This window comes from Lacticaseibacillus baoqingensis (assembly GCF_003946165.1).
GTDB classification, from domain to species: Bacteria; Bacillota; Bacilli; order Lactobacillales; family Lactobacillaceae; genus Lacticaseibacillus; species Lacticaseibacillus baoqingensis.
Window position 1 is genome coordinate 1 of sequence record NZ_RHOI01000018.1, and the last position, 51,903, is coordinate 51,903.

The following is a 51,903-nucleotide window of genomic DNA, read 5'->3' on the forward strand; positions in this document are numbered from 1 at the left end:
ACGCCGCGAAGAACATTTTGGCTAAAGGATTAGCACTAAATTAACCAAATAGTCCGTCTGGCCCTCCGGTGTCCGACAGCACTAAGACGCTAAAGCGTCAAGTCCGTCTGGCAACCTGCGGACTCTAAAGGCTTTGGTAATTAGCAGGTAAGACCCGCTTGCGGGCAATCGCTGTATCTAAGCAAATTGTAGTCGCGTCGCCGTTGGGTGATGCGCTTACAAGCCTCTGACTTTAGTCAGGGGTGGTTGACACGTGATGCCAGTGTTATATTTGTTCGCCTCGGCTTTGGCAGCTGCTTCTGCGAGTGACTTTGATGAGGCAGCTGCTGCTTGGCTACTGGCTTTGGCACTATTCTTGCTTGCAGCAGCCGCAATTGAACTAGCAGATTCTGAAGCAGCCTTGGCTGCGCTTTGCGGATCTGGCTTCACATTCACCATTGCGGTTTTGTACCGACCGGAGTGAGTAATGCGCACTGTCACGACGGCAGGCTTATCTTTGGCTTTGATCCAAACAGGGATGGTATCCGTCGAATCAGATTGATAAGTTTGCTTGTTATTTTGCTTAGAAGCATCGGTTACTGTTAATTTGTCACCTTTTTTCGTTGGGATTTCGAGTTTTGCCAGGTTCCCTCAATTGTAATCTGCTGTTAGCATTTTTGCGTTAAAGCTCAGCTTTCCGGCATACACAGCCGATTTTGGTGCACTGCTTTGCTGTGCTGCAACCCGGCTTTCTTCGGCGGCATCTTCTGCTTTTTGTTCTGTGTCGACCTGTCGTCCGCCAATCAGGATGGAAGCGGCAAAAATCGCAACTCCTGCAACGATAGTGATGATCCAAGGCTTCTTTTTTCGCTGCTTGAAAAATGCGTAGCCAATTCCACCCAGTGCGACCACAAAAATTAACACCCCAATAATAAACAGAAACTCAATAAAACCCCACATAAAATGCTCCCCCAATGGTATGATATATTTGCTTATAGTGATCACTACGCGTCCACACCGTCATCAGCGGTGATGGACGTTTTTTCTTTTTACTACGCCGAACTCATTACTTGCTTAAGCTGATCGATCAAGGCGCATATGTAAACTTTTTTGAAAGCACTTGCATAACTTCATTATGGCCTAGTTTAGACTGTGGTCTACAACTATTGATAAAGTCGAGTTTAAAGCGACCTCTTATGAACATTGCGTTTTCCAAACCGTGTCAACTATTAAAGACATTGAGACCTTTAAAACCCGAAGCACGCAACTTCCCCCTGATTTTCCATCCCGAGGGTGCTAAACTTAAAGTTAGGACAGACGAAAAGTCCGCCGCGAAAGGGGAAAATTGATGGCACAACCAGTGTATGATCATTATTTTTTCGATGAATCGGCGTATAACACACATGATGGCGGCTATGTGCCGCTGGTAGTCGCCAAAGCGCCAGCGACGCCGCTGAAGATCCCGGCGCTATGTCAACCAGATCAAGAAACTGCCACGGATGCTTGGTACACGCTCGAAGCGCAAAAAGGCGAAAGTCAGCTGCTGCCAGGCGCTAAAACCCAAACTTGGGGCTATAATGCGCCGCTATTAGGCCAAACGCTGGCATTTCCCGTGGGTAAGCATATCCATGTGACGCTGAAAAACGCCTTAGACGAGCTGACGACGTTTCATTGGCATGGGTTGACGGTTTCTGGGCCGTATGTGGATGGCGGCTGTCATGCACCGGTGTATCCAGGGGAAAGCAAGCACATCGATTTTACGCTGGATCAACCAGCCGCAACGACTTGGCTGCATGCGCATCCTTGTCCGTCTACGGCTGAGCAGGTGTGGCACGGGTTGGCGGCGATGGTGATCGTGCATGACCAACACGAGGCCAGCTTGCCGCTGCCGCATACCTATGGGGTGGATGATATTCCGCTGATCTTGCAAGATCGCCGCTTCCATGCGGATAACCAATGGGATTATCATGCCGATTATGATCCAGATGGCGTCCAAGGGCCGACTGCCATGATCAATGGCACCATCAATCCGGTGTTTGCGGTCACGACGCAAAAGCTGCGCTTGCGCCTACTGGATGGCGCCAATCGCCGCGAGTGGCGGCTGCATTTTTCTGATGATCTGGCATTTACCCAGATCGCCGGAGATTCCAGCTTGCTGCCCAAACCCGTGCGCATGACGCGGCTGATGCTGACTTGTGCCGAGCGCGCTGAGATCGTGGTCGATTTTAAAAATTACCATGCCGGCGATACGGTGACGCTGTTTTCTGACGACGTGCCGCTGGTGCAATTTCAGATCCACGACTACACCCCAGACACCACGGTCTTGCCTGATCAGCTGTTGGCGATCCAGGCGCCAGTCGTCAAACCAGACACGCCGGTACGCAAGATCGTGATGTCTGGCATGGATGAAACAGTCGCCATCGATGGCAAGAAGTTCAACATGCAGCGCATCGATGCCACGCAGGCAGTGGGGTTGGCGCAGTATTGGGACGTGACCAATACCAACGACATGGCCAATGGGATGGTCCATCCGTTCCATGTGCATGGAACCGAATTCCTGGTGATCTCCCGCAACGGACAGGCACCTTATCCCAATGAACACGGCTATAAAGATACTGTCGGCGTCAATCCTGGCGAAACCGTGCGCTTGCTGGTGCGGTTTGACTTGCCCGGGGTCTACATGTATCACTGCCACATTATCGAACACGAAGACGGCGGCATGATGGCGCAGATCCAGACTTATGAGCCCGGCAAGCCGCTGCCGACTTACCACTTAATGGACATGACGACATTGACGAATGCATTCGCCAAAGAACGCGGCGTGGATCCTAAGACCATGTGGATGCCGGGAATGGATTCCTATATGAAAATGGGGATGAAGATGTAATGGGCGCCAGTCAGGTGGCGTCAAGTGGTGATGCCGTGCCACCAAACAAGTCCAGCGACACAAACGCAGAAGAAGGCTATTTATGAAAATCGAAGAAGGCTACATGCCGTTTCGCGGCTACAAAACCTATTATCGCATCGTGGGCGACAAGACGCCGGGCAAAGCGCCGCTGTTGCTGATCCACGGTGGGCCAGGGTCGTCGCACAATTATTTTGAGTTAATGGATGATTATGCCCAAACCGGCCGGCAGCTGATCATGTATGATCAAATCGGTTGCGGCAAGTCGTCCTTGCCCGTCGATGAAAGCGTGTATGTGCGCGAAACTTGGCGCGCTGAGCTGGTGGCGTTGCGGCAGTATTTGCACTTAGATCAAGTCCACATGCTGGGCCAATCTTGGGGCGGAATGTTGGAAATGTACTATCTGACTACCTTAGACCCAACTGGGATCAAATCGGTGATGATCGACGGGTCACCGTCGTCGATCAAATTGTGGATCCAAGAACAGCATCGCTTGATCAGCTACCTCAGCTACGAAGACCGTGAAGCCATCGCTAAAGCTGAGCGCACCGGTGACTTCACTGATCCTAAGTACCTGGCAGCCAATGACCGGTATATGGAACGCTATTGCTGGGATGATCCAGACGAGCATTCCCCAGAGCCGCTGCGCCGAGCGACCAATGGCAAGCGGGCGAGTTTGATCGCCGAAGGGCCCAATGAATTCACGGAAAATGGCACGATTTCCGATTTTGAAGTGACCGCCGACTTGCACAAGATCCATGTGCCGGTGTTGGTCACCAACGGTACCGACGATCTGTGCACGCCGTTGATCGCCAAAACCGTTTACGATCACATTCCTAACGCCCAGTGGCATTTGTTTGCCAACAGCCGGCATTTGGCACTATTAGATCAGCGTGATGAATTTATTCGCGTTCTCGATCAGTGGCTCAATGCCCATGATTGACGGGAAAAACGATTGTCTTAGCGGGCAATCGTTTTTTGGTGAACATACTTACGCAAACCAAGCCCGGTTGCCGCAAATTCGGCTATCCCACTACTGGTATGCGATGCACCGCCGCCTACGGTCAGCACGCAGCGGGCGGATCAGCCGCTGCCAGCAAAATCTTGTGAAATGTTGGACTTGCTGAAACATTGTGAAATTTTATAAACTAAAAACGCCCGTCTGCCAACACGCGCAAGCAAACTTTCACAATCGCGGCGATCAGTGCTATAGTAGACCCATGATGGAAACTGAAAGAGAAAAAATGACTGCCGGAAAACCCTATAAGCAATTCGACGCGGAATTGATCGCGCGCCGGAAGCTGGTGCGGCAGCAATTGTTGCAGATCAATCAGTTGGCCGAAAACGAAGCCCGCAATGGTCAGCTTAAGACCTTGTTGGCGGATGTGGGAGATGATTTCTTCGCCGAAACTGGAATCGAGTTTGATTACGGGTTCAACATTCACATCGGCGAGCACTTCTACGCCAATTATCATTTGACGCTGCTGGATACTTGTCCGATCACGATCGGAGAACATTGTTACATTGGCCCAGATGTCGGCTTTTATACGCCAGTGCATCCGCTAGCCGCCCGCAAGCGTGATGCGGATGTCGAATTAGGCAAGCCGATCACCATTGGCAACAGCATCTGGATCGGCGGGCATGTCACGATCTTGCCAGGGGTGACCTTGGGTGATCGCGTCGTGGTCGGGGCCGGTTCCGTGGTGACCAAGTCCTTCCCGGATGATGTGGTGATTGCTGGCAACCCAGCGCGCGTCATTCGTCAACTGGACGCCGATGGGGATGTGATCCACGCCCAATAGTTTCAAGATCAAGTCTTTTTAGGCTTGGTGATCATAAAAAAGGCAAAGCATCTGGTTATTATCAGATGAGTACGGTGACAACTTGTGACCGCAGGCACTACCGACGGCGTCTATGACCCGTTGCCTGGCAGGGCCTTTTTTACGATAATGGTCGACGGGAACTAGGAGCACTTTTATTTTAAACAGACAAAATATCAATAAGCGGCTATTTATCCCAACAGTGGCATTATTCGTGATCGTATCGATGGGATTGTTGCTTGGCGGCACGCAGTTGAAAACCTTATTAAGTGCGATGATGGCAGGGATCACCACGCGCTTTAGCTGGTTGTACTTAGGGATCTATATCATCAACTTCGTGTTCTTCTTATATATTGCCTTCAGTCATTTTGGCCGCATCAAGTTAGGCGACGCTGATGACAAGCCGGCTTACAGCAACTTCCAATGGGGCAGCATGGTGTTTGCCACCGCGATCGATGCCAGCATCTTGATGTTGAGCATGGTCGATCCCCTGCGGTATGTCCAACACCCGCTATTCGGGGCCAAGGCGATGTCGGCGCAAAATTATCAAAACGCGCACATGCTCGGTCAATTTGACTGGGGGCCGATGGCGTGGATGATGTTCGCATCAGCTGCGGTGATCATTGGGTATATGATGTTCAACAAACACGTGCATGTCTTAGCGTTAAGCGACGCTATGCCGATGCTGCAAGGACCAAGCCGCACCAAACGCAGCTTGCGCTTAGTGGTGAACTTCTTGGTGGTGTTTGGCATCATGGGCGGCATTGGGTCGTCTGTGGGCATGGAGATCCCGGTATTAGCTAAGATCATTGCCCAATTGACCGGGGTCAGTGATACCATCTGGCTGAAGCTGGCGATGTTTATCGTGTTGCTGGTGTTGTTTGCGCTCACCATGGTGCAAGGGTTAAAAGGCGGCATCGACCGCCTCAGCTCGGCACATATCTGGACGGCGATCGGCTTTTTGGCAATCGTCTTGTTCGTCGGTCCCACTGGCGAATTGATCCGTTCTGAAATCCACAGCTTAGGCTTGTTAGTGACGCATTTTGCCGCGATGAGTACCGGATTGACCACGGCCATGGGCCATGGCGCTGATCCAGTGAAGTCGGAAACGGTCTTTTATTGGGGCTGGTGGCTGACTTATATGCCATTTATGGGCTTATTCATTGCCCGCATCTCCAAAGGCCGCACGATCCGTCAGGTGATCTTTGGGATGCTTGGGTTTGGGGCGTTAGGCTGCATGAGTTTTTATGCGATCTTAGGCGGGTATTCGCTGTCGCTGCAACAAAGCGGCGCCGTGGACTTGATCCATACGCTGAATACCCAAGGCCAAGCAGCCGCGATCGCCCAAGTGTTAGCGACCTTGCCTTTTAAATACATCATGTTGGTGGTGTATGGGGTATCTTGTTTCATCTTCTTGGCGACAACGGTTTCGTCTTCGGCGTATATCGTTTCTGCCTTTACTTCCAGCCACTTACGGCCGACGCAGCAGCCAAGCGTCGTCAACCGCATGGTGTGGATGGGGATCTTCATGTTATTTGCCTTCGGGATCGTGTTTGTCGGCGGCTTCCAAACCGTCCAAGCGATTTGCTCGGTGGCAGGGTTCCCATTGATCTTTGTCTCGGCCTTGTTGATCATTTCGACTTGGCAAGTCTTAGTCAAAGATCGCAGTGTCGTCGAAAAGCCAGCACCGGTGGTGGCCAAGCGCAAACGCCAGGTCCCAACCGTGTTGCCAGTGGTGCATGATTCCTTACATGATTAAATGCACTTAACCAGCCTCTTGGCCTGATTCGTCAGGTCCGAGGCTGGTTTTTTTGTTGGCATCGCCACCACGCACTTAAGGGGTTATACCCGCAGATTACTGGGACGAGCGGTGACCCGACAGCTGGCGGCGCTTGCCGTCAAGTCAGGGGTGCGCTATGCTGTGAAGGCGCCATCAATATGATATCGAAAGGAATCCTGCCATTATGTCGATCATTCGCTCCCTTACCGGTGCGGTCAAAACCGCCAGCTTGACCCACCCGTTCACCACTGCCAAACATACCGTTAACACCATGCAAAGTGTGTATGTCACTATCACCTTAGCCGATGGCCACATCGGGCATGGCGCGGCGACGCCTAATGAAGTCGTGACCGGCGACACTTTGACCACGTGCTTGGCGGTAGTCAATGATGTTCTGGCACCGGCTTTGCAAGGCGCCGATTTGGATGACTTTAATACCGTGATCGCCCAAGTGCACGCGGCGATCACCGGCAACACCCCAGCTAAAGCCGCCGTGGAAATCGCGTTATATGACTTGCGCGCTCAATTATTGGGGGTGCCTTTGACCGGCTTGTTAGGGGCGCGCGTGCAGCCAGTCGAAACGGATTACACCTTAGGTATCGCTGACACCAACACCATGATCCAAGCGGCTCAAGCGCATGTGGCCGCGGGGTTTAAGGCGTTGAAGATCAAGTTAGGGACGCTGCCGCTGGAGGCTGATCTGGCACGGATCCAAGCGATTGCTGCGGCAGTGGGGCCGGCGATCCGCTTGCGGCTGGATGCCAATCAAGCTTGGTCGGCCAAAGCGGCACTGAACGCCGTGGCGGCTTTCAGCCAGGCCGATCTGCCCATCGACTTCATCGAACAGCCAGTGGCCGCAGCCGATCTCACCGGGCTGGCTGCCGTGACCAAAGCCAGCAAGCTGCCGATCATGGCCGATGAAAGCGTCCATACCTTCCGCGACGCCCAAGCACTGATCCAAGCGCAGGCATGTGATCTGGTCAATATCAAATTGATGAAAACCGCCGGCTTAAGCGAAGCCTTGAAGATCAATGCGCTGTGTGAGGCCAATGGCATTGCTTGCATGGTCGGGTGCATGATCGAATCGCAAGTCAGCTTGGCTGCGGCAGCGGCGCTGGTGGCAAGCCAAGCCAATATCAAATTTGTGGATCTGGATGCGGTGTTTATGAGCAACGAAGACTTGGCGGTGCCGTATTTGACTTTAGACCATGACCAGATCCTGCTCAATCAAGCACCGGGGCTGTAAGCTTGTGATGGAGACGCTTACAAATTTAGGTTGACCGGGTCGTTTTCCTAATGCTAGTATAATTATCGAACGTTTTGTTATAATCTCTTTCATATTTTTCTCAAGATTATTCGATAATGGAGGATTGACCCGTGAGTAAAGATACGGATAAGGCTTTCTTTGGCCAGCCGCGCGGATTGGCCACGCTGTTTTTTACTGAAATGTGGGAACGGCTCAGCTATTACGGGATGCGTGCCATCCTGTTATTTTACATGTATTATGCGGTGACCAAAGGCGGGTTGGGCTTTGATCAGCCAACTGCCGCATCGATCATGTCGATATATGGGTCGATGGTGTACATGGCCGGCGTGGTGGGCGGCTGGTTGTCTGATCGCATCTGGGGCAGCCGCTTGACGGTGTTCATCGGCGGGGTCTTGATCATGTGCGGGCACATCGTGTTGGCGATGCCGTTTGGCGCCACAGCGCTGTTTGTGTCCATCGCGTTGATCGTGTCCGGGACCGGCTTGTTGAAGCCGAATGTGTCGGAAATGGTCGGCGGCTTGTATGCGGATACTGACCGCCGGCGTGACGCCGGGTTCAGCTTGTTTGTCTTTGGGATCCAAGTCGGCGCGGCCGTGGCGCCGATCGCCGTGCCGATGGTGGCGGACTTCTTTGGCCATAATGGCAATATGAACTTCCATGCCGGGTTTTCTTTGGCGGCGATCGGGATGTTCTTCGGCTTGTTGCAATATGCATTAGACGGCAAGAAATACCTCAGTGCCGACTCCTTATCACCGCGGGATCCCATTGCGCCGCAAGATGCCAAAAAAGTCACGCTTGGGGCGACTAGCATCATTGCCGCTTTGGCAGTGGTGTTGGTGATCATGGCTGTCAGCGGCAATTTGAATATTACCAATGTGATCTTGTTGATCACCATCATCGCTGTGATCTTGCCGATCGTGTACTTCGTGATGATGCTGACCAGCAAGAAAGTGACCAAAGTCGAGCGCGCGCATGTGCTGGCTTATATCCCGCTGTTTTTGGCGGCGGTGATCTTTTGGGCGATCGAAGAGTCCGGATCGGTGATCTTGGCGATGTTTGCCGAACAGCGCACGATCTTGCATGTCGGCGGCTGGCACTTCCAAGCGTCGAACTACCAGACCCTCAACCCGTTGTTTATGATGATCTTCACGCCGTTTTTCGTGCGGCTGTGGAGCAATTGGAAAAAACAGCCCAGCGAAGCCGGCAAGTTTGCCAGCGGGTTAGTGTTTGCCGGCGTCTCCTATCTCTTTATGACCTTGCCAGGCTTGCTGTATGGCACGGCAGGCAAGGTCAGCCCTTGGTGGTTGGTCGGCTCATGGTTTTTCGTTGAGATCGGGGAAATGTTAGTCTCGCCGATCGGCTTGTCGATCACGACCAAACTGGCGCCAAAAGCCTTTTCCGGGCAAATGATGAGTATGTGGTTTTTGGCCAATTCGACTGGCCAAGCGATCAACTCGCAAATCGTGAAGTTCTACACCCCAGGCACTGAAGTCGCGTATTTCGCGGCAGTCGGGGTGGTCAGTTTAGTCTTAGGCTTCGTCTTGTTCCTCTTCGTCAAGCCGATCACGCGCTTGACCAAAGTCAGCCTCACCTAATCAAAAAGCCGCTGCTTCAGGGAAGACCTGGGGCAGCGGTTTTTTTCAGCTGATCAGCTTGCTGGCGGCGCATTGAAATAGCCCGCTGCTTGCATTTTCACCAAAACTTCCATCAATAATGCTTGGCTGAACTCGCGCGTCAAGGCGAATTGATAGGCGGCTTGCAAGCGGGTATCCGCATCCGGATTTTGCGCTTGCCAATCCTCTAAGCGTTGTGTCAGCAGGGTTTCGGTATAGTCGGCACTGGCTAAGGTGTCGGCAGCATCGGCGATCAAGGCACGTAAATTAGGCGCAGTTTTCATGAAGATTCCTCCGATCCTTGTGAATAGCTTTCATCATGAGCTCACATACGCTATCATATAGGGATGGAAAAGACTTGGCAACAGTGGTGCCAAAGTCGTCCCACCACCGCCTTGGCGCAGGCCTTGCTCGGCGCACGCCTTGACGTCGGGGCAGCTGGCGGCTTGATCGTGGAAGTCGAAGCGTATCTCGGCGCCAAAGATCAAGCGGCGCATACCTATCAAAACCGCCGCACTAAGCGCAACGAAGCGCTTTGGCAAGCCCCTGGGACGATTTACGTGTACCAAATGCGACAATATTGTTTATTAAATTTCAACGTGCAAGCGCAAGGCGTGCCTGAATGTCTCTTGATCCGCGCGCTGCAGCCAGCATCTGGCAGTGCTTTGATGGCTGCCCGCCGCCACCGCACTGGCATCGCACTCGCCAATGGTCCCGGCAAGCTGACGCAAGCGTTGGCGATCACTAAAGCCGATGATCAAACCACCTTAGACGCCGGGCGCATCCGCTTGACGCTAGGGGTGCGCCGCCCGCAGCAAGTGGCGGTTGGGCCGCGGATCGGCGTTCCTCACAAAGGTGCTTGGACCAATGCGCCATTGCGGTTTTGGGTGGCGCATAACCCTTATGTTTCTCAATGTTTTCGGCGTGCAGCAGACCTGCACCAGGAAGGATGGCAATGATGACGCTACCTAATATGCTCGATTATATCGGCGATAAAATGGACGCCTTAGATTTTGATGGCGACTTGGAGCTCAACTGGGACAAACAAGCCCATGTGATCGAAGTGGAGCTGACCATGTATGTCGACGCCGCAGAAGGTTATGAAGTTGAAGACCAAGACGGCCAAGACGTGTCTGCCGGCAATGAAGTGGATTATGCCGATGCGATCTTGTTTTATGACCGCACCCGGGTCAAAGGCGAAGATTACCGCGACAACTACTTGGCGATCTTTGGCTTCAGCGGCAAAAAAGGCATCGAACAAGCCCAAGTCGACGCGTTATTCACCTACATGCAAGACTTGTTAGACGATGGACAAAGCGATTTGTTTGACTTTGTTGATGGCACTAGCGATGCCGAGACCTTTGAGTTGACGTTTGATCAAGCCAAATACGACGCCGCTTATGCCGCGCAGCCTAACGCGACCAAGCAGACGTTTTTAGCATATCCGAAGTTTTAACCCAAGGAGGGCCATCATGGACGACTGGATCGCATTGACGATCGATACCAGTACTGAAGCAGTCGAAGCAGTCGCCAACTTCTTATTAGAAGCGGGCGCAGAAGGGGTGCAAATCGACGATAGTGCCGATTACGCCCATGAGGTGATCACTGCCACCGGCGAATGGCTGGATCCCAACACGATCCCGCATCGCCAAGCAGGCGCCGCCGTCAGCGGGTATTTTGCCCCGCAAACCCACCTTGAGGAATTGCGCCAGAACTTGGCGGCCAAAGTCGCGCAACTCGCCAGCTTTGGCTTAGATCCAGGTGCTGGCACCATCACTGTGGCGGATATCGCCACCAAGAATTGGGCCAACGAATGGAAAAAATACTACCATCCGCTGCGCTTGACGCGGTTTTTGACGGTGGTGCCTGATTGGTCCGACTATCAACCGGCGCAATCCGGGGAGTTGATCATCCGCTTGGATCCCGAAATGGCCTTTGGTACCGGGTCGCATCCGACCACGGCGCTAATGGTCCAGCTTTTGGAAACCTATATTCGCGGCGGTGAACAGATGATCGACGTCGGCACCGGCAGCGGCATCTTAGCGATCGCCGCGCGCATGCTGGGCGCGGCTCAAGTCTTAGCCACGGATGTCGATGACATCGCCGTGGCAAACGCCGAAGCCAACTTGGCCTTAAATCCCGTTGATCACATTACCGTCGTGGCCAACGACTTGCTCAATGGCATCGACACGCAAGCCGACATTGTTTGTGCCAATATCTTGGCGGAAGTCTTATTGCCGCTGATCCCGCAAGTGCCTAGCGTTTTGGCGCCAGGCGGGGTATGCTTGTTGGCGGGGATTTACGAAGACAAAGCTGACGCGATCAAAGCGGCACTGGCGGCGGTGAACTTGACTGTGGTAGAAGAACGCCGCAGCGGGGATTGGGTGGCGTTAGCCGCCAAGGTGGTGGCACCATGATGCGCTTTTTCACCCAGCAGCCTCTGACGCTAGGCGCCAGAGTTACGTTAGAGCCAGCGCTGCAAAAACACGCCATCAAGGTGCTGCGCTTGGCAGAAGGGGCACAGTTTGAACTGGCGGATGACCGCCAACACGCGTTTGTGGCCACCATTCAAACCACTGCGCCGCTAGTGGTGTCGGTGGATACACCGATCACACGAGTGGTGGAATTACCTGTGTGCACCCGCTTGATCTGCGGCGTGCCTAAAGGCGATAAAGCCGACTGGATCGTGCAAAAAGCCACCGAGCTTGGCGCCAGTCAGATCACGTTTTTCAATAGCCAATGGGCCACAGCCAAGTGGAAAGCTGAGCGCGTCGCCAAAAAGCTCACCCGCTTGCAAGCGATCGCCCAAGGCGCAGCAGAACAAAGCCATCGCGACCGCATTCCCACGGTCAGCTTTGCGCGGTTGGCGGACTTGACCTTGGAGGAGGGGCAAGTCGGCTTGATCGCGTATGAAGAAGCGGCCAAAGCAGGCGAAGCGGCGACGCTGGTGCAAACCATCGCCAAACAGCCGCAGGCGTTGGCATGTGTGTTTGGTCCAGAAGGTGGGATCAGCCCGGAAGAAGTCACTGCGTTGACCGCGCGCGGCTTCATACCGGCGGGGTTAGGGCCGCGCATCATGCGCACTGAAACCGCACCACTATATTTACTCAGCGCCATTAGCGCGCTGACGGAATTACAGGAGATCTGAAGTTTATGCAAAAATTGCGCACCTGGTCAAAATCAAACGCCGGGATCATTGTTTATGTCAATATTATCCTCACCTTCATCATGCCTTGGTTATTCAAGCTCATCGGCGCCAGCGTCGCCATGCGCGTGGGCTTGTTGTTTTTTGTGATCGACGGCTTATGGTCGTTATGGATCGGCCATCTCATGCGCAAAGCCCATTTACCATGGTGGTATAGTCTATTACTCCCGCTATTATTCGGCATCATGGTCTTTTTGCGCTTTGCCAAGTATAACTACTGGTTCTTGCCGATCTACTGGCTGCTGACTATGTTGAGCTGGATCAAAAAATAGAGCGTGAACCGCGGCGCATTTAGGGGACGGGCTAACCAGGCATGGCGGCAGTCGGCGCAGCCGGCTGATGACGTGACTGATTAGAACGCTCCCCGTTGCCGGGGTGAGCGCGTTTAGCAGAGACTAATTGGGCGTTATAAGGGTGTCTTAGCATCCGCTCGCCTAAACGCGTTCTTGCCCACTGCAGGGGTGCGGGTAAGTCATCTCGACGGTGGGAGGCTGCGCCTCCCGCCGCCAAGCTGACTTACCCAACCCCTGCACCCGTGGGCAATCACGCTCTGTACTCTGGTTGCTGCTTTACAAAATTGGTATAATGATCCTACCGGCACGTTTTGACGTGCCTTTTGTCTATCGGGGCGGCGGCATTTTAGCCGTCTGGCAGGCGTGCATTGGCCAAATGTGCGCCTGTGGTCTTCCGTGATCGCTGCTGCTGTGCGCCGGTGATCGCGGCTAAGGAGGAATTCCAATGGCAGAAGAACAAGAGTTAACGCAAGCGCAAGTCATGGACATGTGCCGCGAGTACATGAATGATGAGCACCTCGCCTTTGTGAAGAAGGCTTATGATTTTGCGGCATATGTCCACAAGGAACAATTCCGCAAATCAGGGGAACCGTATATCATCCATCCCGTGCAAGTGGCCGGGATCTTAGCAGAGTTGAAAATGGACCCGGTGACCGTCGCGTCTGGGTATTTGCATGATGTCGTCGAAGACACCAACATTACCTTAGGCGACATCCAAGAAGTGTTTGGCAAAGAAACGGCGGTGATCGTCGATGGCTTGACCAAGCTGAGCAAGGTCACGTATGTGGCGCATAAAGACGAACTGGCTGAAAATCACCGGAAAATGCTCCTGGCCATGGCCAAGGACATGCGGGTCATTTTGGTCAAACTCGCCGATCGCTTGCACAACATGCGCACCTTGATGCACCTGCGTCCGGATAAACAGCGCCGCATCGCCAATGAAACTTTGGAGATCTATGCGCCATTAGCGGATCGCTTAGGGATCAGTACCATCAAGTGGGAACTCGAAGACCTCAGCTTGCGCTACCTTAACCCGCAACAATACTACCGCATCGCGCAGTTGATGAAATCTAAGCGCACCGAACGAGAAGCGTATATCGCCGGGGCGATCAAGGAGATCAACGCGGCGTTAGCAGATCTCAACATGAAATATGAGATCTACGGCCGCCCGAAGCACATCTATTCGATTTACAAAAAAATGCGCGACAAGCACAAGCAATTCGATGAACTCTATGATCTGCTGGCAGTGCGGGTGATCACCGAAACCATCAAGGACTGTTATGCCGTGCTTGGCGCCATTCACACGAAATGGAAGCCGATGCCTGGCCGCTTCAAGGATTATATCGCCATGCCTAAGGCGAACATGTATCAATCCTTGCACACCACCGTGATCGGGCCGAAAGGCAAGCCGCTGGAAGTGCAGATCCGGACGCAAGAAATGCACCATGTGGCTGAATATGGGGTCGCGGCGCACTGGGCGTATAAAGAAGGCCAGACCCAAGAAGTCCAATACGACAAGTCAGGGAAGAAACTTGACATGTTCCGTGAGATCTTGGAACTGCAAGACGAAACCGATGACGCCAATGACTTCATGGAAAGCGTCAAAGGCGACATTTTCACCGATCGTGTCTATGTGTTCACCCCGAAAGGCGACGTCTACGAGCTGCCAAAAGGCTCTGGGCCGCTGGATTTTGCCTATTTGATCCACACCGACGTCGGCAATAAAACCGTCGGCGCCAAAGTCAACGGCAAGATCGTCCCGCTGAACTACCAGCTCAAAAACGGCGACATTGTCGAAGTCTTGACCTCCACCGGCTCCAAGCCCAGCCGAGATTGGGTCAACTTGGTGTTCACTTCGCGGGCGCGCAACAAGATCCGCCGGTATTTCAAGCAAGAAGACAAAGAAGAAAATGCCGTCAAAGGCCGCGACATGCTGGAACATCAGCTGCTTGAAAACGGCTATGCGCCAAAAGATTTCTTTGCGCCAAAACCCGCGATGGCTGAGCTGCTCAAGCGCTTGAACTTCACCCAAGAGTCGGAATTGATGAGTGCCATTGGCTATGGCGAATACACGCCGAAGATCATCGCCAACCGCCTCACGGAAAAAGTCCGCCGCGAAAAAGAAAAAGCCGACCAAGCCGCCAAAGAAAAGGCGATCTTAGAAGCCCATCAAAAAGTGACCACCATGGCCCGCGACAACAAACAAGCCGCCAAGCCAGTGTCGCGCACTCAAGAAGGCATCGTCATCGAAGGTGTCGACAACTTGCTGGTGCACTTGGCCAAGTGCTGCAACCCGGTACCTGGCGATCCCATCGTCGGCTACGTCACCAAAGGCCGCGGCGTCACCATCCACCGCACCGACTGCCCGAATGTGGCCGCCGATTCCGAAATGGCCGGCCGCTTGATCGAAGTCGGCTGGCAAAACCTCAACGATCAAAGTCAGCTCTTTGACACTGATCTTGAGATCTACGGCTACAACCGCTCCGGCTTGCTCAACGACGTCTTACAAAGCCTCAACGCCCAAACCAAAAACCTCAACAACGTCGTCGGCCGCGTCGACCACGACAAAATGGCCGACATCCACGTCACCGTAGGCATCCGCAACCTCGCACACCTGGATCGCTTAATGGATGCGGTGAAAAATATCCCGGATATTTACGAAGTCAAACGGACACAAGGATAGCCAGAGCGGAGCAAGCCGGTTTTAGCAATGTGGCTAAGGCGGCCTGGGTGCGTCGCGGCACGCGGCGTGACCGGGACGACTTAGCCGCAATTGCGTTGGCTTGCGCAGCTCGACGAAAAAACCCCAGAGCGGAGCACCGCGGTTATGGGTGACGGGCTAACAGGGCTTGGTGGTGGGTGGCGCAGCCACACGCTGCCGAGACCGGTTAGAACGCTCACCCATGCGGGGCGCAACTCGACGAAAAACCCAGAGCGGAGTGGTGCGCATTTAGGCATGTGCATAAGGCGGGTTGGGTGCGTGATGGCAACGCCATCGCGTGCACGAGACGACTTATGCGCAATGCCATTGCACCACGCAGCTCGACGACAACCCAGAGCAAAGCACCGCGCATTTAGGGGAGTGACTAAGGCTGCGTGACGCGGTTCGGCGAAGCCGGATCGTGACGCGAAAACTTAGACGCCTCCCCGTTGCGGGGCGCAGCTCGACGATGAACCAGAGCGGAGTGGTGCGCGTTTAGGCATGTGCATAAGGCGGGTTGGGTGCGTGGTGGCAACGCCATCGCGTGCACGAGACGACTTATGCGCAATGCCGTTGCACCACGTAGCTCGACGAAGAAACCCCCGCGGTTATGGGTGACGGGCTATCAGAGCTTGGTGATGGGTGGCACAGCCACACGCTGCAAAGACCAGTTAGAACGCTTGCCCAGCCGCTACATAACCTGATCAGGAGGCAATTATGCGAGCAGTGATCCAGCGCGTCGCTTCGGCGGCTGTGCGTATTGATGGCGTCGTGCACGGCGAGATCCAACAAGGCTTCATGGTCTTGTTAGGCGTCGGACCGCATGATGACCAAACCGACATCGATTATTTGGTCCACAAGCTCAGTCATTTGCGCGTTTTCAGCGATGAGGCGGGCAAGATGAACTTAGACATCACCCAGATCAACGGCGCAGTGCTGTCGATCTCACAATTCACACTGTATGCCAACACCAAAAAAGGCAACCGGCCCAGCTTCAATCTTGGCGCTGATCCCACTACCGGGGCAAAACTGTATGACCAATTCAATCAGGCTTTAGCCGCTACCGGGATCCCGGTAGCCACTGGTGTTTTCGGCGCTGATATGCAAGTCAGCCTGGTCAATGACGGCCCGGTGACGATAATCATAGACACGGAGGAATAGCAACTTTTGATCGTTAACGCAATTTGGGACCTCGATGGGACCCTGTATGACACTTATCCTGGCATTTTGAAGGCCCTGTATGACACCGTCTCTGCAATTGGCATCACCATTAGCAAAGACGACTTATATAAAACCATCAAACACGGTTCCGTCACCGAAACCGCGATCGGCTATGCGCGACAACTTGGGCTTGATGAACAAGCGGTGTTAAAAGAATACCATCGCCGCGAAGCCTTAGAAGTGATGAAAGCCACGCCCTATCCAGAGACTGCCGCGATCCTCAAAGCAGTCAAAGCCGCTGGCGGCAACAACTTGTTGATGACGCATCGCGACGACAAGGCTTGGACTTTGCTGGCGCGCAATGGCTTAGACGACTTGTTTTTAGGCGGGGTCACGGCTGATCTGCACCTGGCGCGCAAGCCCAAACCAGATGCTGTGTTGTACTTACTGGACCGTTTCCAGTTGAATCCTGAACGCACCGCGATGATCGGCGATCGCCAACTCGACGTGATCGCCGGCCAAGCGGCAGGGGTGCAAGGGGTGTATTTCAATATCGATGGGCTCAATGATGCGCCGATGGCAGATATTCAAATCGACCACTTGCATGAACTCGCACCATATTTAGGGCCTAAAACCGTCACAGCCAAATAACTATTAAGCGCGTTTTCCGTGAAGGAGCGCGCTTTTTGTATGCACACGGTTTCCTGAGACGTGTCAAGATTGAGTCACGCCCACTACGGTGACGCGAGCATTGGTATAGATGTGGTGTTAGGCGGCGAGTTCCGCCAGCCGGATCACTGGCCCACGCCAAAATGGCCCCAGCAGCTGACACCGACGGAAGATCTCGGCGATTTATTTGATACCACGCGGCAAGCCCGCGGGCTGACCGTCGATTCGCTGTGTGCGCAAGTCGGCTTATCGCGGTCGACTTGGAGCCGCATGCACCGCGAAGTGGAAGCCACTAAGTTAGATGTGATCGGCGCGGTGATGTCGACGCTGCGTTTAAACTTCACCGATGTGCAGCATTTGTGGCTTGGCGGCCATAGCCAAGTCAGCCAGTGGTTCTTAGAATTACAACAACTCGCAGCGGCCGGCGATGATGTCCAAGCGCAAGTGAGTGCCTTTTCCGCTCGGCTGGCTGCAGTGTCAGCGCCTGCGCCGATCGAGCCGATCAAGTTATTGCAAGATTCTGCGCAATTGATCGCCGGCGAGTCGCAGGCAGAAGCCCAAATCGACTTGGCGGTGCAGCGCTTGTGGCAGCATCTCAATGAAGAAGGGGAATGGACCCAGTTTGACTATCAGGTGATGATCCCACTGATCGAATATTTGGATTATGCCAAGGTGCGCTTGGTGATGGCGCGTTATTTGCGCGGCAGCGACGATCTCAGCCGCCGCTTGCCGCCGGAAACCACCGATCTGCTGGGAGTCGAGCTGTTGTTAGGCGCGGTGCGCTCACAGTCTTTGACCAATGTCGATGATGCCATGAAGGTCTTAGTCACCTTGCGTCACAAGCGCCACGGCTTGAACTTCGTCATCGGCGAGTGTTTCTCCCGCTTGATCCAAGCCTTGCAACAAGGCGACTTGCCAGCCGCCAAGGCCGATTATCACCGGACGCGTCAAGCCTTGTTGTATTTTGCCCCAGGGCAGCAAGGCCGGGATCTGATCGCAATGCTGGATTGGTTATGGGATTACTTGCGCTAGGATGTCTGGACTTGACAGCCGGATTGTGGCAAGGTGGAAGGTAACGTTGATCGGATCTGCTGATCGGCAAAAAGGAGTCGTTGTGTCTATGTATTATTTTCTCAATAATTTCGTCCCGAATTTGTGCTCAGGCATTGAGCACGCCGAATTCAAGCGGTTGGCCTTGTTTAAAGCGCATCATGTGCCGGCTAAAATCGTCACCGCCGCATATACGCGCGATGCGGCTGATAACTTGGCGCGCTATCACATCGATGTGCAAGACTATGTCAACTTATACGACTACTTTTGTGACAATGTGGGTTTGCCGCAAGAACCATTGACTGTCGACGACTTGATTTTGCCATCAGGCGTGAATGTGGTCACCGATGGCGATGTCACCAAGGTGCTTGTGGGCCAGTGGACGTGTGAGGTCATTCATTCTAAAGCCGGCCGCATCGATTATAGCGAACACTTCGATGGCGACGGGCAATTGGTGCGCCGCGACTACTATGATACCCGCGGCTTTTTAGGGTTCAGTCAGTATTTTGCCACCACCGATGATGCACAGACTGGCCACTTAGCTTTAGAGACATTTTAAAGCAGCACCGGGCGCATCGGCGTGGAGATCACGTATCGCAAGCGTGCCAATGGGGTGGTTGCCTCCAGTTATCGCCTGCAGCTCAGCGACGGGCGGCAGTGGCATTTGTTGAACCAAGAACAAGCGTATACCGTGTTCTTAGATTGTCTCAACCGCGACGATGGCGAAGGCGGCACTTTCATCTCCGATCGCAGCAATCACACCAATCGGCCGATGTTGAACATGACCACTAAGGCGCGCAAGCTGGAGCATTTTCACAATATCCACTTCGCCGATTATCATGACCCGATGCACTCGCCGCTGACTTATCCGTCGATCGCCGAATCAGATAACTTAAGCCGCACAGACATGGTGATCACGCCTACCCGCGCCCAAGCACAAGACATGGCCCAGCGCTTGCGCACCCAAGTGCCGATCGTGGCGATCCCAGTCGGCAGCGTCACCCCGGCGCAACTGGCGCAGCCGCATATTCCTATGGATCAGCGCCAGCGCGGCCAGATCTTGATCGTGGCGCGGATGTATTATGAAAAACACCTCGATGACGCCTTATGGGCCTTCAAGCGCGCCCATGACCAGCTGCCATGGCTGACGCTGACCATCTACGGGTATGGCGACGGCACCACGGACCATCGCGATGAGAAATTGCTCCACAAGATCGTGGACGAACAACACCTCAATGACTGCGTGACCTTCGCCGGCTACACCAATGATATCGGCAAGGTTTATGATCAGTCGCAGCTGTTATTATTATCCAGCCGCTATGAAGGCTTCGTCTTGGCGATCTTAGAAGCCGCCAGTCATGGCGTGCCGACGGTGTCTTATGATACCCACTATGGCCCAGCGGAATTGATCCAGCCCGGCCAGTCTGGCGAGTTATTGCCTTATGGGGATGTCAATGGGCTAGGGGATGCGATCATCAAGACCTTCTCAACCCAAGGCCGCTTAACGGCATTAAGTGCCGGGGCGTATGCCCGTGCGGCAGATTTCTCACAAGAGCGCGTCTGGGCACGCTGGCAAGAAACCGTGATCGCACCGGCAGGAAAATAAGGCTGCGCGCTAACTGACCAGAGCCAATCAGCGCCGCACTCACCCCCACGAACTTTAGCCTTTGGTTAAGTTGGTGGGGGGCTGCATAGCGGCTCCATGCGCCAGCTCACTAAATGCCATTCGAAAATGCAAATTATGTTGTCACCTGCTGCTGCCAAAAAGCCATTACCATCGTCATGCTCCCACAAAAAGGGGATGTCCCCCAAAACAGCAGTCAAACCAGGGCCCATCGTCAAGTGCCAACAACAACCTCAGTTCACCAAGCTGCAGCCGCCTATGCTGCAGCTTTTTTGTTTGGCTTGAGCCGCGACGCTCACTTTTTAATGTAACCGTTTCATATCTGAGACATTTACCCAAGAAGATCCTGCCGCCGCCTATGCTGACAGTGTGGTGCAGTCCAACACCGTAATCAACAATAACCAAAAAAGTTTCGTTTTTGAGCAGTTTGCCACAGTGAGCGCCGCAGCGGGATTATTCTAGAACCATGCAAGACAAGAAAGGAGACATCCGCATGGAGAATCAATCAGCGCCGACGGTCACCCGGCAAAATCGCGTGACCGTGCGCTATGTCGATGAACAAGGCAAACGCCTCAATGAGGATCTCAGCTTGTTCGGTGCGGTTGGCAGTCCTTATCACGTCAACGTCCCATTGTTTTCTAGATATTGGCTGACTGACGCTAACGCTCCGATCTCAGGTGCGATCCCCGCAGGCAAGCGCCTGTTGATCACCCTCACATATACCAAACTAGGCCAGGTGAAGCTGGTGCAAGACGGCGCGGTCACCCAGACCATCACCTTACAAGCGCGCCCAGAAGATCCCAGCCGCATCCAAGCGCTGCAGCTGCCGCCGCTTGACGCCGGTCAGCATTACTACACCAAAAGCGCCCACCACTATCATGTGGTGTTAGATCCGGCCAGCTTCATTCCCACGGAGCCTGAAGACGATGTGGTGTTCGAAGTGTTGACCCCAGAAGTCGCCGATGCCCGCTCACAAGCCGCAGAAGAAGCCGCCAAAGCCCAGGCTCAAGCCTTAGACGAAGCAAGCCAACCAAAGGCGGAGATTTCAGCAGCCTTAGCGGCCACAGACGACACCAAGGCGCCGTCCGATGAGCCTACCGCAGCCCCGGAAAAGCTCGAAGCGCAGCCGGCGGCTAAAGCGCAACCTGCGGCCAGCGAATTATGGCCGATCTTACAACTGTTGGCTAAGGTCTTACAGCAACAAGCGCAGATCCTCGCTGCCGATGGCGACACCATCAAGCTCACCGCCCAACAGCGGCACACCTTGATCCGCCACATGCGCGACTTTCTCACCGCGATCACAATCTTGAACCCAGCACGGCAAATGTCGAACTTTCTGCTCAAAGCAAAATCCCACCGCCAAGGCATTCTTGGCCAAACTGATCAAAAGCGAGACCTTTGGCAGACAGACACAAAAAAAGGCGACCAAGACATCATCGTCTGGTCGCGTATTGTCAAGCGGCACAAAAAAAGCCGGTCAGCTTAGCTGGCCAGCTGCTTTAATGCGTCAGGACGAAAGCCGGAGAAGGCTTGTAGGCCATCAGCTTCAAGGACAGGAACGGCTTGGAAGCCTTTGCCCTTTAGGTAGTCGATGAATTCTGGTTCTTCGTTGATGTTGTGTTCCGTGAACTGGATACCGTGTTGTTGCAGGAAGTGCTTGGTCATGCGGCACTGCGGGCAGCCATTACGGGTGAATAATGTGACATTGCTCATTTCGATCGCCTCTTTGTTATCTGATGAATTCAGTATACCCAATCTAGTGGGCCCTGTCAAACTAAAACACCACATCTAGTATGACCAAATTTGGCGTCTAGATATGGTGTAGTTGCTATTATACCCCCACAAGGGCCGATTACAAGTCACTTTTCATAAAATTGGTGATAACAGCCGCGAGAAGCGCTGCTTGAAATGCAGCCAATGGCTTTGTTCGGCGATCATCTTTGGCGTCAAGCGCAGGCTCTCGACCAAGTCATGTTCAAAGGCGACGGTCAATTGGTGGGCGACAGTGGGGTCATAAATGAAGGCATTGGCTTCAAAATTCAGCTTGAAGCTGCGAATGTCCAAGTTGGCACTGCCGACGCTGGCCAAGCGGTCATCGACCACCATGGTTTTGGCATGCAGGAAGCCTTTTTGATAATGGTAGATCTTCACGCCAACGGCTGTGAGTTGCGCCGCATAATATTGCGTGGCGCGGAAGATGAAGGGGTGATCAGGCATGTTGGGGATCATCACCCGCACGTCGATGCCTGCCAAAGCGGCGGTCATCAAGGCATCATAGACGGTTTCATCGGGGATCAAGTAAGGGGTTTGGATCCAGACGGTTTTCGTGGCGCTGGTGATCAGCTTGACATAGCCGGCTTTGATCTGCTGGCCGCTGCTTTCAGGGCCTGAAGCCACGATCTGCATGGCGTTTTGACTCGTCGGCTGGTCGACTGCCAAAGGGCGGTTAGGGTATGGTAATTGGCCTTGGCTGACAGTCGCGTTCCAATCAGAGGTGAATTGGATCTTCAACGCCATCACGGTATTGCCCATCACCCGCAAGTGCGTGTCGCGCCAAAACCCAAACTTCTTCGCCCGCGACACATATTGGTCGCCGACATTGAAGCCGCCGATATAGCCGATCGCATCATCAATGATCACCAGCTTGCGGTGCAGGCGATAGTTCAAGCGAAAATCCAAAAACAAGTGCTTGGAGCTGAAATACGTCTCCGCTTGCCCGCCGGCAACGACTAATGGGCGCCACCAGCGCGCCGAAGCGCCCATCGACCCCCAAGCATCATATAAGACGCGCACGCGCACACCAGCTTGGGCTTTTTGGATCAATAAGTCGCGCAGCTGGTTGCCAAGCGCATCATTATAGATGGTATAGTACTCGACATAAATATAATCCGTCGCTTTGGCGATGTCTTCAAACAAGGCGGCAAACTTCTTGGGCCCGTCATAATACAGCTGCACCGACTTGTTCGTCAGCACTGGCGCGCGCGCCGTATTCAAGAATAAGTTGATCAATTCTTGGGCCGCTGGCGTTAAGTCCGCAGTCGGCAGCAAGCGGCCATGGGCGTTGGCGCGCTTTTGCAGCTGCACGAACGCGGCGCTACCTTTGGCTACCGCCGCTTGGATCAAGCGCATCTTCTTAGCCGACAGCCGCCGTCCAGCGAAGAGATAGATCAAAAACCCCAACCCCGGCAAAAACAGCAGCACCAACAGCCACGCCCAGGTGGTACTGATGTCGCGCACCGAGCGCAAGACGGTGAAGATCGCGCCTAAGGTGTTGATCACTAAAAGGCTGATTAACAGCCAGGTGACGATAGACATAAGCCACTCCTTAAAATTTTACACAAAATTTTTAACATTTTTACTTTACTTACTTATAGTTAGCTGGTACAATGAATTCCATACTTATAACAAAGGTGGGAACCGATTTGAACACAGATGTATTGAACGTATTGAAACAACGCCGCTCGATCTACGCACTCGGTAAGGAGGTCAAGCAGTCTCCAGACGAGATCGCCAAGACCGTCGCCGACGTGATCGAAGAGACCCCAACGGCGTTTAACTCCCAAACCACGCGCGCCGTGTTCTTATTCGGTGACAAGCATGATCAGCTTTGGGACATCGTCGTGAAGCGCTTGAAGTCTGAAGTGCCGACAGCAGAAGCCTATGCCAAGACGCAAGAGAAGATCAACAGCTTCAAAGCCGGCTTTGGGACCATCTTGTACTTTACCGATACGGCTGTGGTCAAGCAACTCGAAAAAGATTTCACGCTTTATGCCGATAACTTCGCCACCTGGGCAGAACAAGCTCAAGGTTCAGCGCAGCTCAACACTTGGACGACTTTGGCCAACAACAACATCGGCGCGTCATTACAACATTATAACCCGCTGATCGATGAATTGGTGGCAGAAGCCTTTGATATCCCGGCTAACTGGACTTTGCGGGCCCAAATGCCATTTGGTTCGATCGAAGCGCCTGCCGGCAGCAAGGACTATATGGACCGCGCTGACCGCTTCAAGCTGCTCAAGTAATTGCTTTTGGCCTTTGCGCCTTGACCCATGATGGGGCAGGGACGCAAAGGCTTTTTTTATGGCTTAGACTGGTTTTCAGCGTCGCGCAAGCCTTGTTGCGCCAGTTGATGGGCGCCGTGGTTGCGGCGTTCTGGTATCCATTGCCACAAAACGCTGCCTTGGGCATCCACGGCTTGCAGCAGCGGCGTTAACTCGGCGTCATAATGCTTGGCGTAGCGCTTTTGTAAGGCGTCGATCACGAGTTTGGAATCACTGTAGTAGCTGATCATCCCCGTCAACCCCAGTTGTTTGAGCGCTTGAAAACCAGCCAGCGCGGCGGCAAATTCCGCTTGGTGATTGGACATTGATGCCAGCGGATAGTGCAGCTGGTGTTGGCCATTGGCGGTGACAATCAAGATGCCGATGCCGCCGATGCCGGGGTTGCCTTTTGTGGCTGCGTCTGTATATAGTTGAATCATAATTTTTTCTCCTGAGGAAGTGATGACTTGCGCCGATTTTTTTATCAACCAGCATGGCTTGATTTTAGCATTTTTTGGGGCGCGATTCTCGCCGGCATCAGCGCGGCGGTGATCGTGCAAATGGAATTTGGCGGCTATGACCGGCTTTTTTGGCCGGCAGTCGGCGGGCTTTTGGTGGTGATCGTGATCGCCAGCTTACAAGTGGCGTCGATGCGCATGACCTTGACGCCGCAAGCGCTGGTGTTGGGCCGGGTGTTTCCCAGCAACCGCCTGATCATTCCGTATGCGAGTTTGCATTCGGTGGCGATTGAAGGGCATACCTTGATTATTGACACGCAAGTCTATGGTAAAATAAGGCTCGTGCGTATGTTTCAGATGCAGAAGCTGACGGCCGCTTGCGCACAAGCGGGCATCACAGTCACCTTGAGGAAGGGGAAATCAAGCATTGTCTGATATCGAAATTGCCCAAGCAAATGAAGCCAACGAGATGTTGCCGATCACAGCCGTGGCCAAAACCGTAGGCTTACAAGCCGATGATCTGGAATTATATGGTCAAGCCAAGGCCAAGCTGAGTTATCCCACGTTACAGCGCTTAGCCGATCAACCGCTCGGCAAGCTCGTCTTAGTGACTTCCATCAACCCAACGCCGGCTGGTGAAGGCAAGTCGACCGTCACCATCGGTTTAGGCGACGCGTTGAACTTGCGCCGCCAAAAAGCGGTGATCGCCTTGCGCGAACCGTCGCTGGGCCCAGTAATGGGGATGAAAGGCGGCGCGACTGGCGGCGGTTATTCGCAAGTGGTGCCGATGGAAGACATCAACTTGCATTTTACCGGTGACATGCATGCTTTGACCACAGCAGTGGATACCTTGGCGGCCTTGATCGACAACCACTTGCATCAAGGCAATGCGCTGAACCTCGACCCGCGGCGGATCTTGTGGCATCGTGTGTTAGATATCAATGATCGCGCCTTGCGCCACACGGTGATTGGCTTAGGCGGACCAACTAGCGGAGTCCCGCGCGAGAATCAATTTGACATCACCGTGGCCAGTGAATTGATGGCGGTTTTGTGCCTGGCAGAAAACATGCATGATCTCAAAGCCCGCATTGGCCGCATCGTCATCGGCTTTACATACGACCGCCAGCCAGTCACAGTGAGCCAACTCGGCGTGACCGGTGCGATCGCCGTCTTATTAAAAGACGCCTTGAAGCCGAATCTGGTGCAGACGCTGGCGCATACGCCAACTTTGATCCATGGCGGCCCGTTTGCCAACATCGCCCATGGGTGCAATTCAGTCTTGGCCACCAAAACCGCCTTGCAACTCGGCGACATCGCCTTGACTGAAGCCGGGTTTGGGGCGGATCTGGGAGCGGAGAAGTTCATGGACATCAAGGCGCCGGTATTAGGCAAGACCCCTGATGCCGTGGTGATCGTCGCTACCGTGCGCGCCTTGAAGTACAACGGCGGCCAAGCCTTGAAAGACTTGACCACTGAAAATCGCGATGCGTTAGCCCAAGGCTTTGCCAACCTGGCCAAGCACGTGGCCAACATGCAGCAATACGGCCGGCCGGTGCTGGTGGCGATCAACCGCTTCACTAGCGATACAGATGCCGAAATCGCCGACTTAGTGGCCGCATGCGCCCAACTTGGCGTCCAAGCGATCCCTGCAGACGTCTGGGGCCAAGGCGGCCAAGGGGCTTTGGCGCTAGCCGATGCCTTGATCACTGCTTTAGCCACCACCAGCCGCTTTGTGCCGTTATATGATCCCAAAGCCCCAGTCAAAGCCAAGATCACGACCATCGTGCAAAAGATCTATGGCGGCAAAGACGTCGTTTATGACCATCAAGCAGAACTGGCCTTAAAGACGATCGCGGCCAATGGGTGGGAAGACTTGCCGATCTGCATGGCCAAGACGCAATATTCCTTGTCTGACGACCCCAAAGCCTTAGGCGCACCGACCGGCTTTACCATGCATGTCCGCGATGTGATCCCCAAGCTGGGGGCAGGGTTTTTAGTAGTGATGACCGGCTCGGTTTTGACCATGCCAGGCTTGCCTAAGACCCCTGCGGCCATGAACATGGATGTGTCTGATGATGGCGTGATCTCGGGGCTGTTTTGAGCACAGCGACTAATCCCTTGAGCGCCGCGCAATTACGCCAAGCGCAAGCGCAAGTATTCCCGGACACCCAAGGTTTCGTGCCTGGCTATGGCAGCTTGCACCCGCGCTTGATCTTAGTCGGCGAAGCCCCAGGGGCCAGTGAAGTGACCAGCGGCCGCCCGTTCACCGGCCGCGCCGGAGTCAAATTAGACTTAATGTTGAAGGCATTAGGCTTAACACGCGCCGCAGTTTTTATCACCATGACTTTTCACCGCCGGCCCACGCTGCAAAAAGCCAATGGCAAGCTGGGCAACCGGCCGCCGACGCTCTCAGAAGCCTTGCAAGAAGGCTGGCTGTTAGACGCAGAACTGGCCGCTTTGCCTGACGCGCCATTGTTGCTGATGGGCAACACCGCCATCCACCGGCTGTATCACGGCCAAGTCAAAGACTGGCATGGCCAATGCCTGACTGCCGCGATCAATCAAGTCCAAGCGGATACTTTAGTGCCTGGACCCACGCGGCGCTTGGCGGTGTGTGCGCATCCGGCGGCTTTGTTGTACCGGCAAGCGACGCAAGCACAAACATTAGCGGACTTGGCGCAGATTCGACGATTATTGGAGGCAAATTGATTTGATCTATCTTGTATTGGCACTGGGCTTGGTCGCCATCGACCAGCTGATCAAAGCTTGGGTCGTGGCGCATTTGGCGCTTGGCCAAACGATCGGCTTCATCCCTGGGGTGTTAAGTGTGACCCACATTCAAAATGACGGCGCCGCCTTTTCGATGCTGGCCGGCCAGCAGTGGGTGTTTTATGTGATCACCGTGATCGCCTTAGGGGTAGTGGCGTGGCTGTGGAAAGACAGCCGCGGCATGAAAACCTACCGCTGGGGGTTAGCGCTGATCTTAGCCGGGGCGATCGGCAATTTTATCGACCGCTTGCGCCAAGGCTATGTCACCGACATGTTCCAAGTCGATTTCATGAATTTTGCCATTTTCAACTTCGCCGATGCGTGCTTGACCATTGGGGTGATCTTGGTGTTGATCCACTTGCTCTTTTTTGACGGGAAGGCGGCCAAGCGATGACTTGCTTCACCGTGACCACCCAAACCGGCCGCATCGACAAGGTGATCGCTGATACCTTGCCAGACGCTACCCGCTCGCAAGCGCAAAAATGGCTTTTAGCCGGGCATGTGACGGTCAACGGGGCAACAGTGCTGCCGAAGTACAAAGTCGCCGCTGATGACGTCGTGCAAGTCGACCCGCCCAAACCGGTGCCGCTGGCCGCCAAGCCCCAAAACATCCCGCTTGAGATCGTCTATGAAGACGCTGACGTGCTGGTGGTCAATAAGCCTCAAGGCATGGTGGTGCATCCAGCCCCAGGGCATCCTGACGGCACCTTGGTCAATGCCGTATTAGGGCATACCGCCTTAACTGGGATCAATGATGTCTTGCGGCCAGGGATCGTCCACCGCATCGACAAAGACACCAGCGGCTTGTTGATGGTGGCCAAGACCCAAGCGGCGCAACTGTCGCTGTCGGCGCAACTCAAAGCCAAAACCACCAGCCGGCAATACTTGGCGATCGTCCATGGGGTCTTCAAAGAAACCCAAGGCCGCATCGATGCGCCTTTAGGCCGCGACCCGAAAGACCGCAAGAAACAGGCGGTGGTGCCTGACGGGCGGCATGCGGTGACGCATTTTCAAGTGCTGGAACAATTCGCTAAATATGCTTTGGTCCAATGCGTCTTAGAAACCGGCCGCACCCATCAGATCCGCGTGCACATGGCTTATATCCATCATCCCGTGGCCGGCGACCCGCTATACGCGCCGAAGCGCACCTTGCCAGGCGCAGGCCAGTTCTTGCATGCGGCGACTTTAGGCTTCAAGCATCCGGTATCTGGACAATGGCTGGAATTTCACGCCGATCCGCCAGCCATATTCGCAGAAACTTTAGCAAATCTGCGGGCAAACATTGACAAAACCCGCGTGATCCGATAAGCTAGTCACAACTTAACAAGCAACCTTTAACTAAGTCCAGAGAGGCTTAGAAGGTGTACGAACCCGCTGCGGCGGGAGACTATCCTCAGACAGTCGCCTTCTAACCTTTTTCGGTAGCAGGCGACTTTTTTTGTCTCCAGAGCGGAGCGGCCCGCCTTTAGGAGTGTGGGGGTAAGCCAGCCTGGGTGCGTCGCGGCACGCGGCGTGACCGGGATGGCTTACCCGCAACTCCGTTGGGCCGCGCAGCTCGACGTTACTGGAATCGCTAGCTTTTCTCTGGTGATCGTCGAGCTCCGCAAAGCAACGCGATCGCGTAGAAGTCGTCTCGATCACGGATGGCCTTGCCATCCGCGCCCAAGCCGCCTTCTACACATCGCTAAGTGCGCTTTGCTCCGCTCTGGTTATTGGCTGTTTGTGACATATAAAGGAGAGAACACAATGGCAAAGCAAGTAGTCGATGGGGTCACCATGCAACGGGCACTGACGCGGATCACGTATGAGATCATTGAACAAAACAAGGATCTGAATGAATTGGTGATCGTGGGGATCAAAACCCGCGGGATCTACTTGGCCAACCGGATCGCTAAGCGGCTGGAACAGTTGGAGAATTTGACGGTGCCAGTGGGCGAGTTGGATATCCGGATGTATCGCGATGATGTGCATAAGCTGGACCATAGCTTGACGCCAGATGTGGAAGGCAGCCATTTGCCTGTGTCGATCACCAATAAACATGTCATCTTGGTGGACGATGTGATCTTCACCGGCCGCACGATCCGCGCCGCCTTGGATGCGTTGATGGATCAAGGCCGCCCGAATAAGATCAGCTTGGCGGTGTTAGTCGATCGCGGACATCGGGAATTGCCGATCCGCCCAGATTTTGTCGGGAAAAACATTCCCACTGCGTTAAGCGAAGAGATCAACGTGGAAGTGTCTGAGCTTGATGGCGAAGACGGGATCAGCATCGCCAAACTGGAGGCGTAGCATGGCATATCATAATGATGATGCGATTTTAGACATTCACGACCGACCGGCATTCGGCCATTGGTTCGGGTTGTCGATCCAACACCTGTTTGCCATGTTCGGCTCAACGGTGCTGGTCCCGATCTTAGTCGGCTTGGATCCTAGCATCGCGCTGTTTTCCAGCGGGGTGGGGACCTTGATCTATATCTTGATCACCCGCGGCAAGATCCCAGCGTACATGGGGTCGAGTTTTTCCTTCATCACCGTGATGCAAGCCTTGATGAAAGGCGCCGGCTACCCAGCCATCGCTCAAGGCACCATCGCCGTCGGGTGTGTGTACTTGATCGTCGCTTTGATCGTCAACTTCGCCGGGTCGGCTTGGATCGATAAAGCCTTGCCGCCGATCGTCGTCGGCCCGATCGTCATGGTCATTGGTCTAAGCCTAGCCGGCACCGCTGCTACAGATGCGACCATGCGCACCTTAAGCAACGGCACATCAGTCTATGACCTCAAGTACTTCGCCGTGGCCATGGTCACTTTGGCAGCAACGATCGCTTACAACATGTACTTGAAGAAATTTATCAGCTTGCTGCCGATCTTGCTGGGGTTGATCACCGGCTACATCGTCGCTTTGCTGGTAGGGATCGTCGATTTGACACCGGTGCAACAAGCCGCTTGGATCAGCTTGCCGAACTTCCAGATCCCAGGAGTCACTTATACACCGAAATTATACCTGGATGCGATTTTATCCATGGCACCGATCGCTTTTGTCACCATGACCGAGCATATGGGCCACATCATGGTTTTAGATGAAATGACCCACCGCAACTTCTTCAAAGATCCTGGCTTGAACCATACCTTAGCCGGGGATGGGACCGCATCGATCATCGCCGGTTTCGTCGGCGGCCCGCCAGTGACGTCTTATGGTGAAAACATCGGCGTCATGGCGATGACTAAGGTCCACTCTGTTTGGGTGATCGGCGGAGCTGCGTTTTTCGCCGTCTTGTTCGCCTTTATCGGCAAGCTGTCGGCATTGATCCGCACCATCCCCAGTCCAGTCATCGGCGGGATCAGCTTCTTGTTGTTTGGGGTGATCGCCTCTAACGGGTTGAAAGTCTTGATCGACAAGCACGTTGACTTCAACCGCAAGCGCAACTTAATGATCGGCTCGACCATCTTAGTGATCGGCATCGGCAACGCAGTGTTGAAACTGGGGAACTTCCAGTTTTCCGGCTTAGCATTAGCCACGGTCATCGGCATTTTATTAAACTTCATCTTACCTGAACATGCAGCTAACGAGGAGGCATAATATTGGCCATCACGGATTTCGTTTCAGCAAATCAAGTCACAACGGATCTGGCGAATCAATTGATCACGCGCGCCGAAGAATTCAAACATGGGGCGCAAAGCAATCTCGCCTTGCCGATTTACGCGGCGAATCTGTTTTTTGAACCCAGCACCCGCACGCACACCAGCTTTGAAATGGCTGAACGCCGCTTGGGGATGACGGTCATGCCGTTTGACCCGCGGCAAAGCTCGGTGACCAAAGGCGAGACGCTAGGCGACACGCTGCGGACGTTAGCCGCGATCGGGGTGCAAGTCGCCGTGATCCGCCATCCTGTCAAGTCATATTACCAATCGCTGTTAGCCGAGCACTTGCCGTTGCGGATCGTCAATGCCGGCGACGGTGCCGGTCAACATCCTAGCCAGATGATGCTGGATCTGATGACCATCCATGAAGAGTTTGGCCATTTTGACGGGTTGAAGATCGCCATTGTCGGCGACTTGACGCATTCGCGCGTGGCCAAAAGCGACATGCAGCTGCTGCACGAACTCGGCGCGGAGCTGACCTTTTCCGGACCTAAAGCTTGGTACACCAAGGAATTTGAACCTTATGGCCCGTATCAGCCGCTAGCCGAGATCGTGCCAAAAGTCGATGTATTGATGCTGTTGCGGGTGCAATTTGAACGCTTGAGCGACGCGGAAAAGGCAGAATTTTCCGAATCTACCTATCATGAGCGCTTCGGCTTGAGCGACAAATTGTATCCTAAACTGCGCAAGTCCGCGATCATCATGCACCCGGCGCCAGTCAACCGCGGCATTGAATTAGCCGATGACTTGGTCGAATGCCCGCAATCGCGGATCTTCGCCCAAATGCACAACGGTGTGTTCATGCGCATGGCGATGCTGGAGCTGGTTTGCCAACAACCCTTGCAAGAAAGGAGCCTCACTCATGCACTTGCTCATTAAACATGCCCATGTTGCTGGGCCGGAACCATTTCATGGTGATATCTTGACCACTGACGGGGTGATCAGCGCTTTGGGACGCAATTTAGACGCCCCAGCCAAAACCACCGTGATCGACGCCAAAGGCAAAACGGTGATGCCAGGCTTAGTCGATGTGCATGTGCATTTTCGCGAACCTGGCTTTACCGCCAAAGAAACCATCCACACCGGCGCCGCTGCGGCAGCTCATGGCGGCTTTACCACCGTCGTGGCGATGCCTAACCTCGACCCAGTGCCGGATAATGTCGCTGACTTGACAGCATTGATCGCCAAAAACCACACCGACGCCAAGATCCATGTCGAACAATTCGCTGCGATCACCAAAGGCTTGCATTCCAGCGATACCAGCGATTATGCCGCCTTAAAACAAGCGGGCGCCTTGGGCTTTTCTAACGATGGCGTCGGCGTGCAAGACGCCTCGACCATGTATACCGCCATGGTCCAAGCCGCCGCCGTGAATGCGCCGATCGTCGCCCACATTGAAGATGAAGGCTTCAAAGGCAACGGCGTGCTTAATGCCGGGGCTAAAGCCGACGAACTGGGCTTGCCGGGGATGTCAAACTTGACCGAAACCGCCCAGCTAGCGCGAGACTTAGTCTTGGCCCAAGCGGCTGGCGTCCATTATCATGCTTGCCACGTGTCCACCGCATTAAGCGTGCAATTGATCCGCGAAGCCAAAGCCCGCGGGGTGCACGTCACCGCAGAAGTCTCGCCGCATCACTTGCTGCTGGCCGACCAAGATATTCCTGGCGATAACGCTATGTATAAGATGAACCCGCCATTGCGCAGCGAAGCCGATCGCCAAGCGCTGATCGCCGGTTTAGCCGATGGGACCTTGGACATGATCGCCACTGACCATGCCCCACATACCGCCGCAGAAAAAACCGGCTCCATGGCGACTGCCGCTTTTGGGATCGTCGGCAGCGAAACCGCCTTTGCCTTGTTGTATACGGCTTTCGTCAAGTCCGGCCGCTTCACACTGGCACAGTTGATCGCTTGGATGAGCACCCAGCCGGCTGCTGCTTTTGGCTTGCCGGCAGGGCATTTGCGCGTCGGCGATCCGGCTGATCTGACCTTGGTCGACTTGACGCAAAGTTATGTGATCGACCCGAAAGACTGGTTATCCAAAGGCCACAACAGCCCATTTATCGGCCAAACCGTCAATGGCCGCGTGCTGACGACGATCGCCGGCGGGCGGATCGCCTACAAGGCTTAGGACATGAAGGAGGAGCTATATTGAAGCGCTATTTGATTCTTGAAGATGGCAGTGTTTTTGCCGGGGAGGGCTTTGGTGCCGAATCAGTCACGACTGGCGAGATCGTCTTCAACACCGGGATGAGCGGTTATCAAGAAACCATCACCGACCAAAGCTACAACGGCCAGATCATCACGTTCACCTATCCGTTGATCGGCAATGCCGGCATCAACCGCGATGATTACGAAAGCATCAACCCGACTGCCAAAGGGGTGGTCGTGCGCGATCTGGCGCGGGTCACCGGCAACTGGCGGGCGCAAATGAGCCTGGATGAGTTCTTATCCCGCAAGCACATTCCTGGCATCACCGGCATTGATACGCGCGCTTTGACCAAGCGCTTGCGCGAAGCCGGCACCATGAAAGCCAGCATTGTCGATGCTGCTGATGATCATGCCTTTGACCAATTGCGGGCTTTAGTGCTGCCTAAAAACCAAGTGCAGCAAGTCGCCACGACCCAAGCCTATCCAGCCCCTGGTACCGGGCGCAATGTGGCCGTGATCGATTTTGGCTTGAAGCACAGCATTTTACGCGAATTATCTAAGCGGGAATGCAACTTGACCATTTTGCCGCCGACGGTGACAGCCGAAGAGATCTTAGACTTGGATCCGGATGGGGTGATGTTGACCAACGGCCCTGGCGACCCGAAAGACGTGCCGCAAGCCTTAGATATGATTCGCGGGATCCAAGGCAAGATCCCGTTGTTTGGGATCTGCTTAGGCCATCAGCTGTTTGCTTTAGCCAATGGCGCAGATACTTTCAAAATGAAATACGGCCATCGCGGGTTCAATCACCCGGTGCGCGAAATCGCCACTGGCCGCATCGATTTTACCAGCCAAAACCATGGCTATGCCGTCGATCCCGCTTCGATCGACCCTGATCAACTCTTGATCACCCATGTGGAGATCAACGACCACACCGTCGAAGGGTTGCGCCACCGCTTGTACCCGGCGTTTTCTGTGCAGTTTCATCCAGATGCCGCGCCCGGTCCGCATGACGCCGACCATCTCTTCGACGAATTCATGGAAATGATGGACGCCTTCGACCATCGACAAGGAAAGGAAGCTGCTCATGCCTAAACGTCAAGATATCCATAAGATCTTAGTCATCGGCTCTGGTCCGATCATCATCGGCCAAGCCGCCGAATTCGATTACTCCGGAACGCAAGCTTGTCTGGCGTTGAAAGAGGAAGGGTATGAAGTCGTTTTGGTGAACTCGAACCCGGCGACGATCATGACTGATAAAGAAATCGCCGATCAAGTGTACATCGAACCATTGACCAAAGAATTCGTCTCCCAGATCTTGCGCAAAGAACTGCCAGACGCGATCTTACCGACCATCGGCGGGCAGATCGGGTTGAACTTGGCGATGCAGCTCGCCAATTCCGGCATCTTGGATGAACTCCACATTGAACTGCTGGGCACCAAGCTGTCGGCGATCGACCAAGCCGAAGACCGGGAATTATTCAAGAACTTGATGCAATCTTTGCACGAGCCGATCCCCGAATCGACCATCGCCCATAATTATGAAGAAGCCGCCAACTTTGCCGATGAGATCGGCTTTCCGGTGATCGTGCGCCCAGCGTTCACCATGGGCGGCACTGGCGGCGGGATCGCCAAAAACGCCGCAGAACTGGCCACCATCACCGAAAATGGGCTCAATCTCAGCCCGGTGACGCAAGTCTTGATCGAACGCTCGATCGCCGGTTACAAGGAAATCGAATTTGAAGTGATGCGCGACGCCGCAGACAATGCGATTGTGGTGTGCAACATGGAAAACTTCGACCCTGTCGGCGTGCACACCGGCGACTCGGTGGTGTTTGCCCCGGTGCAAACCTTGACTGACAAAGAAGTGCAAATGCTGCGGGATGGCAGCTTGCGCATCATCCGCGCCTTGAAGATCGAAGGCGGCTGCAATGTGCAATTAGCCTTAGACCCGAATTCCTTCAAGTATTACGTGATCGAAGTCAACCCGCGGGTCAGCCGCTCTTCAGCATTAGCCAGCAAAGCCACCGGTTATCCGATCGCCAAAATGGCAGCGAAGATCGCGGTGGGGTTGACGTTAGATGAAATCAAAAACCCGATCACCGACGCGACTTATGCCGAATTTGAACCGATGTTAGACTATGTCGTCGCGAAGATCCCGCGCTTCCCATTTGACAAGTTTGAAAATGGCGACCGCACATTAGGCACCCAAATGAAAGCTACCGGTGAAGTGATGGCCATTGGCCGCACCGCCGAAGAAGCGCTGCTCAAAGCCGTGCGCGGCTTAGAAGTCGGCGCGGTGCACTTGTGGCGTCCAGATGACCACAAGTTATCCGATGCTGATTTGTCGGCAAAGATCATTACGCCTAATGACGAGCGTTTGTTCTTCATCACCGAAGCTTTCCGCCGCGGTTTTACCATCGCGGAAATCGCGGAATTATCCGGGATCAATCCTTTCTTCTTGGACAAGATCTTGCACATCGTCGAATTAGAAGGCGAACTTAAGGCGCATCCTGACGACTTGGACTTGCTGCAGCTGGTCAAGCGCAATGGCTTTGCCGATGCGACGATCGCTAAGCTTTGGGACAAGACGCCAGATGAGATCCGCGACTTGCGCCGGGCCAACGGCATCATTCCGGTTTACAAAATGGTCGATACCTGTGCCGGGGAATTTGCATCGACCACGCCATATTTTTATAGCACCTATGAAACCGAAACGGAATCTGAACGATCAGCGCGCGCCAGCATTTTGGTCTTAGGGTCTGGCCCGATCCGCATCGGTCAAGGCGTCGAATTCGATTATGCCACGGTCCACTCGGTTAAGGCGATCCAAAAAGCCGGGTATGAAGCCATCATCATGAACTCCAACCCAGAAACGGTTTCAACGGATTTTTCCATCTCCGATAAACTCTACTTTGAACCCTTGACCATTGAAGACGTCTTGAATGTGATCGACTTGGAACAGCCTAAAGGCGTGATCGTCCAATTCGGCGGCCAAACCGCGATCAACCTTGCAGCGCCGCTAGCCGCGCATGGCGTGAAGATCTTAGGCACCAGCTTAGAAGACTTGGATGCAGCAGAAGATCGTGATCGCTTCGATGAGATCATTAACTCGCTGCAGATCCCGCAACCGGTCGGCGGCACCGCCACAGATAAAGCCGGCGCCTTGAAGATCGGCAATCAGATCGGCTATCCGGTCTTAGTGCGGCCAAGTTATGTGTTAGGCGGCCGAGCCATGGAGATCGTGCATTCTGAAGATGAGCTGGCCAGCTACATCGATCGGGCGGTTTCCGTGTCCAATGACCATCCTGTCTTAGTCGATCAATACTTGGTCGGTACGGAATGTGAAGTCGACGCGATCACCGATGGTAAAACCGTGGTCATCCCAGGCATCATGGAACACATTGAACGCGCCGGGGTGCACTCAGGAGATTCCATGGCAGTTTATCCGCCGCAAGACTTTTCCGCAACGGTGAAGCAGCAAATCGAAGACTACACCATCAAGTTGGCTCATGCCTTGCATTGTATCGGGATCATGAACATTCAATTCATCGTCCATGACAACCAAGTCTATGTGATCGAAGTCAACCCGCGGGCCAGCCGCACCGTACCATTTTTAAGCAAAGTGACTGGCGTTTCAATGGCCCAAGTGGCCACGCAAGCGATCTTAGGCAAGGACTTGGCAGAGTTAGGCTTTGTCACCGGGATCTTGCCGACGCGCCCAGGGGTGCATGTCAAAGCCCCAGTGTTCAGCTTCTCCAAGCTCAACGCCGTAGACTCCTTGCTCGGCCCTGAAATGAAGTCGACTGGGGAAGTCATGGGCTCAGATACCACCTTGGAAAAAGCGTTGTACAAAGCCTTCGAAGCCAGCCACACGCATCTGCCAAGCTACGGCACCGCGTTGTTCACGGTGGCCGATAGCGACAAGCAAGAAGCCGTCGCCTTAGCCAAGCGCTTCCGCGAAGTCGGCTATCAAATCGTCGCCACTGCTGGCACCGCCAAGGCCTTAACCGCCGCCGGGATCAAGGTCAACACGATCTCCAAGCTTGGTGAAAGCGGCCAAGACGCGATCTTAGATGCGATCGCTGAACAAAAACTGCAACTGGTGATCAACACCACCAGCGATGACCGCACCACCACCAGCGACGGCTACCGCATCCGCCAAACCGCGATCATGCACGGCGTCCCGCTGATGACCAGCCTCGACACCGCCGCCGCCATCGCGTCAGTATTGGAATCCCGCGCGTTTACCACACAACCATTGTAGCCAGAGCGGAGTGGTGCGCATTTAGGCATGGGCATAAGGCGGCTTGGGTGCGTGATGGCAACGCCATCGCGTGCACGAGACGACTTATGCGCAATGCCGTTGCACCACGCAGCTCGACGATGAACCAAAGCGGAGTAGTGCGCTTTTAGCGCGTAGACTAGCGTGTACTGTCGGCGTTGTGGCGCAGCTCGACGATGAACCAGAGCCGGAGCACCGCGGTTATGGGCGACGGGCTAACAGGGCTTGGTGGTGGGCGGCGCAGCCGCACGCCGCAAAGACCGGTTAGAACGCTCGCCCATGCAGTGTGCAGCTCGACGAGAACCTAAAGCAAAACATCGTACGGCTTGCTCCGCTTTGGTTCTCCTCGAGCTGCGCAAGCCAACGGGGTCGCAGATAAGGAATCCCGACACCGCACGGCTGCGCCGTACTGTGCCAGGCTCCCTTATCTACACCCCTAAGTACGGCTTGCTCCGCTCTGGTTCTCCTCGAGCTGCGCAAGCCAACAGGGTGGCGGATAAGTCATCGCGCCACGCTATGGCTGCGCCATAACGCGTCACGCTGCCTTATCCACACCCTTAAAACCGGCTTGCTCCGCTCTGGTTTTATAGAAAGGACCGTCATGGAACCGATCATTGCCTTAGATTTTGCCACTGGTGCAGAAGCCGTGGCGTTTGTGGACCGCTTCCCGAAAACCACGCCGTTGTTTGTCAAAGTAGGGATGGAGCTGTTTTACGCCGAAGGTCCGCAGATCATCAAACAACTGCAAGCATTGCGGCCATTGAATCTCTTTTTAGACTTAAAACTGCATGATATCCCGCATACCGTTGAAAAAGCCGCCTATCAACTCGGCCGCTTAGGCGTGACTTTGACCACGGCGCATGCTGCCGGGGGCAGTGCGATGCTGACGGCGGCTAAGCGCGGCTTGTTGGCTGGGGCTGAAGCTGCCGGCGTTTTGCCGCCGCGGCTGCTGGCGATCACGCAGCTGACCTCAACGAGCACGGCAATGCTGCACAACCAGCTGCAGATCCCTGGTACAGTGCGTGCGTCCGTGCAGCATTTGGCCGCTGTCGCCCAAGCCGCCGGGGCAGACGGGGTGGTGGCTAGCGCGCAAGAAGTCTTGGATATCCGCGCAGTGACGCGGCCGGACTTTTTGGTGATCACCCCCGGTATCCGGCCAAAAGGAGCGGCAGTCGGCGATCAAGTCCGCGTGGTGACCCCAGCTGAGGCCAAACGCCGCGGGGCTTCTGGCATCGTCGTCGGCCGCCCGATCACTCAAGCGGCGGATCCATTAGCCGCTTATGCCGCTATCAATACAGAATGGAGTACTGCACAAAATGACTGAAATTGAATCCCAAATCGCTCAAGACTTGTTGACGATCGGGGCGGTGACGTTACGGCCGCATGACCCGTTCACTTGGGCCAGCGGCATCCATTCGCCCATTTATACCGATAATCGCATCACCATCAGCTACCCAGAAGTGCGCGACCGCATCGCATCCGGCTTGACTGAGTTGATCAAGACCCAGTTTCCTGCTGTCGAAGCCATTGCCGGCGTCGCCACCGCAGGGATCCCGCATGCCGCGTTAGTCGCCGATCGGCTGCACTTGCCAATGGCCTATGTCCGCAGCAAGCCCAAAGACCACGGTCAAGGCCGCCAGATCGAAGGGCGGTTAGTCGAAGGGGCCAAGCTGGTTTTGATCGATGACTTGTTAAGCACCGGCGGGTCAGTGTTACAAGCGGCCCAAGCCGCGCAAAAAGAAGGCATGGACGTCATCGGCGTCGCGGCGATCTTCAGCTATCAATTACCGGCCGTCACCGCCAACTTCGCCCAAGCGCAGATCCCATTTGCGACCTTGACGAACTACACGGCGCTGATCACGTCGGCAGAAGCCAAAGGCCAGATCACCTCAGCAGAACTCGCCTTATTGCATGCTTGGCGCAAAGACCCTGAGCACTGGCAGCAAGCGTAATCAAAAAGCCTTGGCGCCAACCATGAAGGTTGGTGCCAAGGCTTATTTTGTGCCAGCAGACATTACCAGCTGGAGGTGCCGCCGCCACCGCCGAAACCGCCGCCGCCAAAGCTGCCGCCGCCACTGCTGGAACCGCCGCCGCTAGTACCGCCGCCGCTGCCATTGTCATGCGGTGGATACCAGTCATCACGATGCGCTAGGACCATCGAGGTTTTTGCCAGGCTCTTGGGATCTAAGCTGCTGATCAAAAACGCCGCGTTGGTGACACTGCCAAAGGCAAACGCCATGTCCATGTAATCCGGGCGGGGATGTTTATTGCCATGGTCTTGCTGGTGCTTGGCTTTGAGTGCCGCTTTGGCTTGGCTCAGCGATGCGTTCGGCGCTTGGGCATCAAGCTGACGCGCCAAAGCCAAGTCATCACCAGCCAAGTGCGCATCGATTGCGCGCAGATCATGAAGAAAATGGCGCATCATTGCATCTAAGCGGACGCGCTGGCGCAACAGTGCTCCGATACTGTACCAGCTGTTGACTACCCACCAAAGCACTAATAATCCCAAGATCGTCCCGGCAATCACCAACAGCGCATAAGGCCCGTTGAACCAGGCCAACACCGACTCGGCCGCCGCAGTCCATTGACTCACGACGCTGACCAAACGGCTAATGAACGTGATGCCGAAACTAGGCGTGTGCGCGAGCTGCCACAACAGCCAGCCGGCAATGATCACCCACAGCAATTGTCTAAGCAGCCAGCCGAGGATCTGAATGCCAATTTTTTGCCCCGCTGAAAGCAGGTTAGGGGCGATCGCGCCGACCTCTTTTGGCGCCAGGTCCGCTTTGGGCCGGCTCAGCAAATTCATCCCCAGCTCATGCGGGGCAAACCATTGCGCCCAATGCTCGCGATACATCGACGTGATGCGAAAACCGGCCTGCACGCCGACGCTGTTGGCCAGCACGGTTTCTGGCGTGGTCGTGCCAAAAGCAAAGGCCATATCGGCATAATCCGGCCGCCGCATGCCGCTGGCTTGCTGCTGGGCTTGCATGGTCGAAATCGCCGCTTTGACGGCTGGATCAGGCACTTCAGCCAATGCCGCTTCCGCAGTGAGCTTAGGATCAACTTGCTGCAAGTCTTGGCCAAAATGGCGCCACAATTGATCAACGGCGATCCGCCCGCGCAGCTTACGGCCCCAACACATCAGACGATAGCAGCCATATAACAGCAACACAACGATAACGATCACCACTATTTGGCCTACAGTCGTGGTCAACAACCATGACTGGGCGCGCAAACCGGCGCTTTGTACGGTCGTCGGGGAGCGGCGCAGCGATGTTTGGCCGACATCGCCGGTTTCGATCAGATGCGCGATGCGAGTGGTGACTAACCGAATGCCGGCGTCATAATCGCCGCTGCGGTAGGCGTTTTTGACTTGATCATCGGTGATCTGATCGGTCATCGCGTCTGGGATCGTGGCTTCCATCCCATAGCCGACTTCCAGCCGCGCTTGCCGCTGGCGCTTGGCCAGTAAGTAGACGACCCCTGAATCATGGGCTTGGTCGCCAACGCCGAGCTGATTGGCCAAGTCATTGGTGAAGCGTTCGATCGACTCGCCAGCCGGCAAGCTGTTTACGGTCACCACCAAAAGCTGCGGGTGATCGGCGCGCTTGGCTAAAGTCAGGTTCGTTTGTTTGATCAGCGTCTTGGTGTCTGCACGCAGCAAGTGGGCATTATCAGAAACGAATATGTTTTGGCGATCGATCTTGACTCGGGCACTGCCAGAATCGACTGCCGCTTGTGCCGCTGCCCACCAAGCACCGCCAGCCAAAATGACGATCAGCGCTAACCACCAGAAAATATGCCGTAATACAAAACCAGCCCATTGATACCATCGCCGGCGCCTTGCGCTCAGCAGCCAAGGGTTGGCTGGAGTAGGGGAAGTCATCATGAAGCCCTCCAAACGGCATCAGCCTTGCCGATGCCCAAAATATAGGCCATTGTACCATATTCCAGCCGCCTGTTTTGGCCGCGCATTTTCTTGATAGGGGCAAGTTGGACGAACTGATTTACCTGATTTTGCGCTTTAGATGCGCATGACCAACCTTTACCACCGTTTTGCGGGCATATTTTAGAGGCTCAAACCCCAAAAAAGCCGCCTTGATCCGGCGACTTTTTTTATCCTTGGTGTGGTGACAGGCAATGGCGCGAAAAAAACTTGCGCCACGGAAAAAGCCGCCATATCCTGGCGGCTTTTCGATATTATTTCTTCCTGGGTCACGACCCAAGGAGGTGAGGTGTGGCAAGCAGCATTGCGCTCATTGCCACACCTCTACCATACAAGTTTTACTAACAAAATACAAGTAGTCATGTTATTGGTGATGGCCGCTTTGGAAGTAATTATTCAAGCCGGCGACGATATCGGAAGCGACTTGTTGGTGATAAGCGGCTGAGCTGATCAAACGGAAGTCTTTATCGGAATTGATATAGCCCATTTCCATCAAGATACTTGGCTGGTCATTGTCCCGCAAAACTTCATAGTTACCAAACGCGACGCCGCGATCAGTCAGCGTCAAGTTGCTTCCTAACGCCTTGTTCACATAAGCCGCCAACGCTTTGTCCTTGGTGCCATTGTAATAGTAGGTGGTAAAGCCGCTGGCGGTGTTGGCATTGGCAGTGGAGTCAAAATGGAACGAAATAAACGCATCAGCATGCACTTTAGCCGCCACCACTGGCCGCGGCGCCAAATCAACAAAGGTATCATTAGAGCGGGTATAGATCACATTAGCACCGGCGGCTTGCAATTTCGCACCAACGGCTTGGGCCAGCTGCAAGGTGTAGGTTTTTTCATATTTGCCAGAGGTCGACAAAGCCCCGGTGTCGGTGCCGCCATGGCCAGGATCTAAGACGATCGTGGCTTCGGATAACTTGGTGGCGGTTTTGTTCGCGGTGGTGCCAGGCATGGTTAAGATCCAGCTGGCAATATACCCGGTACGATTATCGGCGGTGCGCACATGGTACCAGTCGCCGCTTTGATTCAACACCGTCAGCTTCGCCGCTTTGGCCACGCGCGTCACCACTGGCGCGTTCAAGCCGGCAGCCGAGCGGATGTTGGCTGCGATCATGGTCGTCGCTTGCAAGGTCGGAGTCGCCGTTTTGGCGGTGGCAATGGTGGTTTGGGCCACGCTCACATTGGTCGTGGTACCGGTGGTTTCCAAGAGATTAGAGGCCACCCAAGCCGCCGTGTTGTTATAGGCGATCTGGCTCCAGCCGTGTTGTTGGTATAAGACATTCACGGCAGTCCCAGCCGACAAGGTGCCCAGCTGCTTGGCGGTATTAGTCGCGTATTGGCGGACGTTGGCGTTGGTTTTCAAGCGCGCCACCTTGGCGGCATTGGTGGTGGCTTCGTCTTGGTGGACTAACCAGCTGGCGACCCAGCCGACGCGATTGTTGGCCAAGCGGACCTGATACCAAGAATTTTGTTTCTGTAAAATGGTCAAACTAGTGCCTTTTTGGACTTGACCCATCGTCTCATAAGACAAGCCAGGACCTAACCGCACATTCAAGACACTTGACGTCACCGTCAGGGTTTGATTGTTAGCCAATACTACCGTGGTGGCAGCAGACATCCCGATCAATAAGCTGAAGGCGAGGATCAAGGGCCAGCGGCGGAGTTGTTTTATTTTTCGCATGCGCATCAATCCTTAATATTTGTTTTCATTATAGCAAATTATGCTTGCTGCTGTGGCGCTTTGGCCTAAATGCACCGAAAATTTAGCTTTTTTGCCCGGCTTTTGCCTGAACCCAAGCACCGCGGTTGACAAACGTTCAAGCCTCCCTTAAACTTTACCTATACACATCCGTTGTCTATGAAGAAGCAGGATAGATCACCTATTAGCGACCCGGGATTGGTGCAAGCCGGGAACGATCGAAAAGACACTTCTGAGGCAGAGACACTCCGGTCGCCACCGTTATGGCTGAGTAAAATCACAAGGTGGTACCGTGTTCGCACCCTTCGTTCAGTCGAAGGGTGTCTTTTTTTTGCGGATGAAGAAAGAAGAGGAAATTCATGAGTTACCAACGACCAAAAGGTACAGCTGATATCCTGCCTGGCCAAAGTGAGCTATGGCAACAAGTTGAAGCGATCGCGCGGCGGGTTTTGACCACTTATCGATATCAAGAGATCCGCACGCCATTATTTGAAAATGTTGAAGTCTTCTCCCGCTCAGCTGGTGATACCAGCGACATCGTCACCAAAGAAATGTATACCTTCGAAGACAAAGGCGGCCGTATGATGGCCTTGCGCCCAGAAGGGACTGCCGGCGTGGTTCGGGCGTATGTCGAAAACAAACTTTACGGCCCAGAACACCAAAAGCCTTATAAAGTCTGGTATGCCGGGCCGATGTTTCGCTATGAACGGCCGCAATCCGGCCGCCAGCGCGAATTTCACCAAATCGGCGTGGAAGCCTTTGGGGCGACCAGCCCGGTCTTAGATGCGGAAGTGATCGCTTTGGCCAAAGACTTGCTGGAAGCCTTTGGCGCCACCAAGCTGAAGTTTGCCATCAATACTTTAGGCGATCCAGAAAGCCGAGCTGCTTATCATCAAGCGCTGGTCGACTTTTTGACGCCCTTTCAAGCAGAACTTTCCCATGATTCTCAAGTGCGCTTGACCAAAAACCCGCTGCGGGTCTTAGACTCTAAAGACAAACACGATCAAGAAATCGTCGCCAATGCGCCAAAGATCTTAGATTATCTCACCCCAACGGCGCAAGCACATTTTGATGGGGTGCGCGACTTATTGACCAAACTAGGCATCGATTACGAAGTCGACGCAGACATGGTGCGCGGTTTAGACTACTATAACCATACGATCTTTGAGATCATGTCAGCCGACCCGGTGTTTGGCGGCGGCTATACCACCATCTTAGGCGGCGGGCGTTATAACGGCTTAGTGGAAGAACTTGGCGGTCCAGAAACGCCAGGCGTAGGCTTTGCCATGGGCGTCGAACGCTTGATGCTGTTGATGCAAGGCAAACAACAAGCGGCCAGCTTGCCGGCTTATATCGTCGCGATCGGTGAAGCCGCCACTGCTAAGGCATTAGAGCTTGCCCAAGCGATCCGCGCCCAAGGCTTTGCGGTGGACATGGATTACTTAGGCCGCAAGCCCAAAGCCCAATTCAAAACCGCCAACAAAGTCAATGCGCGCTTAGTATTGACCTTAGGCGATAGCGAACTGGCAGATGGGACTGTGGAAGTCAAAGACATGGCAACTGGGGAACAAAGCACCGTCGAACAAGCCGTGGTGCAAACCAAATTTGCAACATTATACCAAGAAACAGTGGAGGATTAGCATGGCAAAGCGGACATATTATGCAGGCGACGTGACCGAAGCACATTTAGGTGAAACCGTCACGCTCAAAGGCTGGGTGCAAAAGCGCCGCGATTTGGGGAATCTGGTTTTTATTGATTTGCGCGATCGGGCTGGGATCGTCCAGCTGGTCTTTTCTCAAGCGATCGATGCTCAAGCGTTAACCGTTGCCGAAGGGCTGCGCAGTGAATTCGTGATCGAAGCCACCGGACTGGTGCGCGCACGCGCTGGTGAGGCGATCAACAACAAGATGAAAACCGGCAAAGTCGAAGTCGAAGTCCATGCGATCACGATTTTAAACAAAGCCAAGACCCCGCCGTTTGAGATCAGCGATGACATTTCCGCCAGTGAAGAAACCAAGCTCAAATACCGTTATTTGGACTTGCGCCGGCCAGAAATGCAACAAGCGATCATCAAGCGCGCCAAGATCATGACCGCCGCACATCAATATTTTGATGCTAATGGCTTCATCGATATCGAAACCCCGACGCTGACCGCGTCAACGCCGGAAGGGGCCCGCGATTACTTGGTCCCGTCACGGGTCTACCCAGGGAGTTTTTACGCCTTGCCGCAATCGCCGCAACTGTTCAAGCAGCTGTTGATGGGGGCGGGGTTTGATCGCTACTATCAGCTGGCCAAGTGCTTCCGCGATGAAGATCTGCGCGGCGACCGGCAACCAGAATTCACCCAGATCGACTTAGAAACCAGCTTTTTGACCGCTGAAGAGATCCAAGATCTGACCGAAGGCTTGATCGCCAAGGTAATGAAAGACGTCCAAGGCATTGACGTGCAATTGCCGTTCCCACGCATCCAGTGGCAAGACGCAATGGACCGGTATGGGTCTGATAAGCCAGACTTGCGCTTTGACATGCCGATCCAAGACGTTTCAGACTTAGTCAAGGATTCTGAGTTCAAAGTCTTCGCCAATGCCATCGCCAATGGCGGTCAAGTCCGCGCCTTAGTCGCACCAGGGGCGGCAGCGGCTTATTCGCGCAAAAAAATCGACGCCCAACAAGACTACATCAAGCGCTTTGGTGCCAAAGGCTTGGCTTGGTTGAAGGTCACTGATGACGGGATCACAGGGCCCATCAGCAAGTTCTTTGGCGATGGGGGCGCTTTGATCCAAGCTTTAGGGGCCAATGCAGGGGATCTGATCGTCTTTGTGGCGGATCAACCCAGTGTCGTTGCCGCCAGCCTCGGCTATTTGCGGACGCATTTTGGCCATGAGTTAGGCTTGATCGACGAAAGCCGCTTTGCCTTTTGTTGGGTCGTCAACTGGCCGTTGTTTGAATATGATGAAGGCATCCAGCGCTGGGTCCCAGCGCATCATCCCTTCACCATGCCCAATGAAGAAGATGTGCCGCTCTTAGACACGGATCCGCACGCTGCGCATGCCCAAAGCTATGATATTGTCTTAAATGGGTATGAGCTGGGTGGCGGGTCGATTCGTATCCACACCCGCGAGATCCAAGAAAAAATGCTCCACGCCCTCGGCTTCACGCCTGAACGCGCCCAAAAGGCCTTTGGCTTCTTATTAGATGCCTTGGACTTCGGCTTCCCACCTCATGGCGGCTTGGCCATCGGGTTGGATCGATTTGCGATGCTTTTGACCGGCCGCGACAACATTCGCGACGTCATCGCTTTCCCGAAGAACTCTAAAGCCTCAGAACCCATGACCCAAGCGCCGTATCCAGTGGCAGATCAACAGTTAGTTGATTTAGGCATTGAAGTGCGCGCCGGCGTGGATCCAGAACATGAGCACGACAACGATCCAGAAGCATAAACTCAAATTAATAGGTAATAATTTCTAGAATTAAAGCGGTGGTAACCTAGTTACCACCGCTTTTTGTCTAACTGAGTCCATATTTTTATTAAGAATTTTATGAATCGTGCGTCAAATGCTGTCTTGTCTGGTGTTAGCATGGACGTAATATGAGCAATAGGAGTGAGTGATATGTGGACAAAAGCGCGTAAGAAGCTGATTCGTGATACTTATGAAACTAAGAAGCATTTTAAGCTGTACAAGTCTGGCAGCCAATGGACGATTGCCGGATTGACCATTTTGTTCTCTGGTCTGATGCTGACCCAACGTCCGCAACTGACTCAAGCGGCGACCGCAACCGATGATGAAGCGGCCACAGTGACCAACACGCCGACGACTGAAGCCAAGACCATGGTCCCAACGCCAAGCACCGTGGCGACGATCGCGCCGCAAACGATCAATGCCGGCGCTGATTTTGCCGTGCCTGCCGTGACCATGACAGCTGGGGAAACTGCGCCAACTTGGGATCTGGCTGATTTTGATTTTAGCCAAGTCGATACCAGCAAGGCGGGTACCTATACGGTGACCTTGTCGCCAGCAGGGTTGGCGGCACTTAAAGCGGCCAATCCCACCCAAAACATCACCGCAGCCAGTGTCGTCGCCGGCCAAGTCACCGTGCAAGCAGCACCAGCAGCAGCGCCTGCTGCGGCGGCCACAACGAATACCACCGCACAACCTGCGGCCAAAGCCACTGTTGCCGCCCAAACGACACCGGCTACTACCGCACCAACAACGCCTAAAGCAACGCCAACTGCCGCTGCGCCTGACAGCCAACCGGCAGCTGCTGATTCAGTCACTCCGGAAAAAGCGCCTGCAGTGCAATATAAAACTGCAGTCGATGCCACTCAAGCACCCGCTGACTCCAGCCAAAGCACTGCTGCCAACGATGCCTTGTCAGAAACAGATCCCACCAATAAAGTGAAAGTGACCTTATCGACCAATCAGGTTGGTTATCAAACCGGTACGAAGATGCTTATCGTCACGCTGGGGATGAATGTCAATGTCGGCGATAAGATCTCGATCACTTTGCCAACCGATAAGACGGTCATCGGCTGGAATAGCGCACAAGATTTCCCCGCTGGCACGGGTACTGGCGAGAAAACCGATAACGCTGATGGCACGACGACCTACAACATTAATATCACCAGCAACTCGCAGATCACCCAAGAGCTGCGCTTGAAGATGCGTGACAACATCAATCGAGATGCCGTTATCACGAATGCCGATATCGGCACCACCACCAAGCAAGTCACTTGGACGGTCAACGGCGTGCAACAAACGCCTTTGACGCTGACCCAAACCATTAATCCAACTGCCGATCCGCAAGCACCCGCGCGGCTGCATCCAGATGGGACCGCAATGCCTGCAGTCGCCGCGAACACACCAGTGGTGTATCAATTTGACCTAGGCTTATCCACAGGTTTATTTGATGATAAAACCGGTGGCAGTGTCACCCAGATCATTAACCGCGATGGCGCCACCATCACGATCCCTGCGCCAACTGATTTTGTCCTCGATGAAACGGCAACTGCCGCATATAACGGCTTGAACAATGGCACCACGATCACCCAACCAGGCGGGCAAGGCGGCGATGTCGTGATCACAGTGCCGGCCAACGCAGCAGTAGCATATAACGGCTCGGGAGTGCCATTACCGTATTGGTTAGTCGGTGAGTATGACATGGCTGATCCAAGCGCCGACACGCCTGTGGAAGCTGCTGGTCCCGCAGTGTATCAACAAACCATGGATGATGGGAAGGTATTGACTTTTACCGGCACGGACAAGTGGCATGATGTCATTGCACACACCGACACCGGCAATGCAGTCGCCACTGCCACGCTCAACACCTTCGGCAATAGCGGTTCGGCTCCTGATAAGCTGACATTAGATACGAATACCGACAATGATCCCGCCAGCCTTAGCAGCATGACATTTTCTGTCAATGCTGTGGCGCCGATCGCTGGCAGTCACTTCATCATCACGATCCCAGACGGGGTAGATGCCACTGGGATCAAGGTCCCTAATGCCGGTAATAACCGCAACACGTATATGCCATCAACGACCAGTTACACGTATACCTTGACCATGGCTGATGGCACCACTCAAACCGGCACCGTCGCCCCAGGCGAAACGATTACGCGTCAAGGGACCAGTGCGATCCGCACAGCGGACTTGCAACCGGATGTGCTTGATGCTGGTGCCTTCACCACTCGCGATGAAGACAATACCCGCGACTTTTCGGTCATTGGCCACTTAGCCGCCAAATACGATGGCGGAGCTGACGTCAAGGATGGGGATGTGTTGAAGTTCGACTATCGCTATGAAAACAGTGATGGCAGCTTTACGGAAAAACCAGCTCAAGAAACGGTCACCGCTGCGATTGCAACCGCTTTGGGATATAAACATCAAGATAATCAGAATCTTGGTGGCACCGGTTATGTCAGCTTGCAAATGGCTGGTAACAGTAATCAAACGACTGATTACATTTACGAACCCATCTTGTACTTCGTGATCCCGGCCAATGCCTCGATCAAAACAATCAATCATCCTGCATCAGATACAGTTGCGCCTAAGATCACGACCTATACGACCGCCGATGGCCGCACAGGGGTCAAATACGATTACACTGGCACCGGCGAGTATGTCAACACTTTGAACACGATGGGCCCAGAAAGCTACAAAATCGACTTGATCAATACTCCGGATACTACAATCAGCGATTCCTATGCAGATTTTTATATCACCAGCCCGACCACGCCATTGAACCAAACGGTCAAGGTCACAGAACCCAAAAAAGAGACCCAAGCAACCTTGCCTAACCTCGATCCTGAGACGCTTTTGTCCTTGACTGATGGCGATGCGAATGCCGTGCAAATGGGCCAAAGCCCTACCACTTGGACAGTGGACTTAGCCAGTGCGCAAACCAGCGTCAGCTTAGCACAAGGGAATGAAAACCAAGAGCCAATTACAGAAGCGAACGCAGAGGCACACGACGCAGATCATAAACTGCTTTTTACCTACAACATTTTAAATACGACCAAAACACCAACCACAGACTCGGCCGCGGTTTTGAATTTGCCAACAGCAGGGGATGCCCAAGGCTCGACCTTCACATATGAACTGACCGGGCCGATTCACGTCCCTGCTACCAGTAATGGCAGCGGGGCAGCGATCAATGCGACTGTCTTGTATTCCACTAGCGCCTATACACCGCAAGCAAGTGATGAGTCTGCGCCAGTGCTTGATCAATTTGTACCCGCAGATCAAATTACCGATTGGTCGCAAATCCGCGCCGTATACGTTTATTTTGGCAGCGTTGTCGCAGGGGATGCTACCGGCCGGATCACCTTGACCGGGACCGCCAAAGACTTCGCCGCGCAAGGTGGACATGTTGGGTATCTGGATACGCTGACTTACATGAACAGCACGCCATTCAATGAAGCTAAAACCACGAAGATCACCTTTGACAGTGTCTCCAAAGTCACTGCAAAACTGCATTATACCGACGATGAAGGCGTTGAACACAATATTGATTTGCCTGATCTGAACAAGCAAAACGCTGCTTTGAATGACGGCAAAGACAAACTCAATTATCCAACCGAGTTAAGCGGGCTGACCACCGCAGATCAAGCGCTGGTACCAGCGGATTACGTGCTTAAAGACGTCACCGTGCAAAATTCCACTGCAGATTACGGCGACTTGGCAAACGACGTTGCAGAAAATGGCAAAGTCTCTCAGTACTATTTTGACGGGGATGTGATCGTCTACGAACTGGTTAAAAACGTCATCACGACCACGAAAAAAACCATCACCAAGACCATCCACTACGAAACTGAAAATGGCACGAAGATCGCAGACGACTATACAGCTTCGATCGAGATCACTGAAACTTATGATCCGGCAACCAATACGACGACAGATACTCCCGCTGACGCAAAGCTTGGTTTCCAAGAACTTCCGCAAAAAGCGGGTTATAAAGCCACAACGATCCCTACTGAGGCCACTGCTGATTCGCCAGTCACGTTTGCCAGCGATGATATTGATGTGACTGTCATCTACACCAAGGATGATCCGATCATCACCCATGATACAGTGAACAAGACAGTGCATTACGTTGATCAAGATGGGCACACGCTTGCCCCTGACTTCACGGATCAGGCCAGCTTTACTGAATCAACGGACGCAATCGATAATACGATCAAGACCGACACCCCGGAAAGTGATAAGTTAGGGCATCAAGATAATCCAACCATTCAGGGTTATCATGTCGTGGCCGACCCAGCTGAGGCCACAACGGATCAAACCGTCAAGTTCGGTGACAAAGACATTGTCATCACAGTCATCTACGAAAAGGATGCACCAAAGCAAGCACTGGATACAGTCACCAAGACCGTGCATTATGTCGATCAAGACGGCAACACGCTGGCCCCAGACTACACCGATCGGGCTAACTTCACTGAAGTGACTGATCCAGTCACTGGCGATAAGACGTATGGCCCAGAAAACGCTGAGTTAACTCATCAGGCTAACCCGACCATTCATGGCTACCATGTCGTTGAAAACCCAGCCGAAGCGACAACAGATCAAACCGTCAAGTTCGGCGATAAGGATATCGAAGTCACGGTCGTTTATGACAAGAACGCACCGCAGCAAGCGCTGGATACAGTCACCAAGACCGTGCATTACGTTGATCAAGAAGGCAACACGCTTGCCCCTGACTACACCGATCAGGCTAACTTCACTGAAGTAACTGACCCAGTCACTGGCGATAAGACGTATGGCCCAGAAAACGACAAGTTAACTCATCAGGCTAACCCGACCATTCATGGGTACCATGTCGTTGAAAATCCAGCCGAGGCCACAACGGATCAAACTGTCAAGTTCGGCGACAACGATGTCGAAGTGACAGTCGTTTATGACAAGAATGCGCCGAAGCAAGCACTTGACACTGTTTCCAAGACCGTGCATTACGTTGATCAAGAAGGCAACACGCTTGCCCCAGATTACACTGATCAGGCTAACTTCACTGAAGTAACTGACCCAGTCACTGGCGATAAGACGTTCGGCCCAGAAAATGCTGAGTTAACTCATCAGGCTAACCCGAACATTCAGGGTTATCATGTCGTTGAAAATCCAGCCGAGGCCACAACGGATCAAACTGTCAAGTTCGGCGACAACGATGTCGAAGTGACAGTCGTTTATGACAAGAATGCGCCGAAGCAAGCACTTGACACTGTTTCCAAGACCGTGCATTACGTTGATCAAGAAGGCAACACGCTTGCCCCAGATTACACTGATCAGGCTAACTTCACTGAAGTAACTGACCCAGTCACTGGCGATAAGACGTTCGGCCCAGAAAA

At 54.0% G+C, this 51,903-nt stretch carries 44 protein-coding genes; 36 read left to right on the forward strand and 8 right to left on the reverse strand.

The annotated features are described in order from the left end of the window. The first annotated feature begins 253 nt into the window (after positions 1 to 253). Complete coding sequence (locus EKM91_RS08330) at positions 254 to 463, forward strand: hypothetical protein (protein WP_125752620.1); 210 nt, start codon at positions 254 to 256, stop codon at positions 461 to 463. Between the two features lie 167 nt (positions 464 to 630). On the opposite strand, the gene EKM91_RS08335 is transcribed toward EKM91_RS08330, so the two are convergent. After that, entirely contained in the window at positions 631 to 939 is a 309-nt protein-coding gene (locus EKM91_RS08335; protein ID WP_125752623.1) for a cytochrome c oxidase subunit II, read from the reverse strand. 388 nt (positions 940 to 1,327) lie between these two features. Here EKM91_RS08335 and EKM91_RS08340 point away from each other — a divergent pair, with 388 nt between their 5' ends. The 6 genes from EKM91_RS08340 to EKM91_RS08365 all read left to right on the forward strand — a co-directional run bounded on the left by EKM91_RS08340 (position 1,328) and on the right by EKM91_RS08365 (position 9,346). Beyond that, on the forward strand, positions 1,328 to 2,866 hold the full coding sequence (locus EKM91_RS08340; protein ID WP_125752625.1) for a multicopper oxidase family protein: 1,539 nt from the start codon (positions 1,328 to 1,330) through the stop codon (positions 2,864 to 2,866). Positions 2,867 to 2,948: 82 nt separating this feature from the next. Continuing rightward, on the forward strand, positions 2,949 to 3,827 hold the full coding sequence (gene pepI, locus EKM91_RS08345) for a proline iminopeptidase (RefSeq protein WP_125752628.1): 879 nt from the start codon (positions 2,949 to 2,951) through the stop codon (positions 3,825 to 3,827). A 277-nt stretch (positions 3,828 to 4,104) separates the two neighbouring features. Then, on the forward strand, positions 4,105 to 4,686 hold the full coding sequence (locus tag EKM91_RS08350; RefSeq protein ID WP_125752631.1) for a sugar O-acetyltransferase: 582 nt from the start codon (positions 4,105 to 4,107) through the stop codon (positions 4,684 to 4,686). A gap of 211 nt (positions 4,687 to 4,897) precedes the next feature. Continuing rightward, positions 4,898 to 6,463 carry a BCCT family transporter gene (locus EKM91_RS08355; protein WP_125752634.1) on the forward strand — a complete coding sequence of 522 codons (1,566 nt, stop codon included), beginning with the start codon at positions 4,898 to 4,900 and terminating at the stop codon, positions 6,461 to 6,463. Positions 6,464 to 6,668: 205 nt separating this feature from the next. Further along, positions 6,669 to 7,730 (forward strand): dipeptide epimerase, encoded by a 1,062-nt coding sequence (locus EKM91_RS08360; RefSeq protein ID WP_125752637.1) that lies wholly within the window; start codon positions 6,669 to 6,671, stop codon positions 7,728 to 7,730. A 131-nt stretch (positions 7,731 to 7,861) separates the two neighbouring features. Further along, complete coding sequence (locus EKM91_RS08365) at positions 7,862 to 9,346, forward strand: peptide MFS transporter (RefSeq protein WP_125752640.1); 1,485 nt, start codon at positions 7,862 to 7,864, stop codon at positions 9,344 to 9,346. A gap of 53 nt (positions 9,347 to 9,399) precedes the next feature. Here the strand turns inward: EKM91_RS08365 and EKM91_RS08370 are convergent, their stop codons facing one another. Beyond that, the gene (locus tag EKM91_RS08370) at positions 9,400 to 9,648 is read right to left on the reverse strand and encodes a hypothetical protein (RefSeq protein WP_125752642.1); all 249 of its coding nucleotides are present in this window, start codon (positions 9,646 to 9,648) and stop codon (positions 9,400 to 9,402) included. Positions 9,649 to 9,711: 63 nt separating this feature from the next. Between EKM91_RS08370 and EKM91_RS08375 the strand changes: the two genes are divergently transcribed. The 12 genes from EKM91_RS08375 to EKM91_RS08430 all read left to right on the forward strand — a co-directional run bounded on the left by EKM91_RS08375 (position 9,712) and on the right by EKM91_RS08430 (position 21,553). Beyond that, on the forward strand, positions 9,712 to 10,323 hold the full coding sequence (locus EKM91_RS08375; protein WP_125752645.1) for a DNA-3-methyladenine glycosylase: 612 nt from the start codon (positions 9,712 to 9,714) through the stop codon (positions 10,321 to 10,323). Then, positions 10,323 to 10,820, forward strand: a complete 498-nt coding sequence (locus tag EKM91_RS08380; RefSeq protein ID WP_125752733.1) for a DUF3013 family protein — start codon at positions 10,323 to 10,325, stop codon at positions 10,818 to 10,820. Before EKM91_RS08375 ends, EKM91_RS08380 begins: the two co-directional genes overlap by 1 nt. Positions 10,821 to 10,836: 16 nt before the next feature. Then, on the forward strand, positions 10,837 to 11,781 hold the full coding sequence (gene prmA, locus EKM91_RS08385; protein ID WP_125752648.1) for a 50S ribosomal protein L11 methyltransferase: 945 nt from the start codon (positions 10,837 to 10,839) through the stop codon (positions 11,779 to 11,781). After that, positions 11,778 to 12,512, forward strand: a complete 735-nt coding sequence (locus EKM91_RS08390; RefSeq protein ID WP_125752652.1) for an RsmE family RNA methyltransferase — start codon at positions 11,778 to 11,780, stop codon at positions 12,510 to 12,512. Before prmA ends, EKM91_RS08390 begins: the two co-directional genes overlap by 4 nt. A 5-nt stretch (positions 12,513 to 12,517) precedes the next feature. Further along, positions 12,518 to 12,841, forward strand: coding sequence for a hypothetical protein (locus tag EKM91_RS08395; RefSeq protein ID WP_125752655.1), 324 nt, complete (start codon positions 12,518 to 12,520; stop codon positions 12,839 to 12,841). A 466-nt stretch (positions 12,842 to 13,307) separates the two neighbouring features. Then, positions 13,308 to 15,545 (forward strand): RelA/SpoT family protein, encoded by a 2,238-nt coding sequence (locus EKM91_RS08400; RefSeq protein WP_125752658.1) that lies wholly within the window; start codon positions 13,308 to 13,310, stop codon positions 15,543 to 15,545. A gap of 735 nt (positions 15,546 to 16,280) precedes the next feature. After that, on the forward strand, positions 16,281 to 16,724 hold the full coding sequence (dtd, locus tag EKM91_RS08405; protein ID WP_125752661.1) for a D-aminoacyl-tRNA deacylase: 444 nt from the start codon (positions 16,281 to 16,283) through the stop codon (positions 16,722 to 16,724). 6 nt (positions 16,725 to 16,730) lie between these two features. Further along, positions 16,731 to 17,375 carry an HAD-IA family hydrolase gene (locus tag EKM91_RS08410; RefSeq protein ID WP_125752664.1) on the forward strand — a complete coding sequence of 215 codons (645 nt, stop codon included), beginning with the start codon at positions 16,731 to 16,733 and terminating at the stop codon, positions 17,373 to 17,375. A gap of 60 nt (positions 17,376 to 17,435) precedes the next feature. Beyond that, entirely contained in the window at positions 17,436 to 18,425 is a 990-nt protein-coding gene (locus EKM91_RS08415) for a helix-turn-helix domain-containing protein (RefSeq protein WP_164508510.1), read from the forward strand. A gap of 88 nt (positions 18,426 to 18,513) precedes the next feature. Next, positions 18,514 to 19,002 carry a hypothetical protein gene (locus EKM91_RS08420; RefSeq protein WP_125752670.1) on the forward strand — a complete coding sequence of 163 codons (489 nt, stop codon included), beginning with the start codon at positions 18,514 to 18,516 and terminating at the stop codon, positions 19,000 to 19,002. A gap of 21 nt (positions 19,003 to 19,023) precedes the next feature. After that, positions 19,024 to 20,049 carry a glycosyltransferase gene (locus tag EKM91_RS08425; RefSeq protein WP_125752673.1) on the forward strand — a complete coding sequence of 342 codons (1,026 nt, stop codon included), beginning with the start codon at positions 19,024 to 19,026 and terminating at the stop codon, positions 20,047 to 20,049. Between the two features lie 511 nt (positions 20,050 to 20,560). Continuing rightward, positions 20,561 to 21,553: a MucBP domain-containing protein gene (locus EKM91_RS08430; RefSeq protein WP_164508511.1), complete on the forward strand. Its 993-nt coding sequence runs from the start codon at positions 20,561 to 20,563 to the stop codon at positions 21,551 to 21,553. Here the strand turns inward: EKM91_RS08430 and nrdH are convergent. Next, complete coding sequence (gene nrdH / locus EKM91_RS08435) at positions 21,550 to 21,780, reverse strand: glutaredoxin-like protein NrdH (protein WP_125752679.1); 231 nt, start codon at positions 21,778 to 21,780, stop codon at positions 21,550 to 21,552. The genes EKM91_RS08430 and nrdH overlap by 4 nt on opposite strands. A 153-nt stretch (positions 21,781 to 21,933) precedes the next feature. Next, complete coding sequence (gene cls, locus EKM91_RS08440) at positions 21,934 to 23,382, reverse strand: cardiolipin synthase (protein ID WP_125752681.1); 1,449 nt, start codon at positions 23,380 to 23,382, stop codon at positions 21,934 to 21,936. Positions 23,383 to 23,489: 107 nt separating this feature from the next. On the opposite strand from cls, the gene EKM91_RS08445 reads away from it, so the two are divergent. Further along, a complete protein-coding gene (locus EKM91_RS08445) occupies positions 23,490 to 24,092 on the forward strand; it encodes a nitroreductase family protein (RefSeq protein ID WP_125752684.1) in 603 nt (200 codons plus the stop codon). 56 nt (positions 24,093 to 24,148) lie between these two features. Here the strand turns inward: EKM91_RS08445 and EKM91_RS08450 are convergent, their stop codons facing one another. Beyond that, positions 24,149 to 24,550, reverse strand: a complete 402-nt coding sequence (locus EKM91_RS08450; protein ID WP_125752687.1) for a ribonuclease HI family protein — start codon at positions 24,548 to 24,550, stop codon at positions 24,149 to 24,151. A 27-nt stretch (positions 24,551 to 24,577) separates the two neighbouring features. Between EKM91_RS08450 and EKM91_RS08455 the strand changes: the two genes are divergently transcribed. The 13 genes from EKM91_RS08455 to pyrE all read left to right on the forward strand — a co-directional run bounded on the left by EKM91_RS08455 (position 24,578) and on the right by pyrE (position 39,364). Continuing rightward, the gene (locus tag EKM91_RS08455; RefSeq protein ID WP_125752690.1) at positions 24,578 to 25,003 is read left to right on the forward strand and encodes a hypothetical protein; all 426 of its coding nucleotides are present in this window, start codon (positions 24,578 to 24,580) and stop codon (positions 25,001 to 25,003) included. Next, complete coding sequence (locus tag EKM91_RS08460) at positions 24,996 to 26,669, forward strand: formate--tetrahydrofolate ligase (RefSeq protein WP_125752693.1); 1,674 nt, start codon at positions 24,996 to 24,998, stop codon at positions 26,667 to 26,669. Before EKM91_RS08455 ends, EKM91_RS08460 begins: the two co-directional genes overlap by 8 nt. After that, the gene (locus EKM91_RS08465) at positions 26,666 to 27,277 is read left to right on the forward strand and encodes a uracil-DNA glycosylase (RefSeq protein WP_225419481.1); all 612 of its coding nucleotides are present in this window, start codon (positions 26,666 to 26,668) and stop codon (positions 27,275 to 27,277) included. The genes EKM91_RS08460 and EKM91_RS08465 overlap by 4 nt, the downstream gene beginning before the upstream one ends. 1 nt (position 27,278) lies before the next feature. Beyond that, complete coding sequence (lspA, locus tag EKM91_RS08470; protein ID WP_125752696.1) at positions 27,279 to 27,731, forward strand: signal peptidase II; 453 nt, start codon at positions 27,279 to 27,281, stop codon at positions 27,729 to 27,731. Next, on the forward strand, positions 27,728 to 28,645 hold the full coding sequence (locus EKM91_RS08475) for an RluA family pseudouridine synthase (protein WP_125752699.1): 918 nt from the start codon (positions 27,728 to 27,730) through the stop codon (positions 28,643 to 28,645). Before lspA ends, EKM91_RS08475 begins: the two co-directional genes overlap by 4 nt. Positions 28,646 to 29,083: 438 nt before the next feature. Then, positions 29,084 to 29,626, forward strand: coding sequence for a bifunctional pyr operon transcriptional regulator/uracil phosphoribosyltransferase PyrR (gene pyrR / locus EKM91_RS08480; protein WP_125752702.1), 543 nt, complete (start codon positions 29,084 to 29,086; stop codon positions 29,624 to 29,626). Between the two features lies 1 nt (position 29,627). After that, positions 29,628 to 30,914: a uracil-xanthine permease family protein gene (locus EKM91_RS08485; RefSeq protein WP_125752705.1), complete on the forward strand. Its 1,287-nt coding sequence runs from the start codon at positions 29,628 to 29,630 to the stop codon at positions 30,912 to 30,914. After that, entirely contained in the window at positions 30,911 to 31,855 is a 945-nt protein-coding gene (locus EKM91_RS08490; RefSeq protein ID WP_225419482.1) for an aspartate carbamoyltransferase catalytic subunit, read from the forward strand. Before EKM91_RS08485 ends, EKM91_RS08490 begins: the two co-directional genes overlap by 4 nt. Further along, a complete protein-coding gene (locus tag EKM91_RS08495; protein ID WP_191987993.1) occupies positions 31,845 to 33,107 on the forward strand; it encodes a dihydroorotase in 1,263 nt (420 codons plus the stop codon). Before EKM91_RS08490 ends, EKM91_RS08495 begins: the two co-directional genes overlap by 11 nt. Positions 33,108 to 33,127: 20 nt before the next feature. Continuing rightward, positions 33,128 to 34,222 carry a carbamoyl phosphate synthase small subunit gene (locus EKM91_RS08500; protein ID WP_125752713.1) on the forward strand — a complete coding sequence of 365 codons (1,095 nt, stop codon included), beginning with the start codon at positions 33,128 to 33,130 and terminating at the stop codon, positions 34,220 to 34,222. Then, the gene (carB, locus tag EKM91_RS08505) at positions 34,215 to 37,394 is read left to right on the forward strand and encodes a carbamoyl-phosphate synthase large subunit (protein ID WP_125752716.1); all 3,180 of its coding nucleotides are present in this window, start codon (positions 34,215 to 34,217) and stop codon (positions 37,392 to 37,394) included. Before EKM91_RS08500 ends, carB begins: the two co-directional genes overlap by 8 nt. 619 nt (positions 37,395 to 38,013) lie before the next feature. Next, positions 38,014 to 38,736: an orotidine-5'-phosphate decarboxylase gene (gene pyrF, locus EKM91_RS08510; RefSeq protein WP_125752719.1), complete on the forward strand. Its 723-nt coding sequence runs from the start codon at positions 38,014 to 38,016 to the stop codon at positions 38,734 to 38,736. Then, a complete protein-coding gene (gene pyrE / locus EKM91_RS08515) occupies positions 38,729 to 39,364 on the forward strand; it encodes an orotate phosphoribosyltransferase (protein WP_125752722.1) in 636 nt (211 codons plus the stop codon). Before pyrF ends, pyrE begins: the two co-directional genes overlap by 8 nt. A 62-nt stretch (positions 39,365 to 39,426) precedes the next feature. On the opposite strand, the gene EKM91_RS13870 is transcribed toward pyrE, so the two are convergent. From EKM91_RS13870 to EKM91_RS08525, 3 genes are all read right to left on the reverse strand, one after another. Next, complete coding sequence (locus tag EKM91_RS13870) at positions 39,427 to 41,304, reverse strand: TPM domain-containing protein (protein WP_164508512.1); 1,878 nt, start codon at positions 41,302 to 41,304, stop codon at positions 39,427 to 39,429. 118 nt (positions 41,305 to 41,422) lie between these two features. Continuing rightward, positions 41,423 to 41,641 carry a hypothetical protein gene (locus EKM91_RS13875; protein WP_164508513.1) on the reverse strand — a complete coding sequence of 73 codons (219 nt, stop codon included), beginning with the start codon at positions 41,639 to 41,641 and terminating at the stop codon, positions 41,423 to 41,425. A gap of 84 nt (positions 41,642 to 41,725) precedes the next feature. Then, positions 41,726 to 43,045, reverse strand: a complete 1,320-nt coding sequence (locus tag EKM91_RS08525; protein WP_125752725.1) for an N-acetylmuramoyl-L-alanine amidase family protein — start codon at positions 43,043 to 43,045, stop codon at positions 41,726 to 41,728. A 377-nt stretch (positions 43,046 to 43,422) separates the two neighbouring features. On the opposite strand from EKM91_RS08525, the gene hisS reads away from it, so the two are divergent. The 3 genes from hisS to EKM91_RS08540 form a co-directional block, all read left to right on the forward strand. Beyond that, a complete protein-coding gene (gene hisS / locus EKM91_RS08530) occupies positions 43,423 to 44,703 on the forward strand; it encodes a histidine--tRNA ligase (RefSeq protein ID WP_125752728.1) in 1,281 nt (426 codons plus the stop codon). Position 44,704: 1 nt separating this feature from the next. Beyond that, positions 44,705 to 46,504: an aspartate--tRNA ligase gene (aspS, locus tag EKM91_RS08535; RefSeq protein WP_125752731.1), complete on the forward strand. Its 1,800-nt coding sequence runs from the start codon at positions 44,705 to 44,707 to the stop codon at positions 46,502 to 46,504. Positions 46,505 to 46,675: 171 nt separating this feature from the next. Continuing rightward, positions 46,676 to 51,903: mucin-binding protein (locus EKM91_RS08540; RefSeq protein ID WP_191987992.1), on the forward strand; the 5,228-nt coding region annotated here is incomplete at its 3' end.

What these genes read in the sequence shown, in the direction of transcription:
- EKM91_RS08340 (WP_125752625.1), top strand. Translation starts at nt 1,328, where the DNA reads ATGGCACAACCAGTGTATGATCATTATTTTTTCGATGAATCGGCGTAT.
- pyrF (WP_125752719.1), top strand. Translation starts at nt 38,014, where the DNA reads ATGGAACCGATCATTGCCTTAGATTTTGCCACTGGTGCAGAAGCCGTG.
- EKM91_RS08475 (WP_125752699.1), top strand. Translation starts at nt 27,728, where the DNA reads ATGACTTGCTTCACCGTGACCACCCAAACCGGCCGCATCGACAAGGTG.
- EKM91_RS08525 (WP_125752725.1), bottom strand. Translation starts at nt 43,045, where the DNA reads ATGCGAAAAATAAAACAACTCCGCCGCTGGCCCTTGATCCTCGCCTTC.
- nrdH (WP_125752679.1), bottom strand. Translation starts at nt 21,780, where the DNA reads ATGAGCAATGTCACATTATTCACCCGTAATGGCTGCCCGCAGTGCCGC.
- EKM91_RS08390 (WP_125752652.1), top strand. Translation starts at nt 11,778, where the DNA reads ATGATGCGCTTTTTCACCCAGCAGCCTCTGACGCTAGGCGCCAGAGTT.
- aspS (WP_125752731.1), top strand. Translation starts at nt 44,705, where the DNA reads ATGGCAAAGCGGACATATTATGCAGGCGACGTGACCGAAGCACATTTA.
- EKM91_RS08420 (WP_125752670.1), top strand. Translation starts at nt 18,514, where the DNA reads ATGTATTATTTTCTCAATAATTTCGTCCCGAATTTGTGCTCAGGCATT.
- EKM91_RS08360 (WP_125752637.1), top strand. Translation starts at nt 6,669, where the DNA reads ATGTCGATCATTCGCTCCCTTACCGGTGCGGTCAAAACCGCCAGCTTG.
- EKM91_RS08380 (WP_125752733.1), top strand. Translation starts at nt 10,323, where the DNA reads ATGACGCTACCTAATATGCTCGATTATATCGGCGATAAAATGGACGCC.
- EKM91_RS08375 (WP_125752645.1), top strand. Translation starts at nt 9,712, where the DNA reads ATGGAAAAGACTTGGCAACAGTGGTGCCAAAGTCGTCCCACCACCGCC.
- pyrE (WP_125752722.1), top strand. Translation starts at nt 38,729, where the DNA reads ATGACTGAAATTGAATCCCAAATCGCTCAAGACTTGTTGACGATCGGG.
- EKM91_RS08450 (WP_125752687.1), bottom strand. Translation starts at nt 24,550, where the DNA reads ATGATTCAACTATATACAGACGCAGCCACAAAAGGCAACCCCGGCATC.
- pepI (WP_125752628.1), top strand. Translation starts at nt 2,949, where the DNA reads ATGAAAATCGAAGAAGGCTACATGCCGTTTCGCGGCTACAAAACCTAT.
- pyrR (WP_125752702.1), top strand. Translation starts at nt 29,084, where the DNA reads ATGGCAAAGCAAGTAGTCGATGGGGTCACCATGCAACGGGCACTGACG.
- EKM91_RS08370 (WP_125752642.1), bottom strand. Translation starts at nt 9,648, where the DNA reads ATGAAAACTGCGCCTAATTTACGTGCCTTGATCGCCGATGCTGCCGAC.
- carB (WP_125752716.1), top strand. Translation starts at nt 34,215, where the DNA reads ATGCCTAAACGTCAAGATATCCATAAGATCTTAGTCATCGGCTCTGGT.
- EKM91_RS08400 (WP_125752658.1), top strand. Translation starts at nt 13,308, where the DNA reads ATGGCAGAAGAACAAGAGTTAACGCAAGCGCAAGTCATGGACATGTGC.
- EKM91_RS08485 (WP_125752705.1), top strand. Translation starts at nt 29,628, where the DNA reads ATGGCATATCATAATGATGATGCGATTTTAGACATTCACGACCGACCG.
- EKM91_RS08430 (WP_164508511.1), top strand. Translation starts at nt 20,561, where the DNA reads ATGGAGAATCAATCAGCGCCGACGGTCACCCGGCAAAATCGCGTGACC.
- hisS (WP_125752728.1), top strand. Translation starts at nt 43,423, where the DNA reads ATGAGTTACCAACGACCAAAAGGTACAGCTGATATCCTGCCTGGCCAA.
- EKM91_RS08395 (WP_125752655.1), top strand. Translation starts at nt 12,518, where the DNA reads ATGCAAAAATTGCGCACCTGGTCAAAATCAAACGCCGGGATCATTGTT.
- EKM91_RS08350 (WP_125752631.1), top strand. Translation starts at nt 4,105, where the DNA reads ATGATGGAAACTGAAAGAGAAAAAATGACTGCCGGAAAACCCTATAAG.
- cls (WP_125752681.1), bottom strand. Translation starts at nt 23,382, where the DNA reads ATGTCTATCGTCACCTGGCTGTTAATCAGCCTTTTAGTGATCAACACC.
- EKM91_RS08335 (WP_125752623.1), bottom strand. Translation starts at nt 939, where the DNA reads ATGTGGGGTTTTATTGAGTTTCTGTTTATTATTGGGGTGTTAATTTTT.
- EKM91_RS13870 (WP_164508512.1), bottom strand. Translation starts at nt 41,304, where the DNA reads ATGATGACTTCCCCTACTCCAGCCAACCCTTGGCTGCTGAGCGCAAGG.
- prmA (WP_125752648.1), top strand. Translation starts at nt 10,837, where the DNA reads ATGGACGACTGGATCGCATTGACGATCGATACCAGTACTGAAGCAGTC.
- dtd (WP_125752661.1), top strand. Translation starts at nt 16,281, where the DNA reads ATGCGAGCAGTGATCCAGCGCGTCGCTTCGGCGGCTGTGCGTATTGAT.